A 56,220-nucleotide genomic window follows, 5' to 3' on the forward strand; every position below is an offset into this window, starting at 1 on the left:
TCGACACCTTCTTGTCGTGCAGCAGCACGAACGGGTTGTCGAGGACGGCGACTTGCTTGTCCGGGTTGTTGATGAAGTACGGCGACAGGTAGCCGCGGTCGAACTGCATGCCTTCGACGACGTCGAGTTCGTCAGCCAGCGACTTGCCGTCTTCGACGGTGATCACGCCTTCCTTGCCGACCTTGTCCATCGCTTCAGCGATGCGATCGCCGATCGACGAATCGCTGTTCGCCGAGATCGAGCCGACCTGCGCGATTTCCTTGTTCGTCGTGCACGGCTTGCTGATCTTCTTCAGCTCTTCGACAGCCGCTGCGACTGCCTTGTCGATGCCGCGCTTCAGGTCCATCGGGTTCATGCCCGATGCGACGTACTTCATGCCTTCGCGGACGATCGATTGCGCGAGGACGGTTGCCGTCGTCGTGCCATCGCCTGCGTTGTCGCTGGTCTTGGAAGCAACTTCCTTGACCATTTGCGCGCCCATGTTCTGGAGCTTGTCCTTCAGCTCGATTTCCTTCGCGACCGACACACCGTCCTTGGTGACCGTCGGGCCGCCGAAGCTGCGCTCGAGCACGACGTTGCGGCCCTTCGGACCCAGCGTGACCTTGACTGCGTTGGCGAGAATGTTCACGCCTTCGACCATCTTCGAACGGGCGGAATCGCCGAATACGACGTCTTTAGCTGCCATCTTCTAACTCCTTGAATTCTTGGGAATATGTACCGTCGAAGGACGCTTAGTTAGCGTTGACCACGGCCATGATGTCTTCTTCGCGCATGACCAGCAGTTCCTGGCCGTCGACCTTCACGGTCTGGCCTGCGTACTTGCCGAACAGGACGCGATCGCCGACCTTCACGTCGAGCGCGATCGGGGCGCCCTTGTCGTCACGCTTGCCCGGGCCGACCGCGAGGATCTCGCCTTGATCCGGCTTTTCAGCAGCGGCTTCGGGGATGACGATGCCCGAGGCGGTCTTGGTTTCTTGATCCAGACGCTTGACGATCACGCGATCGTGCAAAGGACGAAGGTTCATATTCACTCCTCTCTTGACTGAGATTGAAGAACGCTTGGGGAATCTGCCCGGCGGAACGCCCGGCAGAGAATTGTTAGCACTCTCGTGCAGCGAGTGCTAATTATATGGACGGGTTTTGACAAATTCAAGAAGGGAAACCGAACGAATTTTTCGAACGGCGCGGCAGCGGGAAAAACACGCGAAAACAACCAAAAACCCTTTAGAAACAAAACCCTGACGAACACACCAAGCCTGGCCGGCGGGCCCGAGGGGCCCGCGAATCCCATCCAGCCCCGTTTGGACACCGGGTAAGCACGGAGTTCCTGAGGCCGGCGACATCGCATCAAAAAAACTGTGCCGGCGACGATCCGGCATGCTGCAACGCCGCCTTCGCGTACGCCGGACGCCCCTTGCGCGCCCTCCTCGCCGATGCATCGATGTCGATCCGATGTGTTCGTGCGCGTACGCGTGCCGGGACGCCGGTGTCCGGCCGTCGGCGAACGCGTTGCGCTCGTCGTCGACGGTGCGGCGATGGCGTACGCGCGCTGAGCGGCGCGGCCGGTGGTCACGCAGCGTCACGCCCCGTCACACGTCGTCACGTATCGGCGCAGCCCGCGCCCGACAGCGGCCGGAAGGTCCGGCCCTCCGTCTCGACCGCCGCGCCCAGCAGCCGCGCGAGCCCTTTGGCGCCTTCGCGCATCACGACGTCGTGATTCCATCTGAACAGCGGACGCGCGATCGGCTCCAGCCAGTTCATCCACTTCAGCTGCGTGCGGATGTGCCAGTCGTAGCGCACGACGGTGCACGCGCCGTCGCCGGCAAACGACCAGCATCCGTCGCCTTCGATCGCGCCGCTCGCGCGGCCTTCGAGCGCATGCCCGGGCTCGACGCGCCGCACGCGCATGTCGAAGGTCAGCCGGTACGGCAGCGCGCCCTTCCACGTATACCGGTGCAGCGCACCGACGCCGCGCGCGTCGCCCGGCTCGATCTCGACGGTGCGCACGGCGCCCTTCCACCAGTCGGGCCAGCGGTCGACCTGGTAGATCGCGTCCCAGACCGCCGCGAGCGGCGCGTCCACACGCCAGGTCGTCGAGAACCGGTATTCCGCCATGCAGCCTCCGGCATGCGCGTCAGGGGCATGAATCAGCGCACCGATCAGGGCGCGAAGAAGCGCTCGGGAAACGCGACGTCGATCTCGATATCGTCGAGCGTCACGGTTTCGAGCGGCACGTCGTCATCGTCCGCAAAGCTGACGATCTTCAGCGGAAAACCGTCCTCGGCGTCCAGCCACAGCCGGTAGCGATGCACGCCGCCGACCGCATGTGCGGGCGCGCCCGTGACCGACACGCGCAGCGCGGTCCGGCCGCCGACGGCCTCCTCGCCTTCGGTCACCGTCGCGCCGCCCTGCTGCAGCGCATGAACGTTTCGCAGCAGTTCGCCGACGTCCGACCGGTCGACCCGGTGGCCGCTGCGGTCGCGCACGAGCGGATTGGACGGCGACAGCGTCAACGCGGGCGGCGCGTGCGCGCCGAACGGGCGCAGCCGCACCTTGCCGTCGCCGGGATCGTATGCGAGCACCGCGCCGTGATGAGGCGACACGAAATCCATCCGGACAAAGCCCGGTTTCAGGTACGCGTAGCGGATTTCGGCGCGTTCGCCGCTCCGCGCCGACGAGCGGATCGTCGCGCGGTACGAGCGGACGTGTTCGAAATGTGCCTGCGCAACGGTCACGGGATCGGCTGTCATGCTCGCTCCTATCAGGCTCGCGGCCAGCAACGCGGCGATCACGGCGCCGCCTCGACGTCGAGCACGCCTTCCATCCCGCGCTCGCGATGGCTCCTGAAAAACAGCAGCCGATGCGTGCAATAGTAGGCGAACCGGCCCGGCTGCGCCGGTGTGAAGCGAAGCTTCTTCGGCGTCGTGGCCAGCTCGGTGTGGACCGCGATGCCGGCCTGCGGCGCATCGATTTCGAAACTGTGCGGCGCCACGCCGGGCTCGGCCGACACGGTCAGCTCGACCGGCACGTGCGCGCGCACGATCACGCGGTTCGGGCGGAAGAAATAGCTGCCGCCTACGATCGTCACCCGTTGCACGCCGTCGGCATCGACCGGCACGCGCACGGGCGCATCGCCGTCGGCCCGCGCGAGCGCGGCGCCCGCGACGAGTGCTGCCAGCATCGGCATCAGCACGAGCGCCTTCGCCATCTTCGTCGTCATCTTCATCGCCTGCTCCCTGCCGGCACCGCGCACGTCATCCCTTCCACGCGTCGGTCGAGCCGCCTAGCGCGCCGCACGCTTCGATCGCGAGCTCGCGCAGGCGCCGTTCGTCGCCGCGGCCGGACAGCGCATAGCCCATGCCGCGATCCGACCAGAAATACGTGTAGCGGCCGTCGGCCGACATCGCCCGCGGCGCGAGGTGCCGCGCGTCGTACGCGGTCATGTACAGCGTCACGCGCTTGCCGTCCGCCCGCTGGTACATGAGCTGCGCGGCCGGCCCCGCGTCGCCGGGCAGCAAGCGGCCGCCCAGCAGCGCGTAGCCGTATTCATCGAGCGACGGCGCGCGCACGGGCCGCCCGACACGCGCCGACAGCCACGCGGCAAGGTGCGCGGGATCGCCCGCACCGACCTCGACCGGGTGCTCGCGATCGGCTGCGTACACCGCATACGCGACATCCGCGCGCGCGGCGAACGCCGGTTCGCTGCCGAACGCGGCCCAGCCCGCGTGCAGCGCGACGCCGATCAGCAGCCCGGCCGCCAGCCCCGCGAACGCATACGCGATAGCGCGCCCGCGCGGCGCGCGGCGCTGCACGAACAGCGCGGGCGCGGCGCCCGGCAACGGAAACAGCGCCTGCAGCGCGTCGCGCTGGGCGCGGTAGTGCGCGAATCGTTCGGCCTCCTTCGGATCGGACTGCAGGCGCTCGAGCATCTCGCGCTGCTCGTGCCCGGACAGCTCGCCGTCCAGCAACGCGGACAGCAGTTGTGCCGACGCATCGTCGTCCCGCTCGTTCGAAGGCTTGTGCGGTTCGTCCATCATGTCTTCCCGATTATCCGTAACGCAGTTGTGCCGTGCGCCGACGGCTCGTCCGACAGCAGTGCGCGCATCTGCCCGCGCGCCCGCGCGAGCCGCGACATCACCGTTCCCACCGGTACGCCGAGCACCTGCGCGGCGTCGCGATAGCTCAACTCCTCGAGCGCAACCAGCAGCAGCACCTCGCGCTGTTCGACGGGCAGCCGGTACAGCGCGCGCTGCACGTCGCGCAGCACCAGCCCGCCGATCTCGCCGGTCGGCGCGGCCATCGTCTGCCACGGCGCCGTCGCGTCGTCGACCGCGATCTCGCGTCGCGCACGCAACTGGTCGATGAAGCGGTGCCGCAGAAGCGTCAGCAGCCACGCGCGCAGGTTGCCGCCATCGCGCGGCGGCCGGTTCAGCGCACGCTCGAGCGTGTCCTGCACGAGATCGTCCGCCCAGGCCCGGTCGCCCGTCAGCGCACGCGCATAGCGCGTGAGATGCGGCAGCCACACCAGCAGGTCCGATTCGTAGCTCATCGATGCGTCGCGCGTCGCCGCGCCGTTACGGACGAGCAACGTGCCACATGCCGCCGATCCCGTCGCCGCCCGCGTCGCCGGCCTTGTGGTCCATCTTCCAGCGATACAGCGGGCGTCCGTGGTACGCCCATTGCTTCTTGCCGTCGCTGCGCGTGACGAGGCTCCACGCGCCCGACGCCTTGTCGTACGAGTCGGCGATCGCGGGCGGCCAGTTGGCCGCGCACGCGCTGTCGCACGCGCTCTTGCCGGGCGCGTCGCGATCGAACACGTACAGCGTCATGTGATCTTCGTCGACCAGTTTCCCGTCGCCGACCTGCGGCGGTTCCGCGGCCGCCGGCCGCACGATCGCCGCCATCAGCGCGGCGGCGAAAAGCATCCGTTTCATTCCCGTTCTCCTTTTGACATGGCATCGCGACACGGCGGCGCCGGACGGGACGATCGGCTTCGTCGAGACCATTATCCCGCCGGCCGGTCGTGCCGGGACTCGGTAAGTAAACGGACGGAGGCGGCCGGTTATTCCATGCCGCCCGGCGACGATCGGCAGCGGCCCGCTATCGGCCATTCATACGACGAAATAAAGCGGGAAACCCAAAAAGACAACGCGGCATGACATCCCTGTCATGCCGCGTTGCGCGACCCATGTTGCATGGCCGTTGCGCACGGCGGCCGATACGGCGCCGCCGTGCGTTTCCGGCTCGTTACCTCGGCAGTGCGCCGGTCAGCGACTGGAGCAGCGTCGTCACCGGTGCGAGCGGGTTGTTCGGCGAGCCGTTGCCCGAATGCGGCGTCACCGACAGGCCCGGCGCGGAACCGAGCGCCGTGCCCACCGACGTGCCGGCCGCATTGACGACCGTCGCCGTCGAGTTGGCACCCGTCGTCAACAGCGAGCCGACGGCGACCGCCGTGCCGCCGGCCGCGTTCGAGCCCGAACCGAGCAGGCTGCCGCCTGCCGCTGCCGTCGAACCGGCTGCGCCCGACAGCGCGCCGGCCGCCTGGCCGAGTGCCGCCGGACCGTTCGCGAGTGCGCCCGTCACCGAGCCGAGCGCACCGGTCGGTGCGCCGGCCGGGTTGCTGCCGCCCGTCAGGCCATTCACGAGGTTCGTGATCGGTGCGATCGGGCTGTTGCCGGCCGCGCCCGTCAGCGTGCCTACGACCTGGTTCACGACGCCTTGCACCGGCGCCAGCGGGTTCGCCCCGCCGAGGTTGCCGAGGGCACCCGTCACCGAGTTCAGCGCGCCCGTCAGTGCTCCGGCCGGATTGCCGCTGCCGAGCGTACCGACGACCTGGTTGACGACACCCTGCACCGGCGCGAGCGGGCTCGTGCCGCCCAGCGCGCCGAGCGCGCCCGCGACGGAGCCGACTGCATTGCCGAGTGCGCCCGTGGCCGTGCCGACCGCGTTGCTCAGCGCCGCAGCAGGATTGCTGCCGCCGAGCGTGCCGACGACCTGGTTCACGACACCCTGGACCGGCGCGAGCGGGTTCGAGCCGCCGAGGTTGCCGAGCGCACCCGTCACCGAGCCGAGCGCACCGGTCAGTGCTCCGGCAGCGTTGCCGCCGGTCGGCAGCGCGTTCTGCAGGCCGTTGACGAGATTCGTGATCGGCGTGATCGGGCTGCCGCCGCCTGCGCCGGACAGCGTGCCGACGACCTGGTTCACGACGCCCTGCACCGGCGCGAGCGGGTTCGAGCCGCCGAGGTTGCCGAGCGCCCCCGTCACCGAGTTCAGCGCGCCCGTCAGTGCGCCCGCCGGATTGTCGTTGCCGAGCGTACCGGCAAGTTGCGTGACGACGCCTTGCACCGGCGCGAGCGGGCTCCCCGCGCCGCCGACGCTGCCGAGCGTGCCCGTGATCGTGTTGGCCGCGTTGCTCAGCGCGCCGGCCGGGTTACCGCTGCCGAGCGTGCCTGTCACCTGGTCGATGACGCTCTGGATCGGTGCCAGCGGGTTCGAGCCGCCGCCGATGTTGCCCAGGGTGCCCGTTACCGTGCCGAGGGCGCCGGTCAATGTGCCTGCCGGATTGCCGCCGCCGAGTGCGCCGGTCACTTGATTGACGACGCCCTGGACCGGCGCCAGCGGATTCGAGCCGCCGCCGATGCCACCCAGAGCGCCCGTTGCGGTGCCGAGGGCGTTGCTCAGCGTCCCCGTCGCGGTATTCAGCGCGCCAGTCAGTGCACCGGCCGGGTTGCCGCCACCGAGCGCGCCCGTCACTTGATTCACTACGCCTTGAACCGGCGCCAGCGGGTTCGCACCGCCGCCGACGTTACCCAGCGCACCGGTCACCGTGCCAAGTGCGCCAGTCAGCGCGCCGGCCGGGTTGCCGCCACCGCCGAGCGCGCCCGTCACCGCCCCCGCGGCGCCCGACAGCACCTGGCCGGGGCCGCCGAGCGACGTCTGGATCGCGCCCGAACCGCCTGTCGTCACGGTGACCGAGCCCAGCGGCGACGTACCCGTCGCGACCAGCCCGACCGACACGCTGTTCGTCGGCGGATTGACGATCTCTTGCGGGATCGGCAGCGAATCGAGGGCCCCCGCCAGCGCGGAACCCGAAGCCAGCACCCCGAACACCGTCGCAACCGACAGCGCCGCACCCGTCAACTTGAAATTCTGTCCCATTCTTATTTACCCCATCTCGGTTGGCACTACGTTGATAAAGCATGGGGACGGATTGCACGAAGCGTGCCAATTCAAAAAACGGATTGCATCGCCCGCTTATTTCCTGGCAATAACGCTTTTTTATGGATTTCAGGCGAAATAGGCGGGCTGCGGAACCGGAATCATCTGATAAAAGGGCCGACGGAACGCGGATGTAACGTAACGTTTGCGAGCCCTGCAGTAACGTGTTCCGGTACATTCGCGTAACGCCGGAGCGTGCGGTCGCGACGCTGCCATGCAGCGTCAGGACCGACTGCCCAATGCGCATTTCAGCGAAATGAAAATGCATTGATAAATCGCTAATTCTCTTATTTTTCTTTATTGCGCGACTTCTTTCCCGGCGATTACACAGATCATTTCCGATTACCCGGCTTTTGATAATTCGGATAGCCGGATGAAAAACTGTTGCGGCCGCATCGCCGCGCCGCCGGCTCAACCGAAGCGCGCGGGCCGGTATGGATGGGGATCGATATAGGTCGGCGCGCCCGTCATCATTTCGGCAAGCAGGCGCCCGGTCGCGGGGCCGAGCGTGAGCCCGTGATGGCAATGGCCGAACGCGAACCACAGATGCCGATGGCGCGGCGCGGGCCCGATCACCGGACGCATGTCGGGCGTGCACGGCCGCATCCCGAGCCACGGCTCGCGATCGAGCCGTTCACCGATGCCGAACGCGTCGCGCGCCAGCGGCTCGGCGCGCGCGAGCTGCACGCCGGTCGGCGGCGCACCGCGCAGCGCGATCTCGACGCCGGTCGTGAGCCGCAGGCGGCCGCCTTCCATCGGCGCGACGACGAAGCCTTCCTCGGTATCGCATACCGGCACGTTCAGCAGCGTGCGCGTCGGCAGGTAATGCATGTGGTAGCCGCGCTTCGCGCGCAGTGGAATCCGGTAGCCGAGCGGCGCGAACACGTGATCGGACCACGGCCCGAGCGCGACCACGGCCGAGCGCGCCGAAATCGCCCCACGCTCGGTGGCGACCCGCCAGCCGCCATCCACCTGCGCGAGCGTCTTCGCGTCGCCGAGCACGAACGTGCCGCCGTCGCGTTCGAACAGCCGCGCGTAGGCCTTGGTCAGCCCGCCCGGGTTCGACACGGTCTTCGGGTCCTGCCAATGGAACGCGCCGCAGAATGCGTCGCCGACGCCGGGCTCGCGTTCGCGCAGCGCACGCTTGTCGAGCACGGTCATCCGCAACCCGTGCACGTCGGCAACGCGCTGCTGCGCGCGCGTTTCCGCGTCGAACAGCGCGGGCGAACGGAACGCCTCGAGCCACCCGCCGCCGTGCACGAGCGGCTGCGCGTCGGTGCGCGCGAGCAGCGCATCGTGCTCGACGACGCTCGCCGCGACGAGCGGCAGCATGTCGCGCGCGGCGGCCGCGAGCCGCTGCGGCGACGATTCGCGCCAGAAGCGCGCGAGCCAGCCCGCATACGCGGGCAGCGCGCGATAGTCCCAATAGAGATCGACCGAGCGGTTGCGCGCATAGCGCAGCAGCGTGCCGAGCCGGCGCGGAAACGCATACGGCACGACCGACGAGCGCTCGATCAGCCCGGCATTGCCGTGGCTCGTTTCCTCGCCGGGCGCGCGCCGGTCGACGAGCGCGACGCGCAGCCCGCGATCCTGCAGATGCAGCGCCGACGACACGCCGACGATGCCGGCCCCCAGAACGATGACGTCGAAATCCATGCTTCCCCGCCCAGCGTCGAGATTCGATGCGACGCGCGCCGGCACCACGGCCGGCGCGCGGCCGTGCTTACTTCGCGACGATGTCGCGCTTGAAGTACTTCTGCGACAGCGCGCCCAGCGTGCCGTCCTTCTTCAGCGCGTCGAGCGCGCCGACGATCTTCGCCTGCAGCGCCTTGTCGCCCTTGCGCAACCCGAAGCCGGTGCCCTCGCCGAGCGTCGCCGGATCCTTCAGCGGCTCGCCGACGATCCGGTAGTCGCGGCCGGCCGGCTTGTCGAGGAAACCGTCCTGCGCGGTCTGCGCTTCCTGCACGGCCGCGTCGAGACGACCGGCGACGAGATCGGCGTAGATCTGGTCCTGGTCCTGATACGACACGACGGCCACGCCCGCATCGGCCCAGTGCGCCTTCAGGAAATCCTCCTGCGACGAGCCCTGCAGCACGCCGACATGCTTGCCGCGCAGGCTCGCGACGTCGGGCCGCAGCGGTGAGCCGCGCCTGGCGACCATCACGATCGGCACCACGTAGATCGCCGGCGTGAAGTCGATGCTCTGCTTGCGCTTCGCGGTGATGTTCATCGCCGAGTTGATCGCGTCGAACTTGCGCGCCTGCAGCGCCGGGATCAGGCCGTCGAACGAATTTTCGACCCACACGCATTTCATGTTCAGCTTCGCGCATACCGCGTTGCCGATATCGACGTCGAAACCCTGCAACTGGCCGGCCGGCGTCTTGCTCTCGAACGGCGGATAGGCGGCTTCGATCCCGAAGCGCAATGTGGTCTGTTCCGCGTGTGCCGTGACGGCCGCGCACGCAAGCGCCGCGGCGGCGCAGAGGGAAAGCTTCCAGTTCATGGCGGTCCTTCTGTTCTGGATTGAGGCGATGAAGAGCGGTCGCGCGGCGCCCTCGTCCGGGCGCCGGATCGGCATTCGACACAGGCGGCCGCCGCACGGCGACACGTCTTGTCCTGCACGCGAAATATAGACTAAAAGTCTATATTAGACTATAGGGGATACGAGGATCGCGCACCGTCGCGCCACATAGAAATTGCGTCGACCTCTCAATACATCATTGATTTTTAAGTGTTTTCCAAAAAATACAGCGACTGAAAAGTCTCGAAAAGAAAAATTCTCCAGATTTCGCTTGTCTATATTAGACTTTTCGTCCATCACGAACACCGCCGGACACCGTCTTTCTAGACATGCCTGTCCGGCCCCGACCGGAGATGTCCCCATGACGCAAACTGTCCCGCCCCTGCCGCTGACCGTCGACGAAGCCGTGGTGCGCGCGGCCCTGCCGTCGCTCGACGTGCTCGGCACGCTGCGCCGCATGTTCGCGTCGCTCGCGTCGGCGCGCGCGGTGCAGCCGCCGCAGACCCTCACGCTGTTTCCCGACCAGGCCGGCGACTTCATCACGTATCTCGGCGCGCTCGCCGACGAGCAGGTGTTCGGCGCGAAGCTGTCGCCGTACGTCGTGACGGGCGGCAAACCCGACGGGAAACCGATCGTCACCGCGTGGACCGCGCTGATGTCGATGCGCACCGGCCAGCCGCTGATGTGGTGCGACGCGGGGCGGCTGACCGTCGAGCGCACCGCCGGCACGACCGCACTCGCGGTCGACTGCCTCGCGCCGCGCGACGCGCGTCATCTGGCGATCGTCGGCGCGGGCGCGGTCGGCCTCGCGCACCTGCGGCACACGGCGGCATTGCGCGACTGGGAGACGATCCGCGTGTACTCGCCCGCGCTCGCCGGCGATGCGGCGCAGCAGGCGACGCTCGTCGAGCTCGACCCGCGCGCACGCGCGGCTGCGAGCGTCGAAGCCTGCGTGCGCGACGCGGACGTCGTGATGCTGTGCACGTCGTCGGGCACGCCCGTGCTCGGCGACGGGATGCTCACGCGCCCCGCGCTCGTCACGTCGATCAGCACGAACGTCGTACGTGCGCACGAGATCCCGCCCGCATGGCTGCCCGACATGGACGTGTACTGCGACTACCGGCACACGACGCCCGCGAGCGCCGGCGAGATGCAGATCGCGGCGGCCGACCACGGCTGGGACGCCGGGCGGATCGTCGGCGACTTGCCGGCTCTCGTCGCGGGTACTTGCGCTGCGCCGTCGCGCACGCGTCACGCGTTCTTCCGCTCGATCGGCCTCGGGCTCGAGGACATCGCGATCGCGCACGCGCTGTACACGCACCTGACGCGCGCATGAGCATCACGCGGGCGCGGGGCCGATACAATGGCGCAACCGCCGCGGCGGCCGCGCGCGGGCGCACGGGCATGCCGGCCACCGGCGCGCCGGCACGCCGGCCCGATGCGCCGCCCGGCCCCCGCCCACCCGAGATGGCGACACCGATGCGCAAGAAGAGATCCCCCGTCAAAGACCTGTTGCTCACCCGTTACGCGCCGATCGCCGACGGTATCGCCGCGCTGTTCTTCCCGTACGCGGAAGTCGTGATCCACGACCTGCACGACCAGACCGTGCTGTATCTCGCGAACAACCTGTCCAAGCGCGAGGTCGGCGACGATTCCGCGCTCGAGGAAATCGATCATTCCGCACGCGAGCGCGTGATCGGCCCGTACGAGAAGCTGAACTGGGACGGCCGGCGGATGCGCTGCGTCAGCAACGTGCTGTTCGACGACGAAGGCCGTCCGGCCGGGATGATGTGCATCAACTTCAACATCGCGGTGTTCGACGAGGTGCGCGCGACGCTCGACCTGTTCATCAAGGGCGCGGGCGTCGTCGCGCAGCCGGACGAGCTGTTCCGCGACGACTGGCAGGAGCGCATCAACACGTTCCTGCACGGCTGGCTGCGCGAGCGGCAGGTCGGGCTGAACGGGCTCACGCGCGAGCACCGGCGCGAGCTCGTCGAAGCGCTTCACGCGGAAGGCGCGTTCCGCGGCAAGAGCGCGGCGAACTACGTCGCGAACGTGCTCGGGATGGGGCGCGCGACGGTCTACAAGCATCTCAAGCACCTGAAGGAAACGCAGGGCGACGCGTAAGCGGCATGCCCCGCAGGCCGGTTCGCCGGGCCCCGCCGCCGCATCCGGCATCCGGATCGGCAGTCGCTATCGGTCCGCGCCTTCCGTGCCTATGCTTCGTGATACGTCGCGCGCGGGCCCGTTCCGCACGGGCCCGGCCAGGGCCAAGCGTCGAAACATAAAATGATATAGTCCCGGTTACACTTTTTTGCCGCCCCGGACCGCCCATGACGACCGCCCCCGCCCCGACTGCCCGCCCGACCCTCACCGTAGAAATCTGGTCCGACCTGATCTGCCCGTGGTGCTGGATCGGCAAGCGCCGCTTCGACGAGGCGCTCGCAGCGTTCGCACACGCCGACCGCGTCGACGTCGCGCTGCGCGCGTACCGGCTGATGCCCGGCCAGCCCGTCGAGCCGGTCGAGGCGATGCTCGCCGGCAAGTACCGGATGTCGCCCGCGCAGGTCGACCAGATGCTGCGCCAGGTGACCGACGCGGCCGCGAGCGTCGGGCTGCGCTACGACCTGCCCGGCACGCTCGTCGGCGACACGCTCGACGGCCACCGGCTCGTGAAGCTCGCGGAAGCGACGGGCCGCGCGCACGCGCTGACCGAGCGGCTGTACCGCGCGTATTTCTGCGAGCACGGCTCGCTGTTCGATCATGCGGAACTGACCGAATTCGCGGTCGAAGCGGGGCTCGAGCGCTCGGCCGTCGATGACGTGCTGCGCAGCGACGCGTACCGCGCCGAAGTCGAAGCCGACATCGCGCGCGCCGCGCAGATCGGCGGGCGCGGCGTGCCGTTGTTCGTATTCGGCGGCCGCTACGCGGTATCGGGCGCACAGCCGGCCGACGCGTTCGCGCAGGCGCTCGACCAGGCTTGGCGGGACGGCATCGTCGAACTCGCCGGCAGCGACGCGGCGGCATGCGGCCCCGACGGCTGCGAACTGCCGGCGCGCCCGTAACACGCGCAACGCCCATCCCGCGCGTCCCGTCCGGACGCGCCACTACGCGTCGCTCCTGCCACAAACCGGCAGGAAGCCCGCGTCGAGGACGTCTACAATGCATCCTTTCAAATAACTATCAGAAGGCTGCAGGCCCATGACACACGGGATTCACGGCGAAAAGCGCTGGTATGCGCTGATCGTGCTCTGCCTCGGCGTGCTGATGATCGTGCTCGACAGCACGATCGTGAACGTGGCGCTGCCGTCGATCAGCACCGATCTCCATTTCACCGAAACGGCCCTCGTGTGGGTCGTCAACGCGTACCTGCTGACGTTCGGCGGCTGCCTGCTGCTCGGCGGCCGGCTCGGCGACCTGTACGGCCAGCGCCGCATGTTCCTCGCGGGCCTGGTCGTGTTCACGCTCGCGTCGCTCGCATGCGGCCTCGCGCAATCGCAGGCGATGCTGATTGCCGCGCGGGCGGTGCAGGGGCTCGGCGGCGCGGTCGTGTCGGCCGTCTCGCTGTCGCTGATCATGAACCTGTTCACCGAGCCCGGCGAACGCGCGCGGGCGATGGGCGTCTACGGCTTCGTGTGCGCGGGCGGCGGCAGCATCGGCGTGCTGCTCGGCGGGCTGCTGACGAGTTCGCTGTCGTGGCACTGGATCTTCCTCGTCAACCTGCCGATCGGCATCGCGGTCTATGCGATGTGCGTCGCGCTGCTGCCGCGCATGCGCGCGCCGGCCGGCGCCGCGCGGCTCGACGTCGCGGGCGCGGTCACCGTGACCGCATCGCTGATGCTGGCCGTCTACGGGATCGTCGGTGGCAACGAGGCCGGCTGGCTGTCGACGCAGACCGTCGCGCTGATCGGCGCGGCCGTCGCGCTGCTCGCGCTGTTCATCGCGATCGAGGCGCGCGCCGCGCATCCGCTGATGCCGCTCACGCTGTTCGCCGCGCGCAACGTCGCGCTCGCGAACGTGATCGGCGTGCTGTGGGCGGCCGCGATGTTCGCGTGGTTCTTTCTGTCCGCGCTGTACATGCAGCGTGTGCTCGGCTACGCACCGCTGCAGGTCGGCCTCGCGTTCCTGCCGGCGAACCTGATCATGGCCGCGTTCTCGCTCGGGCTGTCGGCGCGCATCGTGATGCGCTTCGGGATCCGCGGCCCGATCGCGGCCGGCCTGCTGATCGCGGCCTGCGGCCTTGCGCTGTTCTCGCGCGCACCGGTCGACGGCGGTTTCGTCTGGCACGTGCTGCCCGGCATGACGCTGCTCGGCATCGGCGCGGGCGTCGCATTCAACCCGATGCTGCTCGCCGCGATGAGCGACGTCGATCCGGCCGATTCCGGGCTGGCGTCCGGGATCGTCAACACCGCGTTCATGATGGGCGGCGCGCTCGGCCTCGCGGTGCTCGCGAGCCTCGCGGCCGCCCGCACCGATACGCTCGCGGCCGCGCAGGCGGCGCCGCTCGACGCACTGAACGGCGGCTATCATGCGGCATTCGCGTTCGGCGCGACGTTCGCCGCCGCGGCCGCGCTGATCGGCCTCGCGTTGCGCATCCGGCCGCAGAACGGCGTCGAAGGCGTCGGCCCCGCGACGCACTGATCGTCGGCCGACGAAGCCGGTCGCCGGCATCGAACCAGGGTGCGCAGTGTCGCGCCCTTTTTTGCGGGTGCCGAGCCGCGGCAGGCATTCCCGGTTCGTCATACCTTTCGGGCCGATCACCGTTATCGGCCCCGCCCTCGCTCGAACACGCGTTTCACACCCGTCCGGCCGCCCGCGGCACCGGCCTTTGCGGCCGATTTTGAACACAGTCGTACATCGACCCGCCACTTTTGCGACAATGGCGGACTTTGACCCACGCGCCGCCGCCGAACGCCGCATAACCGCCTGCTTCCGATGTCGCTTCCCCATATCGATCTGCTGTACTCCCTGTCCGGTCTGTTCGTCGGCATCCTCGTCGGCCTGACGGGCGTCGGCGGCGGTTCGCTGATGACGCCGATCCTCGTGCTGCTGTTCGGCGTCCACCCCGCGACGGCGGTCGGCACCGACCTGCTGTACGCGGCCGCGACCAAGGCCACCGGCACGCTCGTCCACGGCCTGAAGGGTTCGATCGACTGGCGCATCACCGGCCGGCTCGCGGCGGGCAGCGTCCCGGCCGCGGCGCTCACGCTGTGGTGGCTGCACACGCACGGGATGAACACGCCGGGCACCGCGCGGATGATCCAGCTCGTGCTCGGCATCGCGCTGCTGCTCACGTCGCTCGCGCTGATCTTCCGGCCGCAGCTCACCGCGTTCGCCGCGCGCAACCCGCTCGCGCCGAGCCCCGCGCGCACGCTATGGTCGACCGTGCTGACAGGCGCCGTGCTCGGCATACTCGTGTCGATGACGTCGGTCGGCGCCGGTGCGATCGGCGTGACCGTGCTCCTGCTGCTGTATCCGGCACTCGCGACGACCCGCATCGTCGGCTCCGACATCGCGCACGCGGTGCCGCTCACGCTCGTCGCGGGCATGGGCCACTGGCTGCTCGGCTCGGTCGACTGGTCGATGCTGCTGTCGCTGCTGCTCGGCTCGCTGCCCGGCATCGTGCTCGGCAGCCTGCTGTCGGCGCGCGCGCCCGAGCGGCTGCTGCGCAACCTGCTCGCCGCGACGCTCGTCGCGGTCGGCGTGCGGCTCGTGCTCGCGTAAGCGGGCCGGCCGCGCTTTCCTCCTCCATTACGTCCTGTCCCGCCAGCGCACGACACGCCGGCCCATCGCCCGCCGCAAAAAACAGCCCGACCGGCCGCGCCGATCGGGCTGTCGTCCATCCGGGGCGGCACAAAGCCGCCCGCGGCGCTTACTGCCCCTGCTGCTTCAGTTGCTGCTGCTTGAGCTGCTGCGTGCGCGCCTGCAGCTTCAGCACGCGCTGCAGTGCGGTGCGGTTCGCGAGGATGCCGTCGTAGAAGTTGGCGAGATCGCCCTTCAGCGCGGTCCGCGACGCGTCGTTCAGGTAGATCATGTGGCCCGACGGGTAGTTCTTGATCGTCAGGTTCTGCGCCTTGAGCGTCGGATCGAGCGGCATCTGCGCGAGCGTCAGCTCCGTCTGGTGGAACGGCGTGACCGCATCGAAATAACCGTTCGCCGACAGCACCTTCAGGTCCGGGTTCACGCTCATCGTCGATGCGAGGTCGCCGGCCGTGTACAGCGTATTGCCACCGCCCCGGTTCGCGCCGGTCGGGTCCGTGTGGCTGAAGTCCCAGTTGTTGAAGACCTGGTCGTTCAGGTCCACGAACGACGACGTCGACGTGTACTTGAGGTCGGTGTTGATGTAGCTGTTCCACAGCACCGTGTACGCGCCGCCGACGTTCGTGATCGACGGATCGTTGCTGCCCGAGTTCGGCAGGATGTACGGCGCGATGCCCTTGCCCGTGAAGTTCGCGCGACCGTCGTACTGGCCGATCTGCGTGCCCGGCACGAGCGTCAGGAAGAACGTGTACGGCGGGTTGTCGTTCGACGACGGCACGTTGCCGAGCGCGGCCGGGTTGCCGAAGGTCTGGATCAGCGACGTCGGATCCGTGCCGATGTACGAACCCATCTGCTGCGCGGTCTGCAGGTTCAGGTTCAGCCGCACGTTCACGAAGCCGCCGTCCTGCGGGTTCGGCTTCTGCGCGAGCGGCGCGAGCGTGTTGTCCGCGTAGTTGCGGGCCTGGACCATGTACGCGTCGAGATCGGTCGGCGTCGGGTTGACCGTCGTCTTCTTCCAGTAGAACGCATCGGCCGCGAGCGTCGGGAACGTACCCGGCGCGGACAGTGCGTTCGCGTAGTCGAGGATCGACGACTGCAGCGTGATCCCGTTCAGGTCGATGCCGTCCTCGTGCAGCACCCACGACACGACCGCGCTGCGCGCGGTGCCGTACGACTCCCCGTACAGGAACTTCGGCGAATTCCAGCGCGAGTACTTGGTCAGGTAGCGCTGGATGAAGCGGTCGATCGAGCGCGCGTCCTGGTCGGTGCCCCAGAAGTCCTTGTTCTTCGCCGGGGCGATCGCAGCCGAATAACCGGTGCCGACCGGGTTGATGAATACGAGGTCGGTACGGTCGAGCAGGCTGTCCGGGTTGTCGAGCAGCTTGTACGGCGCGGGCGGCGTGAAGTTCGGGAACGACGACTGCAAGCGCTTCGGCCCGTACGAACCGAGCAGCAGGTAGACCGACGACGAGCCGGGGCCGCCGTTGTAGAAGAACGTGACCGGGCGCGGCTTCGACGGATCGGGATTGTCCTGCGTGTACGCGACGTAGAACATCTTCGCGTTCGGCGCCGACGTGATCGGATCGATCGTCGTCAGGTGGCCCGTGGTGGCCGTGTACTTGACGGTCTTGCCGCCGATCGTGACCTGGCGGTGCACGACCGCGGCGCCTTCCGTCGAATCCGTGACCGCGTCGTTCGGCCCGGTGCCGTACACGTCGTTGTCGACGTACGGCTGGTCGGCCGCGGCGGCGGCCGTTGCGTCGGTGCTGGCCGACGTGCTGCCGCCGGAGGTCGTCGCCGCCGCGGTTGCAGCCGAAGCGGACGGGCTCGGCCCGTCGTCGCCACCGCATCCCGTGACGAGCAGCGCCGCGGCCGCGGCTGCGGCGAGCGGCACGCTCAGTGTCGTTCCAAATAGCGCGAAACCGTCTTTCAAGGACTTCCGTGTCGTCATTATTGCCTCTCGAACAGAACGATAAATACCGCCGGCCGCAAAGGATCGTTTGCGCCGGCGCTCCGCACCGGGAATGCATTCGTTATGCGACGCACTCCGAGTTTTTTACCGGATCGGCGAATGCCGATCGGCACGATTTACCCCACCCATATTTTTCTGCGACAGCACAATGAAATCAATTCCATTACGAACAACAATTCGATAATCCGCAGCAATACGAATTCATTCCGCGCATTGGCATGCGCACAAAATCGACGGCAAAATCACACCCAGCAAAGCCCGACCCAACAAGGCCGCTTCGCTTCGAGCAGACGAACAATCCCCCGCCGGCGAAATGCCGATTAATCGCAGAACGGCGACCAATCGCAATTCAAGCCGATTTAATAAAATCGAAAGGATCAATTAACCAAATGGAAAGAAATATCTCGTATCTGTAATTTATTAAATTAAGTGAAAATACCGGCGCATAATAGGTTCCCGATTTACCGCCGTAAAGTAATAATTTGTTACGGCACTCGCCATTCGGATAAAAGGCGGTACGGGACCGATTCCAGGCGATCAAATGAAAAAAAGCCGGACGGCTGTCCGGCTTCGTGATGGCGGCGCGGCGGGCGCCGTCAGAGCGGCACGTCGATCGCGCCGGCGCCGGTCGTGATCGCGTTCGCGCCCGGCGCAGCCGAGATCGGCGGCAGGTTCGCGCTCGTCAGCGCGGGCGCGGCGCCCGGCGTGCCGCCGCGCGGCACCGTGCGGATCACCTGCGACGGCGGCAGCGGCGCGCCGTTCTTCAGGTGCCGCCACATCAGGTTCAGCGCCTGCAGGTTGTAGTAGTGGATCGGCACGAAGCGCGTGTCGAAGCCCGCGACGGGCAGGAACGCGTCGAAGTGCTGGCCGTTCGTCACTTCGTAGAACACGAGCCGGCTGCGCCCGCGTTCGCTGATGCCGTTTTGCGCGACGTACGCGCGCGACGCGTGGTTCACCGGCACGAGCGCGTCGCTGCGGCCGTGCACGATGATCGCCGGCTTGCCCTGCAGGTTCGCGTTCACGCGCACCGCGTCGACGTTCGCGGGCATCCCGAGCATCCCGTTCGTCCAGAGCTGGCGCAGGCACAGCGCGCCCGCGAAGCTCGCATCGGGCGTTGCGAGCCGGTGGTCGACGCCCGCGCCCGTATTGAACACGAGGTTGATGCCGGCCGTCGGCGGCACGCCGTTGCCGACGCCGAACACGGCCGTCATCGGCGACGCGGCCGGCGAAGCGACCGCACCCGTCGCCGCGTTCGTCGTCGCGAAGCTGAAATTGCACAGGTTGTCGGTGACGCGCGAGCGCGTGTACGCGTTTGCATAGGTGACAGCGATCGCCGGAATCGCCTGCGAATCCCACATCGGCGCCTGCAGCAGGTCGGAATCGGCCAGATAGCCGGCCGCGTGGAGCTGCGCGAGCGCGTCGGCGGCCTGGCTCTGCGGGTCGGCGCCCGACACGAGCCCGGCCGCTGCGAGCGTCGCGCAGCGCTGCGTGCGGATCGACTGCGTGGTCGCGGCCGGCAGCGCGCTCAGGTACGGCGCGCCGGCGAGCGATGCCGACGCGGCCGCGCACGGCTGCAGCAGGTTCGCGAGCGTCGCGTAATCGGCCAGCGGCCGGCCGAACGACGGCACGGGCTGGCCGCCCGTGCGCACGATTGCGTTCGGCGCCATCCGTACATTGATCTGCGGTTCGCCGACCACGACCGCGGTAATCCAGCCGCGGTTGTCCTGCTCGGCCGCCGCGAGCGACGCGCCGCCGCCGTTGCTGACCGACGCGGCGATCGTCGTGATGTCGCCCGCACGATAGCGCACGCCGTGATGCGAGCCGTCGATCAGCGGTCCGAACTGCTCGTTGAGCACCCAGTACGCGAACTCGACCGATTGCAGCGTCACGCGCCCCCAGTCCTGTTCGGGATTCTGCTGCGAATGCGCGTGCTTGAATGCATAGCGGTTCGGGAAGCGGCTGTTGAACGCTGCGAGATCGCCGCTCGTCACGTTCGCGGTGAACAGGCTCGCAGTGCCGGCGAGCACCGCGTTGGCGAGCGTGCCGTCGATCAGCGTGACCGTATCGGTGCCGAGCTCGTGCGCGCCGTTGCCGCCGCCCTTGTCGTTGTATGCGACCGCGCAGCCGCGCTTGAGCGCCCATTCGCCGGCCGCGGAGATCGCGCCGTACACGCCGCGCGAGCCCGACGACGTCGCGGTGACGATGCACGGTTGCGCCGGGTCGAAGCTGGCGGGCACCTGCACGAGCAGCGTCACGTTCTTGCTGCCGCTGCCGTCGTCGGAATACGCGAGATACTCGGTGCCGGGGATCTTGCCTTCGCCGAGCGTGTCGTTGCCGTCGAGGTCGACGTTCGGCCCCCAGAAGCGGCCGTAGCCGCCGTTCGCGCTCATGTCGACGAGCGCGCGGTAGTTCGACCAGATCGCGAGACGGCGCAGCTCGGCGCTCGTCGGCCGGGACGGATTCGCAAAGCCGGGCGCGGTCGCCGCCGCGAGCCCCGTCTTGCCGAGGCCGGCCGTCAACAAATCGTCGCTTGCGCCGTCGTAGGCGGTCGTGCGCACGCTGCCGGACACGAAGCCGGGCAGCCGGTTGCGCTCGGCCGATTCGTCGCCGTTGCAGGCGCCGAGCATCGCGACAGCGGCCAGCGCCGCACCGAAAACCATCCACCTGCCCCACCCGAGCCTCGCCATCGCCGCCCTCTCGATATCGTTATCGGTCCGCCGCCGCGTCGCACGCGGCTTGCGGACTTTGAAGCGCAAACGGGCCCCGGCATGCCGGAGCCCGCCCGAAAGCGGGCATGCGCGGCGCTCGCGCGCCGCCGCCCTGCATCACTGCTGCTGGACCGTCAGCTTGTTCGTGACCGACGTCACGCCCTTCACGCCCTTGGCTGCAGCTTCGGCCTTGTCGATCTGATCCTGGGCCGGCATCGTGCCCTCCAGCGAGATCGCGCCGCCCTTCGAACGCACGACGAGGTTCGACACATCCACGCCGGCTTCCTTCGAAATCGCCTTGCGCACCGCGTAGCCGAGCTTGCGGTTCGCCTTCTTCGCGGTTTTCGCGGCGGCCTTCGGCGCGCTCGTCGCGGCCGCCGGCGCTTCGGTTGCCGCCGCATCGCTCGACTGCGCATACACGCTGCCCGACAGACAGGCCGCCACGGCGGCGACGCCCAACGCTCTCAACACGATCGACTTCATGCTATCTCCTTGTAACTCCGGAACGGCCGTGCACAGTACGGCCGGATACCCCCAAAGACAGCCGGCCCGCGCGCGAACGGGCGGGACAGCCGGTGATTTCCACGGCGATACGAGAGAGGCGAGACGGGCCGACAGCCGGCGCGCGCGATAGCGGGCCGGCCGGGCCGGACAGCCACCGGCCGGACGCGCCCGGTCTAATTGCGTGCCGGGTCGCGCGCGAATCGGGCGCGGCTGCGTCGCACAATGTAATCCAGCGCCCGCGGAAGCGCAAAGCTTTTGACGAAGCGCCGCCCGCCGCTGTCGTCGCGGAGCCGCGCCGCGGCGCCCGACTCGCGCATGCGCGGCGAAACCGGGTACCATCGCCGCGAGAATCCGCATCGTCCATGACGGCCGTCATCGATGCGTCACGCCAGCGTCATTCGCCGATCCCATGAAGCCTGTCCTCCCTCGCCCGCCTCGTCGCATCCTCGCCCGCTTCGTCGCGGTGTCGTGGCGCGACCTCGCGCTGTCGATCGGCCCGACGGTGCTGCTCGCGGGCGCGGCCGTCTGGCTCGCGGTCAGGCTGATCCAGCCGGCGCCGCCGTCCACGCTCGTGATCTCGGCCGGGCCGCCCGGCAGCACGTACTGGAACGCCGCGCAGAAATACAAGGCCATCCTCGCGAAGAACGGCGTCACGCTCGACGTCGAATCGTCCGAAGGATCCGCGCAGAACCTCGCGCGGCTGTCGAACCCGAACGCGCCGGTCGACGTCGGCTTCGTGCAGAGCGGCATCGGCCCGAAGGAGCGCGACGAACAACTCGTATCGCTCGGCAGCATCGGCTACGTGCCGCTCGCGATCATGTACCGCGGCCCGATCGTCGCGCGCCTGTCCGACTTCAAGGGCAAGCGGCTCGCGCTCGGCGCGGAAGGCAGCGGCGCACGCGAGCTGAGCCTCGCGCTGCTGAAGATGAACGGCATCGTGCCCGGCGGCCCGACCGAGCTGCTGCCGACCGCCGGCGAGGACGCCGCGACCGCGCTGCTCGACGGCAAGATCGACGCCGCGTTCCTGTCCGGCGACTCGACGCAGATCCCCGTGATGGCAAAACTGTTCCGCGCGCCCGGCGTGCACGTGTATTCGTTCACGCAGGCCGAAGCGTACGCGCGGCGCTTTCCGTACCTGACCGCGATCACGCTGCCGATGGGTGTCTACGATCTCGGCCGGAACCTGCCGCCCGCCGACATCCACACCGTCGCGCCGACGATCGAGCTGGTCGCGCGCGACTCGCTGCACCCCGCGCTGTCCGACCTGCTGATCGAGGCCGCACGCGAGGTGCACGGCCACGCGACGATCCTGCAGCACGCGGGCGAATTCCCGTCGTCCGTCACGCGCGGCTTCCCGCTGTCCGACGATGCCGCGCGCTACTACAAGTCGGGCAAGACCTTCCTGTACCGGAGATTGCCGTTCTGGGTCGCGAGCCTCGTCGACCGGCTGCTCGTCGTGATCGTGCCGCTGATCGTCGTGCTGATCCCCGGGCTGCGGCTCGTGCCGTCGCTGTACGGCTGGCGCGTGCGCTCGCGTATCTATCGCTGGTACGGCGCGCTGATCGCGCTCGAGCGCCGCGCGCTCGGCGAGCACACGGCCGAGGAACGCGTCCGGTTGCTCGACGAGCTCGACGACATCGAGGAAGCGGTGAACCGGATGAAGATGCCGCTCGCCTATGCGGGGCAGTTCTACGTGCTGCGCGAGCACATCGGCTTCGTGCGCGAACGGCTCACCGCGCACGACCAGGACACGCCGGCAGGGTCACCCGGCGCCGGCGGCCAGCCGCATGCACGCACCGATGCCGCGCCTCCGGCCGGCGAGCCCCCCCGGGCGACTCCCGGTTCCGCGTAGGCGGACGATCCGCGATCATTGCTGCATGCGCGCCCGCCCGCGTACCATGGAGGCCGCCGTATGCCCCACCCTCTGGAGATCGTCATGACAACCGGCCTCGACACCGCCCAGCCCGCCTGGTTCTTCGACTTCGTGTCGCCGTTCTCCTATCTGCTGCTCGAACAGCATGACAAATGGCCGGACGTGCCGTTCGAACCGGTCGCCGTGTCGCTCATGGACCTGCAGCGCCACTGGGGGCAACGCCCGAGCGCCGACGTGCCGGCCAAGCGCGTATTCACGTACCGTCACGCGCTGTTTCGCGCGGAACAGCTCGGCATCCGCTTCAAGATGCCGCCCGCGCACCCGTTCGATTCCGACAAGGTGTTGCGCCTCGCGATCGCGCTGCGCGCCGATATCGTAACGGTGCTGGAGATGTACCGCTTCATCTGGCGCGAAGGCAACGATCCGTCGACGCCGGAAGGTTTCGCGGCGCTGTGCGAACGCGTCGGCGTCGGCCACGGCGACGAGCTGATCGAATTCGAGGAGACGAGTGCGCAACTGGCCCGCAACAATGCCGACGCGATCGCGCTCGGCGTGTTCGGCGTGCCGACGTTCTGGATGAACAAGCAATTGTTCTGGGGTGAAGACGCGCTGCCGATGGTGCTGTACTGCGCGCGCACGCCGAACTGGCTCGAATCGAGCGAGGTCAAGCGGATCAGCACGCTGCCGAAGGGTCGGGCGTGATGGCCGGTATCACGCACGGCAACGCGCGGCTGCGGTGGTAAGGTTAGGCTTCGCCCGAATCACCCCGCACCGATGGAAGACGACGACCGTACCGCCTCGCTCGATATCTGGCTCGTGCGCGTATTGCGCACGCTGCTGCTCGAGCGCAGCGTCACGCAGGCCGCGCTGCGGCTGAACCAGACCCAGCCCGCGATCAGCACCGCGCTGCGCAAGCTGCGCGAGACGCTGAACGACCCGATCCTCGTGCGCGGCAAATCCGGGATGGTGCCGACCGAATACGGCGCGTCGCTGCTCGAAGCCGCGCAGCGCGCGTTGCGCGAGGTCGACTTCATCGCGACGCCGCACGGCGACTTCGACCCGTCGTCCGCGCGGCGCACGTTCCGCGTCGCCGCGCCCGACTATCTGAACGATTTCTTCATGCCGACGCTGATCGAGCGCTTTCGCGACGCGGCGCCGCATGCGCACCTGGAAATCGATTCGCTGAATCCCGCGCTCGACCACGCGGGCGCGCTCGAATCGGGCGCGCTCGATCTCGTGATCGGCAACTGGCCGAAGCCCGACCCGCAGTTCGCGCGCCAGGACCTGTTCTCCGACACGATCGTGTGCCTGATGCGCGAAGCACACCCGCTCGCGCACGTGCCGCTCACGCGCGAAGCGTATGCGTCGGCCGCGCATGTCGCGCCCACGCCGTACACCGGCGACAAGCGCAACGCGATCGAGATCGGCCTCGCACGCGCGCACCTCGCGCGGCGCATCGTGACGACGCTGCCTTACTTCGGGATCGTGCCGCAGGTGTTGCTGCAGTCGGACCTGATCTTCACGACGACGCGCCGCTTCGCGACGCACTACGCGCAGTTGCTGCCGCTCGTCGTCGTCATGCCGCCCGTGCCGTTCCCGCGCATCAAGAGCTACCTGCTCACGCATCCGCAGCCCGACCGCCCGACCGACATCGCATGGCTGTGCGCGCTGATGCAGAGCGTGTCCGACGAGCTGACGGTCGCCCGCACTCGCAAGCGCTGATGCAAGGCGCGGCCGCTCAGGCCGTGCAGAAGGTTTCCTGCAGATGGGTCCAGCGCACGACGCCTGCCGCGTCGCGTTCGAACACGGCGGTCGCGCGCCGCGCGGGCAGCTCGCCCGATGCCGCGTGCTGCGCTTCGAGATAGGTGATCACCGCATGCGATGCGTCGGCCGCGAGCACGCGGATTTCCGACAACGTGATGCGCAGTCCCGGCTTCGCGCCGGCGAGCTTCGCGAACAGCGCGCGCGTGCCGTCGCGGTCGACTACGCGGCCGTCGGTCAGGATCATCGTGAAACCGGTGGAGAACGGCGCGAGCAGCGCGTCGAGCGCCGCTGGCGCGGTGTCGACGCCGGACAGCCAGCGCTCGATGGCGACGAGGCTCGCATCGAGCGCGTCGAGATAGATCGGGTGATCGGACATGGCGCCTGCACGGAAAGGCGCGGCCCGGTGCCGCGCGTTGCCGTGCAGTGTATGCAAAAACGCGCGAGCGTGCGCCGGCCGCGCGACGTTACCGCGCGCAGTACATGTCGTCGCGCGCGCGCCCCGCCGCGGCCGCTTTCGCGTCGGCCACCGGCATGCCCGAGCGCGCCTGCAGCAGTTCCGCGCACACGGCCACCGCGATCGCGCCCGGCGCCTTGTCGACGATGCCCGCGACGCCGATCGGGCACACCATCTCCACGAGCCGCGCCGGATCGACGCCGCGCGCGGCGAGCCGGCGCTCGAACTTCACGCGCTTGGTGCGCGAGCCGATCATCCCGAAGTACGCGTAGTCGCGCCGCCGCATGATCTGCGCGGCGAGCGCGAAGTCGAGCGCGTGGTTGTGCGTCATCACGAGGAAGTACGCGCCGGGCGGCGCCGCATCGACGACGGCCTCCGGCGTATCGGTCGGCTCCGGCTGCACGTTCGGCGGACATTCGTCCGGGAACAGCTCGTCGCGCGTGTCGACCCACTGCACGACGCACGGCAGCGCGCCGAGCAGCGTGACGAGCGCGTGACCGACGTGCCCGGCGCCGAACAGCACGATGTGCATCGGCGCCGGCGCGCCGGTCGCGCGGTTGCGCCCTCCGGTGCCCGATGCGAACGTCGGGGGCGACGCGGTGCGAAGCGAACGTGCGGGTCCGTTCATGTCAGCCTGCCTGCACTGCCCGGGCCGCACGCACCGCATTCACCGCGCGCAGGATCGACTCGCCGGTGGCCGGCGCGTCGAGCGGCGGGTTCACCTTGTAATCGCCGACCGCCGCGACCGCGTCGCGCACCGCGAAGAACACCGAGAACGGCAGCAGCAGCGGCGGCTCGCCGACGGCCTTCGACCGGTGGATGCTGTCCTCGACGTTGCGGTTCTCGAACAACCGCACGTTGAACTCGGGCGGCGTGTCGTTGACGGTCGGGATCTTGTACGTGGACGGCGCATGCGTCATCAGCTTGCCGCCCTTGTTCCACCACAGCTCCTCGGTCGTCAGCCAGCCCATCCCCTGGATGAACGCGCCTTCGACCTGGCCGATATCGAGCGCCGGGTTCAGCGACGCACCCACGTCGTGCAGTGCATCGACGCGCAGCGTGCGCATCTCGCCCGTGAGCGTGTCGATCACGACTTCCGATACGGCCGCGCCGTACGAGTAGTAGTAGAACGGCCGGCCCTGCAGCTTCGACTGATCCCAGTACAGCTTCGGCGTCGCATAGAAACCGTCGGACCACAACTGCACACGTGCAAGGTAGGCCTTCGCGATCACTTCGCCGAACGGCACGCCCTGGCCGCCGACCCACACGATATCGTTGCCGAACTTCACGTCGGCCGCATCGGCGTTGCCGTCGCCGTACTGCTTCGCCGCGAACACCGCGAGCCGCTCGCGCAACTGGCGCGCCGCATCCTGCGCGGCCTTGCCGTTCAGGTCCGAGCCGGTCGACGCGGCCGTCGCGGACGTGTTCGCGACCTTGCTCGTATCGGTCGCCGTCACGCGAATCCGGCCGAAGCGGATGCCGAGTTCGTGCGCGACGACCTGCGCGACCTTCGTGTTGAGCCCCTGCCCCATCTCCGTGCCGCCGTGGTTCACGAGCACCGAGCCGTCGGTGTAGATGTGCACCAGCGCGCCGGCCTGATTGAAGTGCGTGACGTTGAACGCGATCCCGAACTTCACCGGCGTGAGCGCGATGCCCTTCTTCAGCACCGCGTTGCGTGCATTGAATTCGCGCACGCCCGCGCGCCGCGCGCGATAGTCGCTCGTCGCCTCGAGTTCGCCGAGCAGCTCCTGCAGCACGTTGTCCTCGACCGTCTGCCCGTACGGCGTCACGTTGCGTTCGGTCTTGCCGTACAGGTTCGCGTAGCGGACGTCGAGCGGATCGCGGTCGAGCGCGCGCGCGACGTCGTCGAGGATGTACTCGATCGCGAACGCGCCCTGCGGGCCGCCGAAGCCTCGGAACGCGGTGTTCGACTGCGTGTTGGTCCTGCCGCAGTAGCCGGCGATGTCGACGTCGCCCAGCCAGTATGCGTTGTCGAAGTGGCACACCGCGCGCGTCATCACCGGGCCCGACAGGTCGGCCGAGAAACCGCAGCGCGACGTCATCTCGAGCGCCACGCCGTCAAGGCGGCCGTCGTCGTCGTAACCGACGTCGAAGCGGTAGTGGAAATCGTGCCGCTTGCCGGTGATCATCATGTCGTCGTCGCGGTCCGGGCGCAGCTTCACCGGGCACAGCAGCTTCCACGCGGCGAGCGCCGCGCAGCACGCGAACAGGCCCGACTGCGATTCCTTGCCGCCGAATCCGCCCCCCATCCGGCGGCATTCGACCAGCACGTTGTGCGACGCGACGCCGAGCACGTGCGCGACGAGGTGCTGCATCTCGCTCGGGTGCTGCGTCGAGCAGTACACGTGCATCCCGTCGTCGTCCTTCGGCACCGCGTACGCGATCTGCCCTTCCAGGTAGAACTGCTCCTGGCCGCCGAGCAGCATTTCGCCCGACTCGCGGTGCGGCGCGGCGGCGAGCCGCGCGGCCGCGTCGCCGCGCGCGAGCTTCAGCGGCGGGATCACGTAGGTTTCGGCCTTACGCGCTTCCTGCGCGGTCAGGATCGCGGGCAGCTCCTCGTAGTCGACCTGCACGCGGCGCGCGGCGAGCCGCGCGGTTTCATGCGACGTCGCGACGACGATGAACATCGGCTGGCCGACGAACTGCACGATGCCCTTGGCGAGCACCGGGTCGTCGTGGATGATCGGGCCGCAATCGTTGACGCCCGGGATATCGTCGGCCGTGAACACCGCGACCACGCCCGGCGTCGCGCGCACCGCGTCGAAGTTCATCGACACGATCCTCGCGTGCGGTTTCGCCGACAATCCGAGCGCCGCGTGCAGCGTGCCCGCGACGACCGGAATGTCGTCGGTATAGGTGGCACGCCCGCTGACGTGCAGGTGCGCGGATTCGTGCGCGCGCGATACGTGCACCTGCGCGGCGTCGGCTTGCGGGTCGAGGGTGCTCAGGAACGGTTCTGCTTGCTGGTTCATCTTCGGTGTTCTCCGTCTTCAGACGCGCGCCGCGTCGGCGCCGGCTTCGGCAGCCACTTCACGCACATTCAGGGCTTGCGGCGGCAGCGGGTCGTGCGGGCGCGTCTCCAGCCAGAAGCGATACATCAGGTTCTTCGCGGTATCGAGGCGATACGTGCTCGTCGCGCGCATGTCCGACAGCGGCTGGTAGTCGCGCTCGAGCGCCTGCATCGCGGCCTGCGCGGTGGCTTCGTGCCACAGCGCGCCGTCGAGCACGGCTTCGGTTTGCGCCGCGCGCTTCGGCGTCGCGGCCATCCCGCCGAACGCGATGCGCGGCTCGCGGATCGTGTCGCCGTCCGCGATGAACGCGAACGCCGCGCAGACGGCCGAGATGTCGGAGTCGAACCGCTTCGACAGCTTGTAGGTGCGGAACTGCAGCTTCGCGCGCGCGCCGGTGCGGGTCGGCACCTTCACGCCGACGACGAATTCGTGCGGCGCCATATCCTTCTGCTGGTAGCCCGTGTAGAGCGCCTCGAGCGGCAGTTCGCGCACCGTGTCGCCGCCGCGCAGCACGACGCGCGCGCCGAGCGCGATCAGGCCGGGCATCGTATCGCCGATCGGCGAGCCGTTCGCGACGTTGCCGCCGAGCGTGCCCGCGTTGCGGATCGGCAGCGACGCGAAGCGCTTCCACATTTCGGTCAGCTCCGGATAGGTGCCGGCCAGTGCCGCATACGCGTTCTCGACCGTCACGCCCGCGCCGATCTCGATCCAGTCGCCGCGCTCCGCGACACGCTGCAGTTCGGCGATCTGGCCGACGTAGATCAGGTCGTCGAGCCGGCGCATCTGCTTCGTGACCCACAGGCCGATGTCGGTGCTGCCCGCGAGGATCCGCGCGTCGGGCCGTTCGACCTTCAGCGCGGCCAGCGCGTCGAGCGTGCGCGGCGCCGCGAAGCGCGCGCCGTAGGGTGTCGCATAGTCGAACGTATCGTCGCGCCTGAGCGACGCGAGCGTACGGGCGAGCGCGGCCGTGTCGACCGGTGCCGACGGCGCCGGAGCGTCATACATCTGCACGGCCGCATCGACGATCGGGCGATAGCCGGTGCAGCGGCACAGGTTGCCCGTCAGCGCGTCGGCGATCTCGGTGCGCGTCGGCACGTCCTTCGCCTTCGCGCACGCGCTGCCGCAGCCTTCGTGGCCGTGCTTCTCGTACAGCGCCCACATCGACATCACGAAGCCGGGCGTGCAGAACCCGCATTGCGAACCGTGGCAGTCGACCATCGCCTGCTGCACCGGATGCAGCGCGCCGTCCGGCTGGCGCAGGTCCTCGACCGTCAGCAGCGCCTTGCCGTCGAGCGTCGGCAGGAACTGGATGCACGCGTTGACGGCCTTGAACTCGACCGCGCCGGCGTCGGTCAGCTCGCCGACAACGACCGTGCACGCGCCGCAGTCGCCTTCCGCGCAGCCTTCCTTGGTGCCGGTGCAATGCGCGTCCTCGCGCAGGTACTGCAGCACGGTGCGGGTAACGTCCGCGCCGCTGACTTCGCGGATTGCGTGACGATGGTAGAAGCGGATCGGCTCACTCATGTCTCGATGGTTCTTCAATTGGGGGGCTAGGCGGCCTGCGCGAAGCGCTCGACCGACGTCTTTCTGACAGTTTGCACGCTATCACCATCAAATTTCGCAACCCATAGCCCATCACGCATGAGGCCCATATAACTGCCGCGATATGAGCGCCGGGGCCGCCCGGCGCCCTTTCCGCACGGTACCCCGCCGGCCTCCCCGGCGTGCCGGCACCGTTCCGTTGCGCGCGAAAACGGGTCGCGATTAACTAAACGGTACCTGCGTGAAAACCGGTTCCATGGGAAAATCCCGATTCCGTTTTGCGCCGTCTTCCGTTTCGTCACGCTCCGTTTCGCTCATTCGTTCCGACCCCATGTCTACCGACTCCGCCACACCAGCACGCAGCGGGTTTGCGGTCACGCTGCAAATCGTGTCCGTCGTCTGCTTCACGTTCATCTGCTACCTGACCATCGGCCTGCCGCTCGCGGTGCTGCCGGGCTTCGTCCATGACGACCTCGGCTTTTCCGCGATCGTCGCGGGCGGTGCGATCAGCGTCCAGTACTTCGCGACGCTCGCGTCGCGGCCGCTCGCCGGGCGCTTCGCCGATACGCTCGGCCCGAAGCAGACGGTGCTGCGCGGGCTGGTCGGCTGCGGCGTGTCGGGCGTGCTGCTGCTGGTCGCGCTGCTGCTCGCGCACTGGCCGGTCGCGAGCCTCGTGCTGCTGGTCGCGAGCAGGCTCGTGCTCGGCGTCGGCGAGAGCCTGTGCGGCACCGGCGCGATCCTGTGGGGCATCGGCCGGGTCGGCGTCGCACACAACGCGAAGGTGATCTCGTGGAACGGCATCGCGACCTACGGCGCGCTCGCGCTCGGCGCGCCGGTCGGCGTCGCGATCGCGCATACGCTGAATCCGGCGCTGATCGGCGTGATCGTGATCGCGCTCGCCGCGATCGGCTTCTACCTCGCGCGCCTGATCGATTCGGTGCCGCTCGTGCACGGCGAACGGATGTCGTATGCGAGCGTGTTCACGCGCGTGCTGCCGCACGGCCTCGGCCTCGCGCTCGGCTCGGCCGGCTTCGGCTCGATCGCCACCTTCGTCACGCTGTACTACGCGGCGCGCCACTGGCCGAACGCCGCGCTGTCGCTGACCGTGTTCGGCACGCTGTTCATCGGCGCGCGCCTGCTGTTCGCGAACACGATCAAGACTCATGGCGGCTTCCGCGTCGCGATCGTGTCGTTCGCGTTCGAATGCTCGGGCCTCGTACTGCTGTGGCTCGCGCCGGTGCCGCACGTCGCGCTCGTCGGCGCGGCGTTGACGGGCTTCGGCTTCGCGCTGATCTTCCCGGCGCTCGGTGTCGAGGCCGTCGCGCTCGTGCCGCCCGCGAGCCGCGGCGCGGCGCTGTCCGCGTACTCGGTGTTCCTCGACCTGTCGCTCGGCATCACGGGTCCGCTCGCCGGTTATGTCGCGGGTGCGTTCGGCTATCCGCAGGTGTTCCTGTTCGCGGCGGTGGCCGCCGCCGCGGGCGTCGCGCTGTCGATGGTGCTGTACCAGCGGCAGGCGCGCGTGGCGGGGAGCGGCGCGGCCGCCTGATCGCGCTGCTCGCCGCACGGCGGCCGGTCGCGGAAGTCGCAGCGCCGCCGCGTCAAAAAGAAAACGCCTGCATCGCGCAGGCGTTTTTTTATGTGGAGACCATTGCGACGGCCGGCGCGCTCAGGCCGTCCGGAGAAACAGCCGGCGCGTCAGGTCGAACGCGACGAGATTGCCGGCCACCACGAGCAGCAGCCCGATCACCGCGAGCGGCGACCACTGGTAGCCCTCGAACACCGTCGACACAGCCAGCGCGACGATCGGGAACAGCACCGTGCAGTACGCGGCGCGCTCCGGCCCGATCCGGCCGACGAGGGTCAGGTACGCGGTGAAGCCGATCACCGAGCCCGGCACGGCGAGGTAGACGAGCGCGCCGAGATAGCGCGGGCTCATGTCGGGCGTGAACGGCATCCCGGCCACCACGCTGCCGACGGTCAGGATCGCCGCGCCGATCAGCATCGCCCAGCCATTGGTCGCGAGCGGATGCAGCCCCATCGACTGCATCCGGCTCGACAGCAGGTTGCCGGCCGAGAAGCACATCGTGCCCGCGAACGCGATCGCAAGCCCGATCCAGGTCGCGTGATCGTCGAGATGGCCGGCCATCTGCTGCCAGAACAGGCACGCGATGCCGATCAGGCCGAGCAGCGCACCGGCAATCGCCGACGGCCGCAGCGGGCGGCCCATGAACAGCCGGCCGTTGATCGAGTTCAGCAGCGGCGCGGTCGAGAAGATCACCGCGACGAGCCCGCTCGGCACGACCTGCTCCGCGTAGTAGAAGCACAGGAAATTCAGGCAGAACAGCGCGAAGCCCTGCGCGACAAGGTAGCGCCAGGCTTCGCGCGGCGGCCGGACCGGCCGGCGCATCACGCGCAGCAGCGCGAACAGTACGGCGGCCGCGAGCCAGAAGCGCCATGCGATCGACACGGGCGGCGGCACGGAGCCGAGTTGCCACTTGATCGCGATCCAGGTGGTGCCCCAGATCAGCACGGTGACGAAATAAAGCGACAGGTTCATGGCGGCGAAGGTCCGGAAATCGGATGAAACGGGATCCCGACTATGCCGCCGCGCGGCGCGCACCGATTGTCCGGAATTGCGGTCTTTTTCCGGCCGCCGCACCCGGCGCCGCACGCCCGCTTATACTCGTCGCATCATGAGCGTCTCCCTCTCCGCCCCGCCCGTCGACCGCGCCGCCCCCCTGGCCGGCGGCGATTTGCCGTTCGGCCTGCAGTCGGTCTGCCGCACGCTCGCCGACGCGAACGCGACGCTCGAGCGCTTCGCGTGGCTCGGCGACCATCTCGCGATCGCCGAATGGACGCGGATCACCGACGAAAGCGAGACGATCTACGAGCAGCCCGGCCACCACACGCTGTCGTGCTACCTCGACGGCGGCTACCGGACCGAGCGCGAACGCGTGCCGCGCTACGGCGCGCCGAGCCTGCTGTGCGCGCTGCCGGGCGACCACGAATCGCGCTGGTGGGTGCGCGGCGAGATGCACTTCATCCACCTGTATTTCCTGCCCGAGCACTTCACGCAGCGCGCGATCCGCGAACTCGACCGCGAGCCGCGCGAGCTGAAGCTCGCCGACCGCACCTATTTCGAGGATGCGCGCGTCGCCGCGCTGCTGCGCTCGCTCGCGCTGGACGGCTGGGACGATGCCGACGAGCGGCTGCGCGTGAACGAGACCGCGCACGAGGTGCTGAGCCTGCTGCTGCGCGGGCAGAGCACGACGCGCACCGACGCGTCGTTCCGCGGCGGGCTTGCGCCGGCCGTGCGCCGCCGCGTGCGCGACTACATCGACACGTACCTGACGCAGCCGCTGACGCTCGGCGAACTGGCCGATGTCGCCGCGCTGTCCGAATATCACTTCTCGCGGATGTTCCGGCTATCGTTCGGCCGCGCGCCGCACGCGTGGGTCGCCGAGCAGCGGCTCGCGCGGGCACGCGAACTGCTGCGCACGACGTCGCTGCCGCTCGCGCAGGTCGCGGCCGACTGCGGTTACGCGAACGCCGGCCACTTCAGCCATCGCTTTCGCGACGCGCACGGCACGACGCCGACTACGTACCGGCGCGCGATGCAGGGCCGCTGAGCGCGATCGACCGATCGCGGCCTGCCGGCCCCCGACGCCGATCGGCCCCCTGCGGTGTTACGCGCCGCGTCGCGACAGTTCCTGTTCGAGCGCCGCGACGCCGGCCGGCAGGTCGACCGCCACCTTCAGGTCGACCATCGTGCGGCCGAACGCATGCAGCGTGCGGAACAGGTTGTGTTCGCGGCACTGTTCGCCCATCTGCCCGATCCGCACGATCGGCAACCCGAACGAGCCCGAGATCTCGACCTGGTACTGCTTCGAGATATGGCCGCAGACCATCCCGGGCGTGAGCCCTTCCGGCGTCTCGATCCCGACCACCGAATTGAGCCGGCAGTCCTTCGGCGCATAGAGCTTGAGGCCCATCGACTCGACACCCGCCTGCAGCGCGAGCGAGCAGCGCAGGTGGCGCGCGAAGCGGCTTTCGAGCGTCTCCGCGCACACCAGTCGCAGCGCCTCGTGCAGCGCGAGCACGCCCGACACGGGCGCCGTGTAGTGATAGCCGGCGTTGTGCCAGAAGTTCTCCGCGAGCGCCATGTCGAGGCACCAGTGCGTATTCGGCTCGGGGCGATGCTTCATGCGCTCCCACGCGGCGTCGGAAAACGCGATCAGCGACACGCCGGGGATCGACGACAGCCCCTTCTGGCCGCCGGTGATCACCGCGTCGATGCCCCATGCGTCCATGTCGAGCGGCATCGTCGACAGCGTGCACACCGCGTCGACGACGACCAGCGCGCCGGCCGCCTTCGCGAGCGCCGCGATGTCGCGCAGGTCGCGGTTCCACACGGTGTTCGACGTCTCGCCCTGCACGATCGTGACGATCTCGGGCCGCTCGCGCGCGATCGCGTCCGCGATCTCGTCGAGGCTCGCGACCGCGCGGTCGGCCACTTCGAGCGTCGCGACGTCGGCGCCGACGCGTGTGGCCATCTCGGCCATCCGCGCGCTGAAGAAGCCGTTGCGGATCGACAGCACGCGCGTGCCGCGCCAGGCGAGGTTCGAGATCGCCATTTCCATCGCGGCCGAGCCGGGGCCCGCGACGCCGAGCACCCACTTCGTGCGGGTCTGGAACACGTAGCGCGCCATCTCCTTCACCTGCTCGATGATCTTCGCCATCGTCGCGCCGAGGTGGTTGATCACGATCGTGTTCGCCTTCGCGACGGCGGCCGGGATCGGAACCGGGCCGGCCCCCATCATCAGCAGCGGTTCTTCGGGCAGGATCGCGTCGAGCGGCACGACGACGGGACAGGGAATCGGCGAGTAATCGATGGACATGGCTGGCAATAGGTGAGGAAGGGAAATACACGGACGCCCGCCAAACCAACTGCATGGCGAACTGATCGATCATTCCGCGTTCCGCGGCCTCGCGCAAGAGGCACGCGCGGCCGGACAGCGCGACGGTGGCCCGGTCGCCGGACCGGGCCAGCCGGCCGCCCAGGCATCGCGCGCCGGCGTTCCGGATTGGAATGGCATTGCCGGCCGGTTGCGAAACGGTTCCATGCGCGCGATTTTCTCCGCCAATATCGCCGTGTTTCATCGATGCCGACGGTTCAGCGCGACTTGCGTATCGAACGGAATAGACCGGATGTTCGATAAAAATCGCCGCGCGGAATGCGATACGCAAAATCCGCGCACGGGTAAAAACATCCATTATTGCAGCATGTATTAGGGCGCGATTCCCCAATTTACCGGAGCAAATCTGACCGAATCACGAACAACCAATTGATTAACATACGAATTATTCGCCGCCACGATGCATATTCCAATACCCTGCCGCCTTTGAACGGCAGGCACGCGGGACAGCCCGACATTTAACCGGTACTCGCGATTTCGATTTTCCGCAACCCGCCCGTTTTCTCAGGTTGACGGATATCGCAACTGTATTTAACAATCGTCTGCGGAATCGAAAAACGATTTTTCGATACGAGGGAGAACTGGGTGCCGTGCGATGCGTTTCGAGGTTGCGCGGCGAAAAATCACAACCATAATCAATCAACCGGGCCAGAAATACACAAGCCATGAACCAGATTCAGACCATGCGTGTATTCGTCTGCGTCGCCGAGCAGCAGAGCTTCCGGCGCGCAGCGCACCATCTCGGCGTGTCCAATGCGCTCGTCACACGTTCGATCGCGATGCTCGAGGGTCACCTGAACACACGGCTGATCCACCGCACCACGCGCAACCTGTCGCTCACCGAGGCCGGCGTGCGCTACCTCGACGGTTGCCGCGCGCTGCTCGAGGAATTCGACCACCTCGAGTCGTCCGTCGCGCATGCCGTGCGCGAACCGGCCGGCACGCTGCGCGTCGTCGCGTCGGGCCTGCTGTCGCCGCTCGCGCTGACGCCGCTCGTCAGCAGCTTCCGGCACCGCTACCCCGAGCTGCGCGTGCAGCTGACCGTCGCCGACGGGCCGCTCGACGTGCTCGAATCGGGCTACGACGTCGGTATCGTCACGGGCAACCGGCTCGACGGCAACCCGACGCTGATCGGCCATGCGCTCGCGCCGAACCCGTTCGTCGCATGCGCGGCGCCGGCCTATCTCGACCGGCGCGGCGAGCCGCGCGCACCCGACGACCTGCCGGGCCACGACTGGGTCACGCTCGCGCCGCACCAGCATGCGCCCGCGTGGCAGCTGGTCGGCCACGACGGCGTCGCGCATTCGGTCACGGTGCGCCCGGCCTGCACGCTCAACCAGCTCGCGCTCGTGCAGGCGGCCGCCATTGCCGGCGCCGGCATCGCGGTGCTGCCCGAGCCGTGCGTCGCCGACGCGCTCAACAGCGGCACGCTCGTGCGGCTGCTGCCCGGCTACCGGATCGACGACCCGGACGCGCAGCTGTCGCTCGTCTATCCGAACCGCCAGTACGTGCCGGCCCGCACGCGCAGCTTCGTCGAGCACGCGCTCGACCACTTCAGCGAGCAGACGGCCCGCGAGCGGAAGGATTACGGCTTCCTGCGTCCGTCGCGCGGCCCCGACCGCTCCGACATCGTCACGGGCCTGCAGTAAACTGCGCGCGTCAGCCATCGGAGGTGCAGCGTGCGCGTGATCCTGTTCAGCAGCCGGCAGTACGACGACGATTCGTTTACCGCCGCCAACCGGCAGTTCGGCTATCGGCTGCACTTCCAGCCGTCGCACCTCGACGCGGAAACCGCGATCCTCGCGCACGGCTATGACGTCGTCTGCCCGTTCGTCAACGACACCGTCGACGCAGCCGTGCTCGAACGGCTGGCGGACGGCGGCACGCGTCTGATCGCGCTGCGCTCGGCGGGCTTCAACCACGTCGACCTGGCCGCCGCCGAGCGGCTCGGCATCGCGGTCGTGCGCGTGCCCGCGTATTCGCCGCACGCGGTCGCCGAGCACGCGGTCGCGCTGATCCTCGCGCTCAACCGCCGCCTGCCGCGTGCCGTCGCGCGCACCCGCGAAGGCGACTTCTCGCTGAACGGCCTGCTCGGCTTCGACCTGCACGGCAAGACCGTCGGCGTGATCGGCACCGGCATCATCGGCAGCGTGTTCGCGAAGATCATGATGGGATTCGGGATGCATGTGCTCGCGCACTCGGTGCCGCCGTACAACGACGAGCTGATCGCGTTCGGTGCGCGCTATGTCGAGCTCGACGCGTTGCTGCACCAGGCCGACATCGTCAGCCTGCACTGTCCGTTGCTGCCGTCGACGCACCATCTGATCAACGCGCAGACGCTCGCGCGGATGAAGCACGGCGCGATGCTGATCAACACCGGCCGCGGCGGCCTCGTCGATGCGCAGGCGCTGATCGACGCGCTCAAGAGCGGCCAGCTCGGCCATCTCGGGCTCGACGTGTACGAGGAGGAAAGCGGGCTCTTCTTCGAGGATCACTCCGACCTGCCGCTGCAGGACGACGTGCTCGCGCGCCTGCTGACGTTCCCGAACGTGATCGTCACGTCGCACCAGGCGTTCTTCACGCGCGAGGCGTTGGCGGAGATCGCGCACACGACGCTGCTGAACATCGAGGCCTGGCATGCGGGCACGCCCGCAAACGTCGTGAGCCAGAATCGCTGACGCGCGGCCGCGGCGCAAACGCAGCGCGCCGTTCGCTTGCCGGCCGATTTCGCGTCCGGGCGCCGCGTCCGCGCGCCATCAACAATCGCGGGTTTTGTTTCGACTGATGTAACGCGGCCCGCGCTCGGTCTGCTATCGTTGCGCCGACGTCATCCCCCTGCTTTTGCCGCTCATGCGTTTCGACGACTCCGACATCGCCGCCGTCTACCGCGCCATTTTCGAACGGCGCGACATGCGCCATTTCACGCCGGCGCCCGTCGATCCGGCTGTGCTCGCGTGCTTGCTGCGCGCGGCGCACCACGCGCCGAGCGTCGGCTTCATGCAGCCGTGGCGCTTCATCCGCATCACCGATCCCGCGCTGCGCACCGCGATCCACGCGCTGGTCGAGGCCGAGCGCCGCGCGACCGCCGATGCGCTCGGCGAGCGCCAGGACGAATTCATGCGGCTGAAGGTCGAAGGCGTGCGCGAATGCGGCGAGCTGCTGGTCGTCGCGCTCGCCGACGGCCGCGAGCGCCACGTGTTCGGCCGCCGCACGCTGCCGGAAATGGACCTCGCGTCCGCCGCGTGCGCGATCCAGAACATGTGGCTCGCGGCGCGCGCGGAAGGGCTCGGGATGGGCTGGGTGTCGCTGTTCGACGTCGATGCGCTGCGCACGCTGCTGCGGATGCCCGACGGCGCAAAGCCGATCGCCGTGCTGTGCGTCGGGCACGTCGACGCGTTCTATGCAAAGCCGATGCTCGAGCAGGAGCGCTGGGCCGCGCGGATGCCGATCGAAGCGTGCCTGTTCGAGAACGGCTGGGACGATCCGGCCGCGCTCGACGCCGCCGGATCGCCTGCGTCACCCGCAAACACGAACGCCGCAGCGGACCCGAACGCGCGACACGCATCGGACGCGATCGCCGAACCCGCGCAATCCGCCGCGCTCCCCGACGGTTCACCCGAACGGCTGGCCTGAAGCGCGGCCCAGCAGCCGCCATCGCTCCGACCCCGACGAATTCGCACGTCGCAAACCGCCGCCAAATCCCACATTGTGAGCTTCCCGCCGGCTGCGCCGTCGCACGCCGGCAACATCCGTTTTGGCCCCGAGCATAAGGGTTTTCACTGAAGTAGAATCGCGCTGTCGTTCGCCTTCCCGTCCGCCCGTCCCGCGCATCCCGCGCCCGCCCGAGCGGCGGCTTTCCCCGAGCCTACCGCGATGCCCTTGCCACTTTTCGCCCTCGCCGTCGCCGCATTTGGAATCGGTACCACCGAATTCGTGATCATGGGGCTGCTGCCCAACGTCGCGCGCGACCTCGGCGTGTCGATTCCGGCCGCCGGGATGCTCGTGTCGGGCTATGCGCTCGGCGTGACGATCGGCGCGCCGATCCTCGCGGTCGTCACCGCGAAGATGCCGCGCAAGCGCGCGCTGATGGGCCTGATCGGGCTGTTCATCGCCGGCAACCTGTTCTGCGCGATCGCGCCGGGCTATGCGGTGCTGATGGCCGCCCGCGTGGTCACCGCGTTCTGCCACGGCGCGTTCTTCGGGATCGGCTCGGTGGTCGCGAGCAACCTCGTCGCGCCGAACCGCCGCGCGCAGGCGATCGCGCTGATGTTCACGGGCCTCACGCTCGCGAACGTGCTCGGCGTGCCGCTCGGCACCGCGCTCGGCCAGGCATTCGGCTGGCGCGCGACGTTCTGGGCCGTCACCGGCATCGGCATCGCCGCGGCCGCCGCGCTCGCGGTCTTCCTGCCGAAGAACCTCGCGATGCCCGACACCAGCATCACGCGCGAATTCAGCGTGCTGAAGCACCCGCAGGTGCTGATGGTGCTCGGCATCAGCGTGCTCGCATCCGCGAGCCTGTTCAGCGTGTTCACGTACATCACGCCGATCCTCGAGGACGTGACCGGCTTCTCGCCGCGTCAGGTCACCTATGTGCTGCTGCTGTTCGGCCTCGGGCTGACGGTCGGCGGCACGCTCGGCGGCAAGCTCGCCGACTGGCGCCGGATGCCGTCGCTGATCGCGACGCTCGCGCTGATCGGCATCGTCCTCGCGCTGTTCGCGGGCACGATGCATCTGCCGTTCGCCGCGCTCGCGACGATCTTCGTATGGGGCATCCTCGCGTTCGCGATCGTGCCGCCGCTGCAGATCCTGATCGTCGATCGCGCGAGCGACGCGCCGAACCTCGCGTCGACGCTGAACCAGGGCGCGTTCAACCTCGGCAACGCGACGGGCGCGTGGCTCGGCGGAATGGCGATCGGCTCCGGGGTGTCGCTCGTGAACCTGCCGTGGGTCGGCGTCGCGATGGCCGTCGCGGCGCTGGCGCTCACGCTATGGTCGGCGTCGCTCGAACGCCGCCCGCTGGCCGCGCCGACCGAATACGTGTAACGCGCCGGCGCGCATTCGTTGCGCGCGCAACGCCATTCGATCCTGACGGCCTTCATGGACCTTTCAAGGTCCGCGGTGTAGCATCCCGGCCGATGAAAGCCATTCTCAATCGTGATTTCCTCGCGCTCATCCTGAGCGTCGCGGTCGTCGGCCTCGGGACCGGCGCCACGCTGCCGCTCACCGCGCTCGCACTGACCGAAGCCCGACACGGCACCAACGTCGTCGGCATGCTGACGGCCGCGCAGGCGCTCGGCGGCCTCGCGATCGTCCCGTTCGTCACCGCGCTCGCGCGGCACATCGGCTCGCGCCGCGCGATCGTCGTATCGGTCGTGCTGCTCGCGGCAGCCACCGCGCTGATGCAGTTCACGTCGAACCTGCTCCTGTGGGGCGTGCTGCGCGTGCTGTGCGGCGCCGCGCTGATGCTGCTGTTCACGATCGGCGAGGCGTGGGTCAACCAGCTCGCCGACGATTCGACGCGCGGCCGCGTCGTCGCGATCTACGCGACCAATTTCACGCTGTTCCAGATGGCAGGCCCCGTGCTCGTCAGCCAGATCGCCGGCGCAACGAGCATTCGCTTCGCGCTGTGCGGCGCGCTGTTCCTGCTCGCACTGCCGACGCTCGCGACGATCCGGCGCGCGCCGCTCGCGGGCGACGACGCGCAACACGAGGCACACGGTCGCTGGCTCGACGTGCTGCCGCGCATGCCCGCGCTGATCATCGGCACCGGGTTCTTCGCGCTGTTCGACACGCTCGCGCTGTCGCTGTTGCCGCTCTATGCGATGGATCACGGCGTCGCGAGCGCGACCGCCGTGTTGCTCGCGTCGATCATGCTGTTCGGCGATACCGCGATGCAATTCCCGATCGGCTGGCTCGCGGACAAGCTCGGCCGCGAACGCGTGCACCTCGGCGCGGGCTGGATCGTGCTGGCCGGCCTGCCGCTGCTGCCGCTCGTGATCGCGAACCCGTGGCTGTGCTGGCCGCTGCTGTTCGTGCTCGGCGCGGCGGCCGGCAGCATCTACACGCTGTCGCTCGTCGCGTGCGGCGAACGCTTCCGCGGTGCGGCGCTCGTCACCGCGAGCTCGCTCGTGTCGGCGTCGTGGAGCGCCGCGAGCTTCGGCGGCCCGCTCGTTGCGGGCGCACTGATGGAGCAACTGGGCAGCAACGCGCTGGTCGGCGTGCTGGGAGTCTGCGTCGCGGCATTCGTCGCGGCCGCGCTGTGGGAGCGCCGCGCCGCGTTGCAACGCGCGGTCTGACACGCACGCGCCGCCACACAATGACGACGGCCCGCATGATGCGGGCCGCCCGGTACTGCCGTGCTGCGTGCCACGTCTTGCGCGTTACGCGCTCCGCGCCGGCAGGATCTTGCCCACGCAGGAGCCGAAGCCGACGCGATAGCCGTCGCCCTGGCACCATCCGGCGAGCGTCAGCTCGTCGCCGTCCTCGATGAACGCACGGCTGCCGCCGCCGTCCAGCGCGACCGGCTCCTTGCCGTTCCACGTCAGTTCGAGCAGGCTGCCGAACGAATCCTTCGTCGGACCGCTGATCGTGCCCGAACCCATCAGGTCGCCGACCCGCGTGTTGCAGCCCGCGACCGTGTGATGCGCGAGCTGCTGCGCCATGGTCCAGTACATGTGCTTGAAGTTGGTGCGGCAGATCGACGTCGCATGCGCCGCCCCTTCGGCGCGCAGCGTCACTTCGAGCGCGATGTCGAACGCATGCTTGCCCGCGTGCCGCAGATACGCGAGCGGCTGCGGCACCTGCTCCGGCTGCGCGGTGCGGAACGGTTCGAGCGCGTCGAGCGTGACGATCCACGGCGAGATCGTCGTCGCGAACGTCTTCGCGTTGAACGGGCCGAGCGGCACGTATTCCCACTGCTGGATGTCGCGCGCGCTCCAGTCGTTCAGCAGCACCATCCCGAAGATATGCGCTTCCGCGTCCTCGCACGCGATCGGCTCGCCGAGCGCGTTGCCCTGGCCGACGATGAAGCCCGTCTCCAGTTCGATGTCGAGCTTGCGGCACGCGCCGAACACCGGGCGCTCCTGGTCGGGCAGCTTCAGTTGCCCGTTCGGGCGCCGCACCGGCGTGCCGCTGACGACCACCGACGACGCGCGGCCGTTGTAGCCGATCGGCATCTCCGACCAGTTCGGCAGCAGCGCATTCTTCGGATCGCGGAACATCGAGCCGACATTGGTCGCGTGCTCCTTCGACGAATAGAAATCGGTGTAGCCGGGAATCTCGACCGGCAGATGCAGCGTCGCGTCGCGCTGCGCGACGAGCACCTGCGCGCGCAGCGCCGCATCGTCGCGCAGCCGTGCGTTGTCGCGCGAGAACAGGTCCGACAGCTGCACGCGCACGCTGCGCCATGCGTCGCGACCGAGCGCGATGAATGCGTTCAGCGTCGGCGCGGCAAACGCGTCGACGCCGGCCGGCAGCGTCACGAGGCCCGCGCGCGCAAGCGCCGCGAGATCGACGATCTGGTCGCCGAGCGCGACGCCCGCACGGCGCGCCGCGTGCCTCGCATCGCTGAAGATCCCGAACGGCAGGTTCTGGACCGGGAAATCGCAGGCGGGATCGTTCGCCGTGTCGACCCAGCTCTTGCGGGCCGGGTCGAGCGTCGCGCGCCAGTCTTGGGTGTCGCTCATCGTTGCTCCGGGTTGAAGTGTTTCTTGATGCCTTGCCAGCATTCGAAGTAGTCCGCCTGCAGTTGCGCGGTGTCGAGCGCGTAGCGCGTCGGCCGGATCAGCGTGCGGGTCTCGAACATGAACGCCATCGTCGCGTCGACCTTGTGCGGCTTCGTCGTGTCGATCGCGGACGCCTTCTCGAACGTGTCCGCGTCGGGCCCGTGGCCCGACATGCAGTTGTGCAGGCTCGCGCCGCCCGGCACGAAGCCTTCCGCCTTCGCGTCGTACGCGCCGTGCACGAGCCCCATGAACTCGCTCGCGACGTTGCGGTGGAACCATGGCGGGCGGAACGTATCCTCGGCCGCAAGCCAGCGCGGCGGGAAGATCACGAAGTCGATCGTGTCGACGCCCGGCGTATCGCTTTGCGACTGCAGCACGAGGAAGATCGACGGATCGGGATGGTCGTAGCTGATCGAGCCGATCGTGTTGAACAGGCGCAGGTCGTATTTGTACGGCGCGTAGTTGCCGTGCCACGCGACGACGTCGAGCGGCGAATGGCCGATGTCCGCGCGCCACAGGCGGCCGTTCAGCTTCGCGATCAGCTCGAACGCGCCTTCGCGATCCTCGTAAGCGGCCTGCGGCGTCAGGAAGTCGCGCGGGTTCGCGAGACCGTTCGAGCCGATCGGGCCGAGGTCCGGCAGGCGCAGCTGCGCACCGAAGTTTTCGCAGATGTAGCCGCGTGCGTCGCCATCCGGCAGCGCGACGGAAAAACGCACGCCGCGCGGGATCACCGCGATCTCGAACGGCTCGACGTCGAGCCGGCCGAATTCGGTCGCGATGAACAGCCGCCCCTGCTGCGGCACGATCAGCAGTTCACCGTCCGCGCTGTAGAAGAAGCGGTCCTGCATCGAGCGGTTCGCCGCGTACAGGTGGATCGCGCAGCCATTCATCGCGGCCGCCGAGCCGTTGCCGGCCATCGTCACCAAAGCGTCGACGAAATCGGTCGGCTCGACCGGCATCGGCAGCGGATCCCAGCGCAGCTGGTTCGGCGGCGTCGGCGGCACGTCGGCCGAGTCGCCGAATTCCGACACGAGCCGCTGCGGGCCCGCATATGGCTCGAACGGCCGATGCACGGCCGCCGGGCGGATGCGGTACAGCCACGAGCGGCGGTTGTGGCCGCGCGGCGCGGTAAACGCGGTGCCCGACAACTGCTCCGCGTACAGCCCGTACGGTGCGCGCTGCGGCGAGTTGCGGCCGTGCGGCAGCGCGCCGGGCAGCGCCTCGGTCGCGAATTCGTTCGCGAAACCGCTCAGGTAGCCGGCGGTCGCCGGTTTCGACAGGTCAAGCGTCATCGTTTCCTTTCTCCATCAATTCATCGCGGCGTTCGGCGCATGCGCGCCGTTTCGCCGCGTCACACCGGCCAGCCCGAGGACGAACAGCGCCGAGCACAGCACGGGCACCGCGGCCGCGTGGAACAGCGCACCGTTCGACCAGTTGAGCGCAATCAGTTGTCCGCCGACGAGCGGCCCGAGCACCGAGCCGATCCGGCCGATGCCGAGGCTCCAGCCGATGCCAGTCGAGCGCAGCGACGTCGGGTAATACTGGCCCGCGAGCGCGTTCACGGCCGGCTGCCCGCCGACCACGCAGAACCCGCCCGCGAACACGACGACCAGCAGCCACGGCAGCGCATGCGCGACCGAGCCGATCAGCCCCACCGACACGGCCGCGCACGCGAAGCACGCGAACAGCACGCGCACGAAGCCGTAGCGTTCGATGAACCAGCCGAGCGACAGCGTGCCGATCACGCCGCCCGTCTGCAGCACCGTGCCGACGATCACCGCCGTGCCCGGCGAATAACCCGCGTCGCGCATCACGGTCGGCAGCCAGTTCGACAGGAAGTACAGATCGATCAGGTTCATGAAGCTGATCGCCCACAGCAGCAGCGTGACCGGCAGGCGGCCGTGGCTGAACAGCTCGGCCACCGGCGCGCCGGTGGCAGCGCGCTCGCGCACGACGAGCCGCGTGTCCGCATCGATGCCGGCCTGCGGCGCGAAGCGCGCGAGCCAGTCGCGCGCCTGCGCGACGCGCCCTTTCAGCACCAGGAACTGCAGCGACTCGGGCAGCCGCACGACCATCGCGACCGTGAGCACGAGCGGCACCGCGCCGCCGACGAAGAACACCGACCGCCAGCCGAGCGCCGGAATCAGCGCGGCGCTGATGAAGCCGCCGATCGCAGCGCCAAGCGTAAAGCCGCACGACACGATCATCATCCGCTTCACGCGATGCGCGGCCGGACTGAACTCGCCGACCAGCGCCATCGCGTTCGGCATGATGCAGCCGAGGCCGAGGCCCGTGACGAAGCGCAACGCCATCAGCACGGGAATCGAGCTTGCGAACGGCGTCGCGAGCATCGTCACCGCGAAGAACAGCGTCGAACCGATCAGCACCGGGCGCCGCCCGATCCGGTCGGCCAGCACCGACAGCCCGAGCGCGCCGAGCAGCATTCCGAACAGGCTCGCGCTGAACACCGGGCCGAGCGCCTGCTTCGGCACGCCCCATTCGGCGATCACGCTCGGCGCGACGTAGCCCATCGCCTGCGCATCGAAACCGTCGATCACGAGGCACAGCCCGCACAACACGAGCAGCAGCCAGTGAAAGCCCGGGCGATGGGTCTCGTCGATCACGCGCTCGACTTCGAGCACGCGCGCGTCGGCCGGCGCCGCGCTCATTGCGCGACCTCGGCGGCCGGATGCACGGGCGGCGTCACGCCCTGGCGCGCGAGCGCCATCGCTTCGCGCAGCACGTCGGCATCGCCGATCTGGTTCGCGAGCAGCAGGATCAGCTTCGCGTTGACGAGCTGGCTGTCGGCGTCGGACAGGTCGCGATGCATGTCGATCAGCGCTTCGTAGAACGCGTCCGGATCGGCCAGGCGCGGGCGGGTGTCGAGGGAGGGCATGACGGGGTCTCCGGTGTCTTTATCGTATTCAGCGTGCGCAGGTCGCGCGCGCCAGTGCGTCGGCAATCGCCTGACGGTCGAGCGTGCGCATGCGTGCGCAGACATGCTGGTCGGGACGCAGCAGGTAGAACGTGCCGGGCTTCGCGTCATAGCGTTGCGCGGCTAAACCGCCGACGTCCTCCACGACGTCGATGCCGGCCACCGGCTGCGCGTGCCCGGCCGGCACGACGAGCACCGGCCGCACCGGCAGCGCGAGGCCGTCGACGGCCTGCGCGAGCGCGGCCGCGTCGCCCGGCAATCCGAACAGCACGCCGGTGAAGCCGCCGCGCAGGTACTGCAGCAGCCAGCCCGCCGCGCCCTGCACACGCACCGGCGCATCGGCTGCCGCCGCACCCGGCCGCATCGCGCATGCGAATGCGTCGCCGCCGCGGTCCGGCGTGTTCAGCGGCGAATCGGCCAGCACGGCCGGCACCGACAGGCGGCCGCTGTTCACGAGCTTGCGCGCGAATTCGCAATCGCGCGCGAGCTTCAGCGTCGCGTCGCGGAACACGCGCGACACCGGGCTTTTCGGCGTGATGAAATCGGTCGAGCGCGTCGAGTTGCGGATGTTCTCGTCGGCCGCGAACTCGCGTTCGCTCGCGTACGTATCGAGCAGGCGGTCGGCCGAGCGGCCGTCGAGCACGAGCTTCAGCTTCCATGCGAGGTTGTCCGCATCCTGCACGCCGCTGTTCGCGCCGCGCGCGCCGAACGGCGACACGCCGTGCGCGGAGTCGCCCGCGAACAGCACGCGGCCGTGACGGAACGACTCCATCCGCTGGCAGCGGAACGTATAGACGCTCACCCATTCGAGCTCGAACTCGGCGTCCGGCCCGAGCAGCGCGCGCACGCGCGGGATCACGCGTTCCGGCTGCTTCTCGGCGACGGGATCGGCGTCCCAGCCGAGCTGGAAGTCGATGCGCCATACGTTGTCGGGCTGGCGGTGCAGCAGCACCGACTGGTTCGGGTGAAACGGCGGATCGAACCAGAACCAGCGCTCGGTCGGAAACTCCGCCTTCATCTTCACGTCGGCGATCAGGAAGCGGTCCTTGAACGTACGGCCGTGGCTTTCGAGGCCCATCATCGTGCGCATCGGGCTGCGCGAGCCGTCGGCCGCGATCACGTATTGCGCGCGCAGCGTCGCGACGCCGTCCGGCGTCTCGATCGTCAGCACCGCATGCTCGGCCGACTGCTCGACGCCCGTCACCTTGTGCTTCCAGCGGATGTCGATGTTCGGCAGCTCGAACGCGCGATCGGCCAGATAGCCTTCGACGTAGTACTGCTGCAGGTTGATGAACGCGGGGCGCGCATGCCCTTCCTCGGGCAGCAGATCGAATGCGTAAAGCTGTTCGTCCTGCAGGAACACCTTGCCGACGTGCCAGCTCACGCCCTTGTCGACGAAGCGCTCGCCGCAGCCGAGCCGGTCGAAGATCTCCAGCGTGCGCTTCGCGAAGCAGATCGCGCGCGAGCCGGTGGACAGCGTGTCGTCGTCGTCGAGCAGCACGACGGGCACGCCCTGCTGCGCGAGGTCGATCGCGGCCGACAGGCCCACCGGGCCCGCGCCGACGACGATCACCGGGTGAACGGCCGCGTCATGCGCGCGCGGACGGTACTCGAACTTCAGCGTCTGGTAATCGATGCTCATGGTCGCCATCCGCTCCTCAACCCTGCCCTGCGCGCGCCGGCGCGCCCGTCGTTCCGCCCGTCGCCTGCCGGCGCGCCTGCCCGCCTTTCCTGTCAACCGCCACGTCTCGCTCCTTGCTTCCTGTTGATTCGCGAACGGCGCCGTCGAGCGGCGCCCGAATGCCGCATTTTTTGATCGGCGACAAATCCTGGATTTACGAATAGTAAAACCAATTACGAATAGTGAAATCAACGTAAACCCTAGACGCCGGCTCGAGAACGGGATAACCATATGAGCGAAACGCCGAGCCGAGCGTGGCGCGCGCTGCTAATATCGAGATACGAGGCGGCCCGTTCGGCCGCCGTTTTTCCTTCTTACGCCGATGATTCCGCCCACCATTCCCGAGCTGGTCGCCCGTGCCGGGCAACTGCCGTATCTGCGGGATCACCTCGCGCTTGCCGAAGGCGGCACCGCGAGCGCGAATCTGCCCGAGCGCACGCTCGGCAGCGCCTACGAACCGATCTACGACGTGACGATGCCGGGCGCGCCGCAATCGACGTCGTTCGCCGACGCCATCGAGCGCTATGGCGACGAGCTCGGCTTCCAGGCCGTGACGGTCGTCACGGGCGCGCCGCACGATCCGGTCGACTCGGCCGTCGACGACCAGACGCTCGTGGCGATCGACCGCCTGTCGCGCGCGCTGCACGCGATCAATTTCTTCGGCGCCCAGCGCCACGGGCTGTTGTTCCTGCGCGTGCACGAACGCCTGCTGAAGAGCGTGAAGTACGACCACGGCAAGCATTTCTCGTCGGTGCTGCAGCGCTTCGGGCTGCCGGCCGAGCGGATCGTGATCGAGCTGCCGGCGGTCGCGGTCGCGCACAAGACCTTCCTCGGCTACCTGACACGCAGCTATCAGCATCACGGCTTCAAGGTGGCGGACAAGCTGCCCGACCCGGGCCGCATCCTCGCGGTCGAATCGGACATGGCGCGCCCCGACTACATCAAGATGGATGCGGGCATCGCGTTGCGCGACGGGATGGTCAAGGCGCTCGTCGCGTATGCGCAGCGCGTGCGGATTCCGCTGATCTTCGACGGTGTCGTCGACGAAACGCAGTGCGAGCTGCTGCGCCAGCACGACGTGCGGTTCATGCAGGGGCCGGTGTTCGCGAAGGTCGTGACGGCCTGAACGGATGAGGTAGCCGGCGCACGCGGGGAGCGGCGCGCCGGATGCGCGGCGAGGGTGTGGCGCCGCTTGAAGAAGGATGAAGCGATCGGGTGACCCGGCGCGACCCGCGGCTCGACGCCTGCCCGTCAGTGCAGACGGTTACCGCCTACGCGCTTCCGCCATCGTCGTACTTGGGCAGATCGTCGTCGATCTCGATGCCCGGGAAACGATCCCCATACCAGACGTGCCACGCCGGACGTAGCCGCGACGGCTCATCGAGCGTGGCGTAATTGATCTCGACCGTTTTCGGCGCGTCGATCAGCCGGTATTCGAGCTGCGCGCCGCAACGGCCGCAGAAGCGCCGCTCGCCCCACGCGCTCGACGCGTAGACGGTCGGTTCGCCCTGCAGGTATTCGAACGCGTCGATCGGCACCGATGCCGATGCGACGACCGCCGCACCGGTCGTGCGCTGGCAGAGCCGGCAGTGGCAGAAGCCGGCGTCGGTCGGGACTTGGGCGATACGATAGCGGATCGCGCCGCACGCGCATCCGCCTTCCATGGATTCCGGGTGAGACATCGCAGACCTCGTCGTCGGGAAGCTGGCGATCGATGATGAGCGCGGTTCGGGCGCGGCACAAGAGACGGCGGCAGCCGCCGCCCGCCGTCACCATCCCCCTCACCTTCACCGGCGACGACGCGGTTGCGGTGCGAGGGCAACGCGCACCGCGTTTCTCAGGCCGTCTGCCCGAGCCGTTGCGCGAGCGCCTTCAGCTTCGGCCCGACCTGCGTACGGAACACGTCCTCGTCCATCGACGATGCGGGGCCGCTGCAGCTCAGGATCAGCCAGCGCCCCTCGCGCGGCTCGCGAAACGGCACGGCCGCCGCGTTCACGTCCATGTGCCACGCGCGAAACGAATAGCAGCAACCGCCCGCGGAGAATTCAGCCACCGCATGCTGCGCGGCGGCGACGAGCGCGTCGGCGTCGGCCGCGCCGCCGGCCGCGCGATGCAGTTCCGCATAGAGCGCGCGGCGCACGTCCTCCGGCTGCACGGCCAGGTACGCGCGCCCCATCGAGCTCGTCAGCATCGACAGCCGCGAGCCGGGCGCGAGCCCGAGCGTCAGCGCGGTCTCGCTGCGGATCGTCTCCAGATAGATCATGTCGAGCCCGTCGCGGCAGCCGAGCGACACGGCCGCGCCGATGTCGCGCGCGAGCGCCTGCATGTGCGGCCGCGCGAGGTCGAGCGTCCCCGAGCCGGACAGCAGCGCGTAGCCGAGCGACAGCACGCCGGCGTCGAGCGCATACTTTCCGAGCGTCTCGTCGTAGCGCAGGTAGCCGAGCACGGTCAGCGTATAGGCGAGCCGGTTCACGGTCGCCTTCGGCAGTCCGGTGCGCTCCGCGAAGTCGCGGTTGCCGAGCATCGTCTCGCCGGGCCGGAATGCGCGCAGCAGGTCGAGCCCGCGCGCGAGCGCGACGACGAACTTGCGCTCGTCAATCGTGGTTTCGTCGATGGTTGAAAGTGTCATCTGGTGCTACACTGGGTTCGATTTGCAAAACATTGTTCCGCACAGCGGAACGCCAGTCAAGCGAACTTTTGGCATGGGGCCCGGCTGGAAGACCGGACCGACGGCTAAGCATGGGGCCAGAGTAAGCGCTGAAGCGCCAACTCTGCCCGACAGGAGATGAGACGATGAGTGCTGCAACTTTTCATTGGGACGATCCGCTGCTGCTCGACCAGCAACTGACCGAAGAAGAGCGGATGGTGCGCGACGCGGCGCAGGCGTATGCGCAGGACAAGCTCGCCCCGCGCGTCACCGAGGCGTTCCGCCATGAGCGCACCGACGCCGAAATCTTCCGCGAGATGGGCGAAGTCGGCCTGCTCGGCCCGACGATTCCCGAGGAATACGGCGGCCCCGGCCTCAATTACGTGAGCTACGGACTGATCGCGCGCGAAGTCGAACGCGTCGATTCGGGCTACCGGTCGATGATGTCCGTCCAGTCGTCGCTCGTGATGGTGCCGATTTACGAATTCGGCTCCGACGCACAGAAGCAGAAATACCTGCCGAAACTCGCGACCGGTGAATGGATCGGCTGTTTCGGGCTGACCGAGCCGAACCATGGCTCCGACCCGGGCAGCATGGTCACCCGCGCGAAGAAGGTGCCCGGCGGCTACTCGCTGTCCGGCGCGAAGATGTGGATCACGAACTCGCCGATCGCCGACGTGTTCGTCGTGTGGGCGAAGCTCGAGGAGAACGGCAAGGACGCGATCCGCGGCTTCATCCTCGAGAAGGGCTGGAAGGGCCTGTCGGCACCCGCGATCCACGGCAAGGTCGGGCTGCGCGCATCGATCACCGGCGAGATCGTCCTCGACGAGGTGTTCGTACCGGAAGAGAACCTGATGCCGAACGTGAGCGGCCTGCGCGGCCCGTTCACGTGCCTGAACTCGGCCCGCTACGGGATCGCGTGGGGCGCGCTGGGCGCCGCCGAATCGTGCTGGCACACCGCGCGCCAGTACGTGCTCGACCGCCAGCAGTTCGGCCGGCCGCTCGCCGCGAACCAGCTGATCCAGAAGAAGCTCGCGGACATGCAGACCGAAATCACGCTCGGCCTGCAAGGCGTGCTGCGCCTCGGCCGGATGAAGGACGAAGGCACGGCGGCCGTCGAAATCACGTCGATCATGAAGCGCAACTCGTGCGGCAAGGCGCTCGACATCGCCCGGCTCGCGCGCGACATGCTAGGCGGCAACGGCATCTCCGACGAATTCGGCGTCGCGCGCCACCTCGTGAACCTCGAAGTGGTCAACACGTACGAAGGCACGCACGACATCCACGCGCTGATCCTCGGCCGTGCGCAGACGGGCATCCAGGCGTTCTTCTGACCGGCCGGATGCGGCGCGCCCGGCAGCCATGCCGCGCCGCGCACGCATAAACGACACGGCCCGCCCGGCATCACTGCCGGGCGGGCCGTTTTTCATCGGATCCGCGCTCCGGGCCGGCGGCCCGGTACGCGTTCACGTGCCGCAGATGCTTACTTGTTCGGCTGCGGCGTGAGGCGCAGATACGGACGCACTGCTTTGAAGCCCTTCGGGAAGCGCTTCTTCAGCTCTTCCGGATCCTGCAGCGACGGCACGATCACGACATCGTCGCCATCCTTCCAGTTGCCGGGCGTCGCGACCTTGTAGTTGTCGGTCAGTTGCAGCGAGTCGATCACGCGCAGCACTTCGTCGAAGTTGCGCCCCGTGCTGGCCGGATACGTGATGATGAGCCGCACCTTCTTGTTCGGGTCGATCACGAACAGCGAACGCACCGTCAGCGTTTCGTTCGCGTTCGGGTGGATCATGTCGTACAGCTGCGAAACCTTGCGGTCCGCATCGGCGATGATCGGGAAGCCGACGACCGTCGACTGCGTTTCGTTGATGTCGTTGATCCAGCCCTTGTGCGATTCGACGCCGTCGACCGACAGCGCGATCACCTTCACGTTGCGCTTCTCGAATTCGCCCTTCAGCTTCGAGGTCAGCCCGAGTTCGGTCGTGCATACCGGCGTGTAGTCGGCCGGATGGGAGAACAGGACACCCCAGCCGTCACCCAGCCACTCGTGAAACTTGATCGGGCCCAGGCTCGATTCCTGCTCGAAATCCGGTGCGATGTCGCCAAGACGCAGACTCATGATGTTCCCTCCTCGAACGATGCTGGTTGAAACCGCGCCCGGGTCGGCGCGGGAAAGTGTGTCAGCTTACGGGAAGCAATGGGGCATGCGAACGATTATTCCGTTTGATATTCATACTTTTTTGTCATTTTTGCCCGGTGTCGGTGCAGCGCGGGCAGCCCTGCGGGAAACTTTTCACCCCGTTTGCCGCTCTGTTGATCATTACAAGTCGTTTACCATGCGGTCTTGCGCTGCCGTCGTGTGTCTTCCCGGCTCGCCAGCAGGCAGGCGTTTCGCTACGATGTGAACCTGCAGCATGACAGCATGAAGGGAGTTGCAATGTCGGAAATCAACAAGGAGAAACTGATGTCGGATATCAAAACCGTTCTCTCGGACGCCGAAGACCTGCTCAAGCAAGCTGCGAGCAGCACGGGCGACCGTGCGGCCGAGCTGCGCGAGAAAGCCATGTCGCGCCTGAAGCAGGCCAAGGAAAAGGCAGCCGACGTCCAGGTCGTCGTGGTCGAGAAAGGCAAGAAGGCCGCACGCGCGACCGACGATTACGTGCACGAGCATCCGTGGACGTCGATCGGCGTCGCCGCCGGCGTCGGCGTGCTGATCGGCCTGCTGATCAACCGCAAGTAACGCGCCCTGCGTCGTTCCGTCCCGCGGGCCGCTTCACGCGGCCTGCGGGCGTCGAAGCCAGCCGGCGGTTTCCGCCGGCCGGCTTTGTCCTAGCTGCACACTGCACGCGCACGCACCTCACCCATGACGACAGACACCACCTCGCAGCCGTCCGGCCAAGGACCGCTGCGCCGCCTCGTCGGCTCCGCGATCGGGCTTTTGCAAACGCGCCTCGAACTGGTGGGCATCGAGCTTGCCGAGGAGAAGGAGCGCCTGATGGGCGTGCTGTTCCTCGGGCTCGCCGCGATGATGCTCGCGACGATGGCACTCATCAGCCTGACCGTACTCGTCGCGATCGCGTTCTGGGATACCTACCGCTGGCAGTCGCTCGCGGCGATCACCGCGCTCTATGCCGCAGGCGGGATCGCGTGCGCACTGAAAGCCCGTTCGGGCCTGCGCGACGCGCCGACCGTATTCGAGGCGACGCTCGCCGAACTCGAGAAAGACCGCGAACTGTTCCGCGGCAAGCCGTGAACGCAGTCGCGCTCACCCCTCCCACCTACTTCGCCGACGCGCCATGAGCCAGAACGTCACGGGCAATTCCCCCCGCTCCCATTCGTCGCGATCGAACTGGAGCGCGTCGCAGCATCGCGCGCTCCGCAAGGAACTGCTGATCCTGCGATCCGAAGTCGAGCGGCTCGAACTCGCGGAAGCCGCCGGCGAAATGCGCCAGGCCGTCACGCGCTTCAGCTGGCTCAAGGTGTTCATCCCCGGCCTGTCCAGCAACAAGTTCAGTCAGTCCGCCAAGAACCTGAACGCGAGCCTCGGCCAGCTCGTCAACCAGTATCCAATGCTGAGTTCGCTCGCATCGCTCGTGCTCGCCAAACCCGTTCGCTCGCTGCTGCGCGCGAGCGCGGGGCCCGCGCTGAAGTGGGGCACCCTCGGTTTCGCTGCATGGGAGGTCTACCGGATCTGGAAGGCGTCCCGCAACGAGCGCGGACTCGACGCGCACGACGACTGATCGTCGCCATCCTGCGCGCACGGCCATCCGCCGTGGCGCGCCTTTCATTCGAACTCAACGCACACCCCAGCACGCGGCGACCTGTTCGTCGACGGCATCACTTCGGACATTGCCCTTCGTCCCGTCCGAGCGCAGCGTGAATGCGCCGCATGCATCGCCGTGCATCGGGCCGGTGTCGAGCGGAATGGCTTCCAGCTCATAGCTCACGGGCGAATCGTCGCCGTCCGGCCGCCGGAGCGCCAGACGATAGACCGCGCGCCCGTCCGGCGGCACTTGCGCGAGTGCCGCGGGCAACGCCGAAGGCGGCACCCCCTCCAGTGTTTCGAGATATTGGGCCGCCCGGTACAGCGCGGCGACTGCCGATGCGCGATGAGCGCGCGCCACATGCTCGCGATACGACGGGATGCCCCATCCGGCCAGCACCGCGACGATCGCGAGCACGATCATCAGCTCGATCAGCGTGAATCCCGCCGAGCGTCGCACGGATAGGCGACCGCTCATCGAAGCACCGTCGCGACGTGACGCCAGCGCAAGGCGACGATGTATCCGTCGCGGATCGCGACCTGATGCTGCAGCCAGACGGCGCTCGATGCATGCGCACCGACACCGCGCGCGGTGACCACGTACGCACGGGCATCGGCCGGCCCGGCCCCGCGCCACGCTTCGATCAGGCATCGCGGCGGTTGCACGACCGTCGGCCATCCTGCGAACGGCTCGAACGCTTCGGCCGCCGCCAGCGCCGGCGTGCGCCGCCACGCGTCGGGCTCCGCGTGCGACTCGCCTTCGCTTACGTAGGGCGCCGAGCCCCGGCGCAATCGCGCGGTGCACGCGGCAAGCGCGGCATCGGCCGCGTGAAATGCGACCAGCCGATCGGACAACGCGCGCGTGCGGCGCGATTCCGTCAGTGCAGCTTCGAACCACGTGCCTGTCAGCGCCGCAACCGCCGCGCCAACCGCGATCACCGCAGGCAATGCAAGGCCCGCTTCGCGACGCCGATCGCAGCTGGTTGACCGCAAGCGCATGTGCAGCGCTCGCCGTCTCGACGCCAGGGCCTCCGCACCCGTAGCCCGCCGCAGGTCTTCGCCACTTGTCGCGACACGCTCGTGCGGGTTGCCTGCCGCGACGCATGCCGACCGCTGCGGCACGTGCCGCCCCGCTCCGTTCATCGCAGCACCTCGCGGTCATCCGTTGCATCGCGCGGCGTATCGTCGAATGCGCCCGCGACATTCCTCAATGCGACGATGCGATCGAGCGTCATGCGCGCGCGGCCGTCTTGTGCAACGACGGTGCGGCCATCACAGTCGACGTGCCGCGCCGGCTCGCCCGACGGTTCACCGCGCGCCCGCACGCAGACATGCACGGCCACGACCTCGTGCCAGTCGTCGACGCGCATGGCATCGGCATCGACGAACTGCGTGCCGCCGCGACGAAGATAGCGCACCCGCAACTGATCGATTCCCGACACGACCGGCTGTGGCGTGCCCGGACGGCCGTTTCCTTCGCAATACAGTTCGGGCTCGCCCGTCGACGGACTAACGTGCACATCGAAGCGGTTCTCCACCGGCGCACGTTCGCCGGCCCCGCCGATACCCTGCCCGAGGCAATCCGGCACCTGGCCGCTAACGGTGGGCCACGTCGACACGGCGTCGCCGACATACCGGATCAGCAGCGCGTCCGATGCAGCGCGCACGGGCTCGCACCGTACTTGCGCGCCACTTCCCCTCACACGCGCCATCGAACAGCCGAACACCGGCGGCAACGACGGCACGCCCCCTGCATCGAGCGGCCGGAATCCTGCCATCTGGATCTGCTGGCCGATCAGCATCAGTGCGGTGCCGGCCGCATCGCGCATCCGGAACCCGTCGTCCGCACGCCGCTGGGCGATGCGCTGCGCGTGGAGCAGCGCAACGGCCGCCGCGAGCACGAGCAGACCGACCGTCATCGCAATCAATACTTCAAGCAGCGTATGCGCACGCATGCGGCGATCAGCGTTCATCGGCGTCAGTCTCCCGATACGGAATCCGGACGCAAGAAGGCGGCTGCGCCGGCCTGCCCGTCGCATCGCATCGCGGCCCGGTAGCCGAATGACCGCCGCGCCAGCCGACAACCGCGTAGCTGACGCCACCCGGCCCATCGCCACGCATCATCGCGCCGCCGGGCAGCGACGCTGCGGCCCGCGCCGCAAGGCCATCGTCAGCCTGCGCGGCTACGTGCAAACGCTCGATACGCGCATCAGCCAGCCACAGCGCGCGTTCACGCCAGATCGTCGCGCGCTGCGCACGCGCCATCGCAAGCTGGCTGCCCGCCACGGCCAGCATTACGGCCGCGAGGAGCGCGACGGCCAGCATCGCTTCGAGCAACGACGTGCCGCGCATTGCGTTGCGCATCATGACACTCACGCCGCGTCGCAGCGGCCGGCGACAACCCGCGCCCGGCCGCCTGCCGCAATCCGCACGCAACGCGACGCACGTGTGGCGTCAGCCTCCGATATGTCGCGTCGTGGACTCAATTCGAACCGCCGGATACCACCGATTGCCTGACCGACCGGCGGCGCAAACGCGAGATCGTGCGCCGCACCCGCGACGGCCACTTCGGCATCGCGCGGATAGCGCCTCAGCACGCGTGACTGCCCGTCGACCTGCCCGCTGACGATCCAGTCGCACGACCATTCGGCCGGATCGCACCGCTCACCCGCACGCAAACAGGCGCCGCCGCTCCCGGCCCTGCACAGCGTGACGCGCACGCCGAGGCGCATCGCCTCGGTACGTGCAAACGACAGCGCGCCGAGCAACGCGCGCGAGCGTGCATCCACACGTTCACGCATGCGCCACTGATCGAACGCGGGCGCCGCATGGAGCGCGAGCCCGGCCGCCAGCGAGAGCGCGACCATCAGCTCGACGAGCGTGAACCCGCCCGAGCGGCGCAACACATTTTTCAGGGGTAAAGCGTGCAGTCCCATCGCAGCCGTCCTTCGCCAAGGTGATGCGACGACTGTAGCGACGCGTGCGGACGCGCGCCATTTGCCGAACGGCCGACTGGCGGCATGCGATCGCGACCGACACAATCGGCGCGAACTGATCCAACGGAGAAGACGATGAACGGACGCAGCGCGTCAGCGCTTACGCGGAGTCTTGGCGGGAGAGGCGCGACGGAACTCTTCGATCAC

The 56,220-nt window shown here is 68.4% G+C and carries 54 protein-coding genes (2 of these 54 cut by a window edge); 20 read left to right on the top strand and 34 right to left on the bottom strand.

Going from position 1 to position 56,220, the window contains the following annotated elements:
• From groL to DM992_RS17365, 11 genes are all read right to left on the bottom strand, one after another.
• A protein-coding gene (groL, locus tag DM992_RS17310; protein WP_031402778.1) for a chaperonin GroEL crosses the window boundary here: on the bottom strand, positions 1-685 show its 5' portion. 956 nt of this gene lie to the left of the window's left edge; only the first 685 of its 1,641 coding nucleotides appear in the window; the start codon lies at positions 683-685; its stop codon lies beyond the left edge, outside the window.
• 46 nt (positions 686-731) lie between these two features.
• Positions 732-1,025, bottom strand: a complete 294-nt coding sequence (locus DM992_RS17315; protein ID WP_026044985.1) for a co-chaperone GroES — start codon at positions 1,023-1,025, stop codon at positions 732-734.
• 574 nt (positions 1,026-1,599) lie between these two features.
• Complete coding sequence (locus DM992_RS17320; protein WP_111017708.1) at positions 1,600-2,115, bottom strand: SRPBCC family protein; 516 nt, start codon at positions 2,113-2,115, stop codon at positions 1,600-1,602.
• Between the two features lie 44 nt (positions 2,116-2,159).
• Complete coding sequence (locus DM992_RS17325) at positions 2,160-2,792, bottom strand: DUF1571 domain-containing protein (RefSeq protein ID WP_111017709.1); 633 nt, start codon at positions 2,790-2,792, stop codon at positions 2,160-2,162.
• Positions 2,789-3,220, bottom strand: a complete 432-nt coding sequence (locus tag DM992_RS17330; RefSeq protein ID WP_239511297.1) for a cupredoxin domain-containing protein — start codon at positions 3,218-3,220, stop codon at positions 2,789-2,791. The genes DM992_RS17325 and DM992_RS17330 overlap by 4 nt, the downstream gene beginning before the upstream one ends.
• 34 nt (positions 3,221-3,254) lie before the next feature.
• The gene (locus tag DM992_RS17335) at positions 3,255-4,037 is read right to left on the bottom strand and encodes an anti-sigma factor (RefSeq protein WP_111017710.1); all 783 of its coding nucleotides are present in this window, start codon (positions 4,035-4,037) and stop codon (positions 3,255-3,257) included.
• The gene (locus tag DM992_RS17340) at positions 4,034-4,549 is read right to left on the bottom strand and encodes a sigma-70 family RNA polymerase sigma factor (RefSeq protein WP_111017963.1); all 516 of its coding nucleotides are present in this window, start codon (positions 4,547-4,549) and stop codon (positions 4,034-4,036) included. The genes DM992_RS17335 and DM992_RS17340 overlap by 4 nt, the downstream gene beginning before the upstream one ends.
• 25 nt (positions 4,550-4,574) lie before the next feature.
• A complete protein-coding gene (locus tag DM992_RS17345; protein WP_034182870.1) occupies positions 4,575-4,934 on the bottom strand; it encodes a hypothetical protein in 360 nt (119 codons plus the stop codon).
• 313 nt (positions 4,935-5,247) lie between these two features.
• Positions 5,248-7,158: a hypothetical protein gene (locus tag DM992_RS17350; protein ID WP_111017711.1), complete on the bottom strand. Its 1,911-nt coding sequence runs from the start codon at positions 7,156-7,158 to the stop codon at positions 5,248-5,250.
• Between the two features lie 471 nt (positions 7,159-7,629).
• Complete coding sequence (locus DM992_RS17360) at positions 7,630-8,874, bottom strand: FAD-binding oxidoreductase (RefSeq protein ID WP_111017712.1); 1,245 nt, start codon at positions 8,872-8,874, stop codon at positions 7,630-7,632.
• A 67-nt stretch (positions 8,875-8,941) separates the two neighbouring features.
• Positions 8,942-9,721, bottom strand: coding sequence for an ABC transporter substrate-binding protein (locus tag DM992_RS17365; RefSeq protein ID WP_111017713.1), 780 nt, complete (start codon positions 9,719-9,721; stop codon positions 8,942-8,944).
• A gap of 379 nt (positions 9,722-10,100) precedes the next feature.
• Here DM992_RS17365 and DM992_RS17370 point away from each other — a divergent pair, with 379 nt between their 5' ends.
• From DM992_RS17370 to DM992_RS17390, 5 genes are all read left to right on the top strand, one after another.
• Positions 10,101-11,075 carry an ornithine cyclodeaminase family protein gene (locus DM992_RS17370; protein WP_111017714.1) on the top strand — a complete coding sequence of 325 codons (975 nt, stop codon included), beginning with the start codon at positions 10,101-10,103 and terminating at the stop codon, positions 11,073-11,075.
• Complete coding sequence (locus DM992_RS17375; protein WP_111017715.1) at positions 11,072-11,866, top strand: PAS domain-containing protein; 795 nt, start codon at positions 11,072-11,074, stop codon at positions 11,864-11,866. The genes DM992_RS17370 and DM992_RS17375 overlap by 4 nt, the downstream gene beginning before the upstream one ends.
• Positions 11,867-12,072: 206 nt before the next feature.
• Positions 12,073-12,804: a DsbA family oxidoreductase gene (locus tag DM992_RS17380; RefSeq protein ID WP_111017716.1), complete on the top strand. Its 732-nt coding sequence runs from the start codon at positions 12,073-12,075 to the stop codon at positions 12,802-12,804.
• Between the two features lie 136 nt (positions 12,805-12,940).
• A complete protein-coding gene (locus DM992_RS17385; RefSeq protein WP_111017717.1) occupies positions 12,941-14,380 on the top strand; it encodes a DHA2 family efflux MFS transporter permease subunit in 1,440 nt (479 codons plus the stop codon).
• Positions 14,381-14,674: 294 nt separating this feature from the next.
• Positions 14,675-15,463 (top strand): sulfite exporter TauE/SafE family protein, encoded by a 789-nt coding sequence (locus DM992_RS17390; protein ID WP_111017718.1) that lies wholly within the window; start codon positions 14,675-14,677, stop codon positions 15,461-15,463.
• A 148-nt stretch (positions 15,464-15,611) separates the two neighbouring features.
• Here the strand turns inward: DM992_RS17390 and DM992_RS17395 are convergent, their stop codons facing one another.
• The 3 genes from DM992_RS17395 to DM992_RS17410 all read right to left on the bottom strand — a co-directional run bounded on the left by DM992_RS17395 (position 15,612) and on the right by DM992_RS17410 (position 20,662).
• Complete coding sequence (locus tag DM992_RS17395; RefSeq protein WP_034182862.1) at positions 15,612-17,450, bottom strand: peptidase S1; 1,839 nt, start codon at positions 17,448-17,450, stop codon at positions 15,612-15,614.
• 617 nt (positions 17,451-18,067) lie between these two features.
• Complete coding sequence (locus DM992_RS17405) at positions 18,068-20,158, bottom strand: D-(-)-3-hydroxybutyrate oligomer hydrolase (RefSeq protein ID WP_111017964.1); 2,091 nt, start codon at positions 20,156-20,158, stop codon at positions 18,068-18,070.
• A 138-nt stretch (positions 20,159-20,296) separates the two neighbouring features.
• Positions 20,297-20,662: a BON domain-containing protein gene (locus DM992_RS17410; protein WP_111017719.1), complete on the bottom strand. Its 366-nt coding sequence runs from the start codon at positions 20,660-20,662 to the stop codon at positions 20,297-20,299.
• A 430-nt stretch (positions 20,663-21,092) separates the two neighbouring features.
• On the opposite strand from DM992_RS17410, the gene DM992_RS17415 reads away from it, so the two are divergent.
• The 3 genes from DM992_RS17415 to DM992_RS17425 all read left to right on the top strand — a co-directional run bounded on the left by DM992_RS17415 (position 21,093) and on the right by DM992_RS17425 (position 24,278).
• The gene (locus DM992_RS17415; RefSeq protein WP_111017720.1) at positions 21,093-22,535 is read left to right on the top strand and encodes a TAXI family TRAP transporter solute-binding subunit; all 1,443 of its coding nucleotides are present in this window, start codon (positions 21,093-21,095) and stop codon (positions 22,533-22,535) included.
• Between the two features lie 84 nt (positions 22,536-22,619).
• Entirely contained in the window at positions 22,620-23,258 is a 639-nt protein-coding gene (locus DM992_RS17420) for a DsbA family protein (protein ID WP_034182858.1), read from the top strand.
• Between the two features lie 72 nt (positions 23,259-23,330).
• Positions 23,331-24,278: a LysR family transcriptional regulator gene (locus tag DM992_RS17425; protein WP_111017721.1), complete on the top strand. Its 948-nt coding sequence runs from the start codon at positions 23,331-23,333 to the stop codon at positions 24,276-24,278.
• A gap of 16 nt (positions 24,279-24,294) precedes the next feature.
• Here the strand turns inward: DM992_RS17425 and DM992_RS17430 are convergent, their stop codons facing one another.
• The 4 genes from DM992_RS17430 to xdhA all read right to left on the bottom strand — a co-directional run bounded on the left by DM992_RS17430 (position 24,295) and on the right by xdhA (position 29,330).
• Positions 24,295-24,696, bottom strand: a complete 402-nt coding sequence (locus tag DM992_RS17430) for a nuclear transport factor 2 family protein (protein WP_111017722.1) — start codon at positions 24,694-24,696, stop codon at positions 24,295-24,297.
• Between the two features lie 88 nt (positions 24,697-24,784).
• Entirely contained in the window at positions 24,785-25,402 is a 618-nt protein-coding gene (gene xdhC, locus DM992_RS17435; RefSeq protein ID WP_111017723.1) for a xanthine dehydrogenase accessory protein XdhC, read from the bottom strand.
• Between the two features lies 1 nt (position 25,403).
• Positions 25,404-27,767 carry a xanthine dehydrogenase molybdopterin binding subunit gene (gene xdhB, locus DM992_RS17440; RefSeq protein ID WP_111017724.1) on the bottom strand — a complete coding sequence of 788 codons (2,364 nt, stop codon included), beginning with the start codon at positions 27,765-27,767 and terminating at the stop codon, positions 25,404-25,406.
• A gap of 18 nt (positions 27,768-27,785) precedes the next feature.
• Positions 27,786-29,330: a xanthine dehydrogenase small subunit gene (gene xdhA / locus DM992_RS17445; RefSeq protein WP_111017725.1), complete on the bottom strand. Its 1,545-nt coding sequence runs from the start codon at positions 29,328-29,330 to the stop codon at positions 27,786-27,788.
• A gap of 349 nt (positions 29,331-29,679) precedes the next feature.
• Between xdhA and DM992_RS17450 the strand changes: the two genes are divergently transcribed.
• On the top strand, positions 29,680-30,894 hold the full coding sequence (locus tag DM992_RS17450) for an MFS transporter (RefSeq protein WP_111017726.1): 1,215 nt from the start codon (positions 29,680-29,682) through the stop codon (positions 30,892-30,894).
• Positions 30,895-31,014: 120 nt separating this feature from the next.
• Here the strand turns inward: DM992_RS17450 and DM992_RS17455 are convergent, their stop codons facing one another.
• A complete protein-coding gene (locus DM992_RS17455; protein WP_111017727.1) occupies positions 31,015-31,905 on the bottom strand; it encodes an EamA family transporter in 891 nt (296 codons plus the stop codon).
• A 136-nt stretch (positions 31,906-32,041) separates the two neighbouring features.
• Between DM992_RS17455 and DM992_RS17460 the strand changes: the two genes are divergently transcribed.
• Complete coding sequence (locus DM992_RS17460; protein ID WP_111017728.1) at positions 32,042-32,977, top strand: AraC family transcriptional regulator; 936 nt, start codon at positions 32,042-32,044, stop codon at positions 32,975-32,977.
• A gap of 57 nt (positions 32,978-33,034) precedes the next feature.
• Here the strand turns inward: DM992_RS17460 and DM992_RS17465 are convergent, their stop codons facing one another.
• Complete coding sequence (locus DM992_RS17465; protein WP_111017729.1) at positions 33,035-34,246, bottom strand: alanine--glyoxylate aminotransferase family protein; 1,212 nt, start codon at positions 34,244-34,246, stop codon at positions 33,035-33,037.
• Positions 34,247-34,989: 743 nt separating this feature from the next.
• Between DM992_RS17465 and DM992_RS17470 the strand changes: the two genes are divergently transcribed.
• The 5 genes from DM992_RS17470 to DM992_RS17490 all read left to right on the top strand — a co-directional run bounded on the left by DM992_RS17470 (position 34,990) and on the right by DM992_RS17490 (position 40,620).
• Positions 34,990-35,973, top strand: coding sequence for a LysR family transcriptional regulator (locus tag DM992_RS17470; RefSeq protein WP_111017730.1), 984 nt, complete (start codon positions 34,990-34,992; stop codon positions 35,971-35,973).
• 30 nt (positions 35,974-36,003) lie between these two features.
• Positions 36,004-37,002 carry a 2-hydroxyacid dehydrogenase gene (locus DM992_RS17475; RefSeq protein WP_111017731.1) on the top strand — a complete coding sequence of 333 codons (999 nt, stop codon included), beginning with the start codon at positions 36,004-36,006 and terminating at the stop codon, positions 37,000-37,002.
• A gap of 172 nt (positions 37,003-37,174) precedes the next feature.
• Positions 37,175-37,957, top strand: coding sequence for a 5,6-dimethylbenzimidazole synthase (bluB, locus tag DM992_RS17480; RefSeq protein WP_111017732.1), 783 nt, complete (start codon positions 37,175-37,177; stop codon positions 37,955-37,957).
• A gap of 240 nt (positions 37,958-38,197) precedes the next feature.
• Positions 38,198-39,367: an MFS transporter gene (locus tag DM992_RS17485; RefSeq protein ID WP_111017733.1), complete on the top strand. Its 1,170-nt coding sequence runs from the start codon at positions 38,198-38,200 to the stop codon at positions 39,365-39,367.
• Positions 39,368-39,459: 92 nt separating this feature from the next.
• Positions 39,460-40,620: an MFS transporter gene (locus DM992_RS17490; RefSeq protein WP_111017734.1), complete on the top strand. Its 1,161-nt coding sequence runs from the start codon at positions 39,460-39,462 to the stop codon at positions 40,618-40,620.
• A gap of 84 nt (positions 40,621-40,704) precedes the next feature.
• Here DM992_RS17490 and fahA read toward each other — a convergent pair whose 3' ends face one another.
• From fahA to DM992_RS17515, 5 genes are read right to left on the bottom strand one after another with little or no spacing between them, the layout of a single operon-like run.
• Positions 40,705-42,009, bottom strand: coding sequence for a fumarylacetoacetase (gene fahA / locus DM992_RS17495; RefSeq protein ID WP_111017735.1), 1,305 nt, complete (start codon positions 42,007-42,009; stop codon positions 40,705-40,707).
• Positions 42,006-43,340 (bottom strand): homogentisate 1,2-dioxygenase, encoded by a 1,335-nt coding sequence (hmgA, locus tag DM992_RS17500; RefSeq protein WP_111017736.1) that lies wholly within the window; start codon positions 43,338-43,340, stop codon positions 42,006-42,008. The genes fahA and hmgA overlap by 4 nt, the downstream gene beginning before the upstream one ends.
• A 15-nt stretch (positions 43,341-43,355) precedes the next feature.
• Complete coding sequence (locus tag DM992_RS17505; protein ID WP_111017737.1) at positions 43,356-44,717, bottom strand: MFS transporter; 1,362 nt, start codon at positions 44,715-44,717, stop codon at positions 43,356-43,358.
• Positions 44,714-44,944 carry a DUF2783 domain-containing protein gene (locus DM992_RS17510; protein WP_021157152.1) on the bottom strand — a complete coding sequence of 77 codons (231 nt, stop codon included), beginning with the start codon at positions 44,942-44,944 and terminating at the stop codon, positions 44,714-44,716. The genes DM992_RS17505 and DM992_RS17510 overlap by 4 nt, the downstream gene beginning before the upstream one ends.
• Before the next feature lie 28 nt (positions 44,945-44,972).
• Positions 44,973-46,634, bottom strand: a complete 1,662-nt coding sequence (locus DM992_RS17515) for an FAD-dependent oxidoreductase (protein WP_111017738.1) — start codon at positions 46,632-46,634, stop codon at positions 44,973-44,975.
• Between the two features lie 352 nt (positions 46,635-46,986).
• On the opposite strand from DM992_RS17515, the gene DM992_RS17525 reads away from it, so the two are divergent.
• A complete protein-coding gene (locus DM992_RS17525) occupies positions 46,987-47,790 on the top strand; it encodes an EAL domain-containing protein (protein ID WP_111017739.1) in 804 nt (267 codons plus the stop codon).
• A gap of 145 nt (positions 47,791-47,935) precedes the next feature.
• Here DM992_RS17525 and DM992_RS17530 read toward each other — a convergent pair whose 3' ends face one another.
• Both DM992_RS17530 and DM992_RS17535 read right to left on the bottom strand, forming a co-directional pair.
• Entirely contained in the window at positions 47,936-48,346 is a 411-nt protein-coding gene (locus DM992_RS17530) for a GFA family protein (protein WP_027788255.1), read from the bottom strand.
• A 155-nt stretch (positions 48,347-48,501) separates the two neighbouring features.
• On the bottom strand, positions 48,502-49,293 hold the full coding sequence (locus DM992_RS17535) for an IclR family transcriptional regulator (protein WP_111017740.1): 792 nt from the start codon (positions 49,291-49,293) through the stop codon (positions 48,502-48,504).
• Between the two features lie 164 nt (positions 49,294-49,457).
• Between DM992_RS17535 and DM992_RS17540 the strand changes: the two genes are divergently transcribed.
• Positions 49,458-50,645: an acyl-CoA dehydrogenase gene (locus DM992_RS17540; RefSeq protein ID WP_021157157.1), complete on the top strand. Its 1,188-nt coding sequence runs from the start codon at positions 49,458-49,460 to the stop codon at positions 50,643-50,645.
• 149 nt (positions 50,646-50,794) lie between these two features.
• On the opposite strand, the gene DM992_RS17545 is transcribed toward DM992_RS17540, so the two are convergent.
• Complete coding sequence (locus DM992_RS17545) at positions 50,795-51,433, bottom strand: peroxiredoxin (RefSeq protein ID WP_021157158.1); 639 nt, start codon at positions 51,431-51,433, stop codon at positions 50,795-50,797.
• Positions 51,434-51,751: 318 nt separating this feature from the next.
• Here DM992_RS17545 and DM992_RS17550 point away from each other — a divergent pair, with 318 nt between their 5' ends.
• The 3 genes from DM992_RS17550 to DM992_RS17560 all read left to right on the top strand — a co-directional run bounded on the left by DM992_RS17550 (position 51,752) and on the right by DM992_RS17560 (position 53,054).
• Complete coding sequence (locus DM992_RS17550; protein ID WP_006494044.1) at positions 51,752-52,054, top strand: YqjD family protein; 303 nt, start codon at positions 51,752-51,754, stop codon at positions 52,052-52,054.
• A 123-nt stretch (positions 52,055-52,177) separates the two neighbouring features.
• Positions 52,178-52,567, top strand: a complete 390-nt coding sequence (locus DM992_RS17555; RefSeq protein ID WP_021157159.1) for a phage holin family protein — start codon at positions 52,178-52,180, stop codon at positions 52,565-52,567.
• A gap of 43 nt (positions 52,568-52,610) precedes the next feature.
• A complete protein-coding gene (locus tag DM992_RS17560; protein ID WP_059698903.1) occupies positions 52,611-53,054 on the top strand; it encodes a DUF3318 domain-containing protein in 444 nt (147 codons plus the stop codon).
• Between the two features lie 54 nt (positions 53,055-53,108).
• On the opposite strand, the gene DM992_RS17565 is transcribed toward DM992_RS17560, so the two are convergent.
• From DM992_RS17565 to nrdR, 6 genes are all read right to left on the bottom strand, one after another.
• Complete coding sequence (locus DM992_RS17565; RefSeq protein WP_111017741.1) at positions 53,109-53,555, bottom strand: type IV pilin protein; 447 nt, start codon at positions 53,553-53,555, stop codon at positions 53,109-53,111.
• Positions 53,552-54,076 (bottom strand): hypothetical protein, encoded by a 525-nt coding sequence (locus DM992_RS17570; protein ID WP_204356094.1) that lies wholly within the window; start codon positions 54,074-54,076, stop codon positions 53,552-53,554. The genes DM992_RS17565 and DM992_RS17570 overlap by 4 nt, the downstream gene beginning before the upstream one ends.
• Before the next feature lie 140 nt (positions 54,077-54,216).
• Positions 54,217-55,050, bottom strand: coding sequence for a PilW family protein (locus DM992_RS17575; protein WP_111017742.1), 834 nt, complete (start codon positions 55,048-55,050; stop codon positions 54,217-54,219).
• Positions 55,040-55,429: a hypothetical protein gene (locus DM992_RS17580; protein ID WP_204356095.1), complete on the bottom strand. Its 390-nt coding sequence runs from the start codon at positions 55,427-55,429 to the stop codon at positions 55,040-55,042. Before DM992_RS17580 ends, DM992_RS17575 begins: the two co-directional genes overlap by 11 nt.
• Before the next feature lie 20 nt (positions 55,430-55,449).
• Positions 55,450-56,013, bottom strand: a complete 564-nt coding sequence (locus DM992_RS17585) for a GspH/FimT family pseudopilin (protein WP_060084034.1) — start codon at positions 56,011-56,013, stop codon at positions 55,450-55,452.
• A 153-nt stretch (positions 56,014-56,166) separates the two neighbouring features.
• On the bottom strand, positions 56,167-56,220 hold the final stretch of the coding sequence (gene nrdR, locus DM992_RS17590; protein ID WP_006476792.1) for a transcriptional regulator NrdR. Its footprint extends 426 nt past the window's final position; the window shows 54 of its 480 coding nt (coding positions 427-480); its start codon lies off the right edge, out of view; it ends in the stop codon at positions 56,167-56,169.

The organism is Burkholderia sp. JP2-270, from assembly GCF_003233675.1.
In the GTDB taxonomy this organism is placed as follows: domain Bacteria; phylum Pseudomonadota; class Gammaproteobacteria; order Burkholderiales; family Burkholderiaceae; genus Burkholderia; species Burkholderia pyrrocinia_C.

Bases quoted from the DNA above. Each gene is read 5' to 3' on its own strand.
- DM992_RS17315 (WP_026044985.1), bottom strand. From the start codon at position 1,025: ATGAACCTTCGTCCTTTGCACGATCGCGTGATCGTCAAGCGTCTGGAT.
- DM992_RS17320 (WP_111017708.1), bottom strand. From the start codon at position 2,115: ATGGCGGAATACCGGTTCTCGACGACCTGGCGTGTGGACGCGCCGCTC.
- DM992_RS17330 (WP_239511297.1), bottom strand. From the start codon at position 3,220: ATGACGACGAAGATGGCGAAGGCGCTCGTGCTGATGCCGATGCTGGCA.
- DM992_RS17335 (WP_111017710.1), bottom strand. From the start codon at position 4,037: ATGATGGACGAACCGCACAAGCCTTCGAACGAGCGGGACGACGATGCG.
- DM992_RS17340 (WP_111017963.1), bottom strand. From the start codon at position 4,549: ATGAGCTACGAATCGGACCTGCTGGTGTGGCTGCCGCATCTCACGCGC.
- DM992_RS17345 (WP_034182870.1), bottom strand. From the start codon at position 4,934: ATGAAACGGATGCTTTTCGCCGCCGCGCTGATGGCGGCGATCGTGCGG.
- DM992_RS17350 (WP_111017711.1), bottom strand. From the start codon at position 7,158: ATGGGACAGAATTTCAAGTTGACGGGTGCGGCGCTGTCGGTTGCGACG.
- DM992_RS17360 (WP_111017712.1), bottom strand. From the start codon at position 8,874: ATGGATTTCGACGTCATCGTTCTGGGGGCCGGCATCGTCGGCGTGTCG.
- DM992_RS17365 (WP_111017713.1), bottom strand. From the start codon at position 9,721: ATGAACTGGAAGCTTTCCCTCTGCGCCGCCGCGGCGCTTGCGTGCGCG.
- DM992_RS17370 (WP_111017714.1), top strand. From the start codon at position 10,101: ATGACGCAAACTGTCCCGCCCCTGCCGCTGACCGTCGACGAAGCCGTG.
- DM992_RS17375 (WP_111017715.1), top strand. From the start codon at position 11,072: ATGAGCATCACGCGGGCGCGGGGCCGATACAATGGCGCAACCGCCGCG.
- DM992_RS17380 (WP_111017716.1), top strand. From the start codon at position 12,073: ATGACGACCGCCCCCGCCCCGACTGCCCGCCCGACCCTCACCGTAGAA.
- DM992_RS17385 (WP_111017717.1), top strand. From the start codon at position 12,941: ATGACACACGGGATTCACGGCGAAAAGCGCTGGTATGCGCTGATCGTG.
- DM992_RS17390 (WP_111017718.1), top strand. From the start codon at position 14,675: ATGTCGCTTCCCCATATCGATCTGCTGTACTCCCTGTCCGGTCTGTTC.
- DM992_RS17395 (WP_034182862.1), bottom strand. From the start codon at position 17,450: ATGACGACACGGAAGTCCTTGAAAGACGGTTTCGCGCTATTTGGAACG.
- DM992_RS17405 (WP_111017964.1), bottom strand. From the start codon at position 20,158: ATGGCGAGGCTCGGGTGGGGCAGGTGGATGGTTTTCGGTGCGGCGCTG.
- DM992_RS17410 (WP_111017719.1), bottom strand. From the start codon at position 20,662: ATGAAGTCGATCGTGTTGAGAGCGTTGGGCGTCGCCGCCGTGGCGGCC.
- DM992_RS17415 (WP_111017720.1), top strand. From the start codon at position 21,093: ATGAAGCCTGTCCTCCCTCGCCCGCCTCGTCGCATCCTCGCCCGCTTC.
- DM992_RS17420 (WP_034182858.1), top strand. From the start codon at position 22,620: ATGACAACCGGCCTCGACACCGCCCAGCCCGCCTGGTTCTTCGACTTC.
- DM992_RS17425 (WP_111017721.1), top strand. From the start codon at position 23,331: ATGGAAGACGACGACCGTACCGCCTCGCTCGATATCTGGCTCGTGCGC.
- DM992_RS17430 (WP_111017722.1), bottom strand. From the start codon at position 24,696: ATGTCCGATCACCCGATCTATCTCGACGCGCTCGATGCGAGCCTCGTC.
- xdhC (WP_111017723.1), bottom strand. From the start codon at position 25,402: ATGAACGGACCCGCACGTTCGCTTCGCACCGCGTCGCCCCCGACGTTC.
- xdhB (WP_111017724.1), bottom strand. From the start codon at position 27,767: ATGAACCAGCAAGCAGAACCGTTCCTGAGCACCCTCGACCCGCAAGCC.
- xdhA (WP_111017725.1), bottom strand. From the start codon at position 29,330: ATGAGTGAGCCGATCCGCTTCTACCATCGTCACGCAATCCGCGAAGTC.
- DM992_RS17450 (WP_111017726.1), top strand. From the start codon at position 29,680: ATGTCTACCGACTCCGCCACACCAGCACGCAGCGGGTTTGCGGTCACG.
- DM992_RS17455 (WP_111017727.1), bottom strand. From the start codon at position 31,905: ATGAACCTGTCGCTTTATTTCGTCACCGTGCTGATCTGGGGCACCACC.
- DM992_RS17460 (WP_111017728.1), top strand. From the start codon at position 32,042: ATGAGCGTCTCCCTCTCCGCCCCGCCCGTCGACCGCGCCGCCCCCCTG.
- DM992_RS17465 (WP_111017729.1), bottom strand. From the start codon at position 34,246: ATGTCCATCGATTACTCGCCGATTCCCTGTCCCGTCGTCGTGCCGCTC.
- DM992_RS17470 (WP_111017730.1), top strand. From the start codon at position 34,990: ATGAACCAGATTCAGACCATGCGTGTATTCGTCTGCGTCGCCGAGCAG.
- bluB (WP_111017732.1), top strand. From the start codon at position 37,175: ATGCGTTTCGACGACTCCGACATCGCCGCCGTCTACCGCGCCATTTTC.
- DM992_RS17485 (WP_111017733.1), top strand. From the start codon at position 38,198: ATGCCCTTGCCACTTTTCGCCCTCGCCGTCGCCGCATTTGGAATCGGT.
- DM992_RS17490 (WP_111017734.1), top strand. From the start codon at position 39,460: ATGAAAGCCATTCTCAATCGTGATTTCCTCGCGCTCATCCTGAGCGTC.
- fahA (WP_111017735.1), bottom strand. From the start codon at position 42,009: ATGAGCGACACCCAAGACTGGCGCGCGACGCTCGACCCGGCCCGCAAG.
- hmgA (WP_111017736.1), bottom strand. From the start codon at position 43,340: ATGACGCTTGACCTGTCGAAACCGGCGACCGCCGGCTACCTGAGCGGT.
- DM992_RS17505 (WP_111017737.1), bottom strand. From the start codon at position 44,717: ATGAGCGCGGCGCCGGCCGACGCGCGCGTGCTCGAAGTCGAGCGCGTG.
- DM992_RS17510 (WP_021157152.1), bottom strand. From the start codon at position 44,944: ATGCCCTCCCTCGACACCCGCCCGCGCCTGGCCGATCCGGACGCGTTC.
- DM992_RS17515 (WP_111017738.1), bottom strand. From the start codon at position 46,634: ATGGCGACCATGAGCATCGATTACCAGACGCTGAAGTTCGAGTACCGT.
- DM992_RS17525 (WP_111017739.1), top strand. From the start codon at position 46,987: ATGATTCCGCCCACCATTCCCGAGCTGGTCGCCCGTGCCGGGCAACTG.
- DM992_RS17530 (WP_027788255.1), bottom strand. From the start codon at position 48,346: ATGTCTCACCCGGAATCCATGGAAGGCGGATGCGCGTGCGGCGCGATC.
- DM992_RS17535 (WP_111017740.1), bottom strand. From the start codon at position 49,293: ATGACACTTTCAACCATCGACGAAACCACGATTGACGAGCGCAAGTTC.
- DM992_RS17540 (WP_021157157.1), top strand. From the start codon at position 49,458: ATGAGTGCTGCAACTTTTCATTGGGACGATCCGCTGCTGCTCGACCAG.
- DM992_RS17545 (WP_021157158.1), bottom strand. From the start codon at position 51,433: ATGAGTCTGCGTCTTGGCGACATCGCACCGGATTTCGAGCAGGAATCG.
- DM992_RS17550 (WP_006494044.1), top strand. From the start codon at position 51,752: ATGTCGGAAATCAACAAGGAGAAACTGATGTCGGATATCAAAACCGTT.
- DM992_RS17555 (WP_021157159.1), top strand. From the start codon at position 52,178: ATGACGACAGACACCACCTCGCAGCCGTCCGGCCAAGGACCGCTGCGC.
- DM992_RS17560 (WP_059698903.1), top strand. From the start codon at position 52,611: ATGAGCCAGAACGTCACGGGCAATTCCCCCCGCTCCCATTCGTCGCGA.
- DM992_RS17565 (WP_111017741.1), bottom strand. From the start codon at position 53,555: ATGAGCGGTCGCCTATCCGTGCGACGCTCGGCGGGATTCACGCTGATC.
- DM992_RS17570 (WP_204356094.1), bottom strand. From the start codon at position 54,076: ATGCGCTTGCGGTCAACCAGCTGCGATCGGCGTCGCGAAGCGGGCCTT.
- DM992_RS17575 (WP_111017742.1), bottom strand. From the start codon at position 55,050: ATGAACGCTGATCGCCGCATGCGTGCGCATACGCTGCTTGAAGTATTG.
- DM992_RS17580 (WP_204356095.1), bottom strand. From the start codon at position 55,429: ATGCGCGGCACGTCGTTGCTCGAAGCGATGCTGGCCGTCGCGCTCCTC.
- DM992_RS17585 (WP_060084034.1), bottom strand. From the start codon at position 56,013: ATGGGACTGCACGCTTTACCCCTGAAAAATGTGTTGCGCCGCTCGGGC.